The sequence below is a fragment of the Haloactinopolyspora alba genome, from assembly GCF_003014555.1.
Classification (GTDB): domain Bacteria; phylum Actinomycetota; class Actinomycetes; order Jiangellales; family Jiangellaceae; genus Haloactinopolyspora; species Haloactinopolyspora alba.
This window is the reverse complement of record NZ_PYGE01000002.1, coordinates 461,124-518,794: the sequence shown is the minus strand read 5'-3', so window position 1 is coordinate 518,794 and position 57,671 is coordinate 461,124. Positions and strand designations below refer to the sequence as shown.

Here is a 57,671-nt window from a genome sequence, read left to right as displayed (position 1 = left end):
TTGTTCTACTGGGGCTGGTGGATCTCGTGGTCCCCCTTCGTCGGCATGTTCATCGCCCGCATCTCGCGTGGCCGGACGATCCGGGAGTTCATCTTCGGTGTGCTGCTCGTGCCCTCCCTGGTGACGTTCATCGTCCTCTCGGTGTTCGGCCAGACGGCGTTCTTCTCCGAGCTCAGGGGCCCGGGCGGCATCGTCTCCGCGACGCGGGAACTGCCCGAGCAGGCGCTGTTCGTGCTGCTCGACCAGTACCCGATCGCGCCGCTCACGTCCGCCATCGCCATCCTGGTGATCGCGACGTTCTTCATCACCTCGTCGGACTCGGGGTCGCTGGTCGACGACATGCACGCCTCCGGAGGCAGCATCCACCCGACCCGGTCGACCCGCGTGTTCTGGGCGCTCACCGAGGGCGTCGTCGCGGCGACCCTGCTCGGCATCGGAGGTGAGAGCGGGCTGAACGCGCTGCAGCAGGCCTCGATCGCATCCGGCGTGCCGCTGGCGATCCTTCTGCTGGGCGCCTGCTGGGCACTGGTCCGGGCGCTGCAGACCGAGGACGAGACGGTCGGGCGGCCGAAGGAGGAACCGGTCGGCTCAGTCCAGGGTTGACGCGCTCGCGCGCACGTGCGAGATCGCGAACCCGCTGCGCGGCTTCGGCGGGATCCGGCGCAGGTCCGGAGCGAGGTCCTGCGCCGGAACCTCGTACGTCATCGCGCCCGTCAGCAGCCGGCAGACCGTCTTCATCAGCGCGATGGTGATCCACTCCCCCGCGCAGCGGTGACCGTCGCGGAAGCCGCCACCGCCCTGCGGGATCAGCTCGAACCCGCTGTCACCCGCCGCGGGGCCGCGATCGGGGTCGAAAACGCCGGGCGAACCGAAGACCCGGCCGTCGTGGTGAGCGCCGTACACGTCCAGCAGCACGAGCGTTCCCTCGTCGAACCGATGGCCCTGCCAGTCGAAGCCGGAGCGGACCCGGGCGCCCAGGAACGGTGTGAACGGGAAGTACCGGCGCACCTCCTGCACGAAGCGTTCCACGTCCTCGTCGTCGCCCGCTCGTAACCGCCGGGCCCGGTCCGGCTGCTCGTGCAACGCGATCGCCATGAACACGACGAAGTACGCCACCGCCATGGTGGGCCGGAGCACGTTGAGGACCTCGACGGCCGCCACCCGCCGATCGAGCGGCTGCCCGCCGACGTCGCGGAACCGGGCGATCCGGTCGAGCGCCTGCTCCTCGGACACATCGAGCCGGCCGGAACGGACGTCGTCCACCACGGCCTCGATCCACGCCTCGCAGCGCCGCCGCGCCGCCTTGCCGCGCCAGTGCCGCGGCCCCGCGGCACCGAAGGCGTCCACCATCGCCGTCAGGTCGTCCGCCCGCCGGCGCACGTCCCGCTCGGGCAGCGGAACACCCGCCCAGGCACAGATCGCCCGGCACAGCACGACCCTGGCTTCGTCGAACAGCACGACCCGGTCGCGCCGGGACCACGACGGCAGCGCGTCGAGCCATTCCCGGCGGGTCAGCGCGACCAGCTCGTCGATGCGCCGTTGCGTCATCAGATCCATGAACATCCGCTTGCGGGCACGGTGCGCCGCGTCGTCCAGACCGTGGACCCCGCCCGCACCGAGCAGCGTCTTCTGCAGCCGCCGCGGAGCCGCGCCCGCGCGCTCGAAGCGCTGCGGGTCGTAGAACAGGCGCGCAGCGTCCGGGCCGTGCACACAGATGACACGCTCACCCAGCAGCCGGAGCTCGAAGACGTCCGATCCGCTGCGCCGCCAACGCCGCGGGACGAAGCGGTACCCCTGCATCAGCAGCATGGCGGTCGCGTCCCGCCAGGGAACGGTGGACCGTGCTGTCAGCGGGCATCGGCCGGCCATGCCCACGCCTGCTCAGGCCGGCACGGCGTCGGTGCGGCGCTCCCAGATCCGATGCCGCGCGAGCTGGGCGGCGAACTGCTCGACGAACTCCACCGCCGCCTGCTCACCGGTCCGGTCGGTTGCGAGCACGCCGTCGTCCACCGCCATCGTGGTGGGCGCCTCCGGCCGGCTCCCGTAACGGACACCGCAGCGCTGCAGCAGTTCCGCGGTTCCGGTGCCGAACCCCCCGACCGGCTTGTGGTGCTTGTACGCCTCGGTGACGAAGTGCACGCAGTAGCCGTCACCGCTGAGTGCGGCGGCGCACGCGTCGCCGCCCGGCACGATCACCGCGTCGTAGAGCACCGAGGCGACCGTGTTCACGGCACGGTCCACGGCGACCTGCTCCCCCTGGTCGGACCGGACCGCGCCGTCGACCGGCGCCAGGAACTCCACGATCACGTCGCGCTGCGTCAGCTCATCACGCAGCTGGTGGACGTCGGCCGCGCCGACACCGTCGGCCATGAGCACCGCCACCACCCGCGTGGCACAGGTGCCGAAGGTCGTGTTGAGCTGGCTCAGCGCGGGCGAGGCCTTGCCGTGCTCGGATGCGGGCGCCGCCGGCGTGGCGGACCTGCCGAGCCCGTGCGCGACGCGTTCGGCCAGCTCGCCGTCGACGCGGGTCAGCTCGGCCAGGACCCGGGTGCGGATGCCCGCGTCCTCGACCTTGCCGACCTCGAAACGGAACGCGGCAACGATGTGGGTGCGCTCGACGTCGGACATGCTGTTCCAGAACAGGGCGGCCTGGCTGTAGTGGTCCCGGAAACTCTCGGCCCTGCGGCGGACGACACTGCCCTCGACCTTCTCCTGGTAGTGCGCGAACACGTCGCCGAATTCGCCGCCCACCACCGGGCAGCCGCTGCCGACGGAGTTCTTCTCGTAGCTGGACCGCCCGACGTGCACCCGGCTCTGCCCGAAGCCGTCACGCTGATTGTTCGTGACCTCGACGACCGGCCGGTTCACCGGCAGATGGGTGAAGTTCGGTCCGCCGAGCCTGATCAGCTGGGTGTCGAGGTAGGAGAAGTTGCGTGCCTGCAGCAGCGGGTCGTTCGTGAAGTCGATCCCGGGCACCATGTTGGCGGTGTGAAAGGCCACCTGCTCGGTCTCGGCGAAGAAGTTGTCCGGGTTCCGGTTCAGGGTCAGCCTGCCCACCGGGCGGACGGGGACGTCCTCCTCCGGAATGATCTTGGTCGGGTCCAGCAGGTCGAAGTCGAAGGCGAACTCGTCGGACTCCGGCACCAGCTGCACACCGAGCTCGTACTCCGGGAACGCACCGGCCGCGATCGCGTCCCACAGGTCCCGGCGGTTGAAGTCCGGATCCTTGCCCTGGATCTTCTGCGCCTCGTCCCACACCATCGAGTGCGTGCCGAGCATCGGGGTCCAGTGGAACTTGACGAACGTGCCCTGCCCACTCGCGTTCACCAGCCGGAAGGTGTGCACGCCGAACCCCTGCATCATCCGGTAGCTGCGCGGCAGCGCGCGATCCGACATCAGCCACATGACCATGTGCAGGGTCTCCGGCTGCAGGGACACGAAGTCCCAGAACGTGTCGTGCGCCGACTGCGCCTGCGGGATCTCGCGATCCGGTTCCGGCTTCACCGCGTGGACGAAGTCCGGGAACTTGATGCCGTCCTGGATGAAGAACACCGGCATGTTGTTGCCGACGAGATCGTAGTTGCCGTGGTCGGTGTAGAACTTCGTCGCGAAACCACGCACGTCGCGCACCGTGTCCGCGGAGCCACGCGAGCCCGCCACGGTCGAGAACCGGGTGAACGTCGGTGTGCGGACCGCCGGATCGGTCAGGAAGCTCGCGACCGTGTACTCGGCGAGCCAGTCGTCGTACGGCTGGAAGTATCCGTAGGCCCCCGCGCCCCTGGCGTGCACCACCCGCTCGGGAATGCGCTCGTGGTCGAAATGCGTGATCTTCTCTCGCGCGTGGAAATCCTCGAGCAGCGTGGGGCCACGTTCACCGGCCGACAGCGAGTCGTCGGTGTGATCGACTCGCACCCCCTGCTCCGTGGTCAGGTGCGCGCCGTCGGAGCGCACACGCCGGTGCTCGAGCTGTTCGTCCTTCGCACCGGCACCGGTGCCGGCCGTATTGGCCTCGGGACGCGACTCGGGGTTCAACACAGCCACCTCCTGTTCGTGACGCATTCGTGTTCCGCCCTTCGGTGCGCCACTACCCACGCACGTCCGCGGCAATCCCGGCCGGGCCACTCGCTGGAGCACCTCTCCGGCTGACGTTTCGTTGTCGAGTGGGGGTGTCTGGTTCGGCCGCAACCAGGGCGGTACCGGGCGCGCTGCCCGTGTGCCGGGGCGAGGCCGCGGGCGTCGTCCAGGTACCGGCTGCGCGGTGCAGGCAGGTGACACAGGGGTCGACAGGTGCCATTCACGTCACCCGGAACACGAAGCACCCGGCCGCATTGGCGTCGGCACGAGCCGCGGGGCGAGTGAGCGTGCAGGGGCATGCGCCACCACCTCCTGCAGCACTGGCGGTGCAGAAAAGGCGTGTGCGGCGGCGCGCCGACCTTACGGTGAATCAGGCGGCGACGAACGTCAACCAGGCGCCGGCACCGATGCCCAGCAGCAGCGTCGCCGCGGCCGTCGCGTGCAGGACCGTCTCCGCGATCCGGTCCACCGTGCCCGTCCGACCTGATGCGTCCTGCACCCCGGCCCCGACTTCGGCTCCGGCTCCGGCTCCCACCCCGGCTCCGGCTCCCACCCCGGCGCCGACCGCCGCGGCCGCCGGCGCCACCCAGCGCAGGTAGTAGAAGAGGCTGGCGACCGTGTTCACCGCGGCCAGCACGACCAACCAGGCCAGCGCGCCGTCGGCGGCCGCGGCGAACACTGCGAGCTTGCCGACGAACACCGCGGTCGGCGGCGTGCCGACGAGCCCGAGCAGACAGACGACGAGGCTGAGCACCAGCCAGGGCCGGTGCCGGGCGGCCTCGGCCCACTCGGAGATCGTCCGCCCTGGCAACGCCGCCGCGGCGGCGAAGGCGCCGAGGTTCGTCACCGCGTATCCGGCGAGGTAGACGGCCAGCGCCTCGGTCGCCAGGTCAGTGCGGGCGGCGACGGCCACGACCATCAGCAGGTAACCGACCTGGCTCACCGTGGAGTAGGCCAGCAGCCGCAGCACCTCCCGCTGCGCGAACGCCGCCAGGTTGCCCAGCGTCATGCTCACCGCGGCGACCACGGCGACCAGCAGCGGCACGTCCAGGGGGACCTGCGCGAACGGCTCGGCGAGCAGCCGGAACGCCGCGGCCACGCCGCCGACCTTCGGGATCGTGGTGATGTAGGCGGCTATCGGCGGCGTGGTCCCGGCGGTGACGTCGGGGACCCAGAAGTGCACCGGAACGGCGCCGGCCTTGAACGCCATCCCGGCGAGAACACCCAGGACCCCGACGGCGACCAGCGGCGCGGACGCGCCCGGTAGCCCGGCGGCCAGGTCCGGGTAGCCGCTGCTGCCGGTGGCCAGGATCAGCGCGGCGACCCCGACCAGCATCAGCACCCCGACGAACGCCCCCATCAGGTAGTACTTCAGTGACGCCTCGACCCCGCGCGCGTCCTTCACGAACCCGGCGAGCGCGTACAGCGGCACACTCGCCAGCAGGTAGGCGGCCACCAGCAACAACAGGTCGCCGCTGGCGGCCAGCGCAACGGCACCGACGGCCCCCAGCAGCATCAGGACGTACGCCTCGGTCTCGCGCGGATGCCCGGCCAGTGCGGACGTGCACAGCACCACCGCGACGGCGGTGCCCAGCGCGACGACGATGCGCACCACTCCGGTGCTCGTGTCGACGACCCACGTGCCCTCGAACACCAGCTGGTCGGGACCGGACAGCCGGATCGCGGCGGTGACCGCGCTGGCGAGGCAGCTCAGCACCGCGATGACCCCGACCCGGATCTGCCGCGACCGGGGCGTCCACAGTCCCGCCAGCAGCCCGCCGACGGCGCCGGCCAGCAGCAGCCCTTCCGGCAGCAGCGCGAGCGCGTCGTCGGCCATGCTGCCGCTCATCCGGTCCCCCGCGCGAGCAGGGTGGCGACGAGTTCGGCGGCGGGCTCGACGACATCCAGCAGCAGCCACGGCAACACGCCGATCACCAGCGACAACACCAGCAGCGGCACGACCGCGACGAGCTCGCGCCCCCGCATGTCGACCGGCACGTCTCCCCGCACGTCTGCTTGTACGCCCGGCGGCACGGCCGTGTCACCGGTTAACAGCCGCTGCAGGGCGAGCAGGAACAGCCCAGCGGTGAGCAGGATGCCGGTCACGGCGATCACGGTCGGCACAGGAACGGCCTGCAGCGCTCCGGTGAAGATCTGGAACTCGGCGATGAACGCCGACAGCCCCGGCAGCCCGAGCGAGCCGAACGCGGCCACGGCGAGACACCCGGCGAACAGCGGGGCCGGGCGGGCCAGCCCGCCCCACCGGCCGAACGCGTGGGTGCCGCCCCGCGCCCACAACACCCCGGCGAGCAGGAACAGCGCACCGGTGAGCAGCCCGTGACTGACCATCTGCACGACGGCGCCGACGGTGGCGACGGTGCGGGCGGCGTCGTCGGCGTGCCCGACGAGACCGGCGGCGCCCAGACCGAGCAGCACGTAACCCATGTGGTTGACCGACGTGTACGCGACCATCCGTTTGAAGTCCTGCTGCGCCAGGGCCACGAGGGCGCCCCAGACGACGCTGACGACGCCGGCGGCCACCGCGACCACGGCCCAGTCGCGCCACGCCCCCGGCAGCATCGGCATCGCGATCCGCACGAACCCGTACGTGCCGAGTTTCAGCAGCACCCCGGCCAGGATCGCCGAACCCGCCGCGGGCGCGTCCGTGTGCGCGTCGGGAAGCCAGGTGTGGAACGGGAACAGCGGCGTCTTGACCGCCAGGCCGATTCCGACAGCCAGCAGCACCAGCCCGCCGGCCACCGGGTCGTCGCGCAGCGGCGGGTCCGACGCCAGCGCCACCATGTCGAACGTGCGCTCGTCCGAGCCCAGGAACAGCCCGATGAACCCGACCAGCAGCGCTAGCGAGCCGACGAACGTGTACAGGAAGAACTTCAGCGCACTGCGGCGACGGTCACCGTGCCCCCAGCCGGCGATCACGAAGTACATCGCCACGATGGTCAGGTCGAAGAAGACGAAGAACAGGATCAGGTCGAGCGCGGCGAACGTACCCAGGCACGCCGTCTGCAGGAACAGGAACAGCGCAGCGTACGTCCGCGGCCGGTGCCGCTCGCGCAGTGACCAGACGGCGCACGCGAGGAAGAGCACGCCACTCATCGCGATCAGCGGCAGCGAGATCCCGTCGACGCCGACGTGGTAGCTCGCGTCCACCGACGGGATCCACCGGACCTTCGCGTCGAAGTCCACGCCGCCGGCGACGCCCGGCGCGGACGCGTCCACCGCCGGATCGAACCGCCACCACATCCATCCGACGAGCGCCAGGTCGACGGCGGAGGTCACCACCCACGCCCAGGACGCGACGCGTTCGGGCACGGTGCGGACCGCCACCAGCAGCACGGCCACGGCCAGCGGCAGCAGGACGACGACGGACACCAGCACGGATCACCTCACCACCAGCAGCAGGACGAGCAGGACGCCGAGGCCGACGACCGCCTGTGCGTAGTACTGGTGCACCAGGCCGGTCTGCGGGCGCCGGGCCGCGTCACCGGCGCGCCGGATCGCCGCCGCGGCGGTGCGGACGGCTCGATCGACCCCGCCGTCGTCGGCGCGCGCCACCCCGGCCGCCAGCCGGCGTAGCCCAGCCGGGACGCTCAGCACCGCGCGGTCGATGACCCGGTCGTCGATCCGGGCCGCGACCCGGGCCGCCGCCAGCACCGGGCGCGGTGACAGCAGCCACCGGAGGCCGGCCCACGGCGCCAGCACCGTACGCGTCGACCTGGCGACCGCTTCGGGCCACGCCAACGTGGCGGCCAGGACCGCGACGGCGAGACCACCCGACAGCACCAGATCCGCGGCGCCGGGTGACGGCTGGCCGCCCAGGCTGACGACGTCCTCGAGAGCGTGTGCCACACCCGGCACGGCGAGGACACCGAGGCCCGCCGCCGCGGCCGCCAGCGCGCCGGCGACGGCCACCGCCGGCCCCGGCACACGTCGCGGCCGCGCCACGCCCGCGTCCGGCGCCGGGCGGGCGAACACGACACCGAGCACGCGGCCCGCGTACACCGCCGACACGGCCGCCGCGGCCAGGCCAGCGACCCGCAACCCGCCGCCCGCCCCGGCGAGCACCTCGTCCTTCGACGCCCACAGCGCCAGCGGAGGCACGCCGGCGAGCGCCAGAGCGGCCACGGCGGCCGGCACCCCCATACCTGGATGTCGCCGTGCCACGCCGCGCAGCCCGGACAGCTGCTGCGTGCCCAGCGACGTCAGCCACGCTCCGGCGGCCACGAACAGCCCCGCCTTCACCGCCGCGTGCGCCACCAGATGCCCCGTGCCGCCGGTGCCGGCGCCCACGCCCGCGGCCAGCACCACGAAGCCGATCTGAGCCGACGTGCTCGCCGCGAGCAGCTGCTTGATGTCGGTCTGCGCACACGCCACCGCACCGAGCACCAGCGCCGTCGCCGCACCCACCCAGGCCGCGGTCGTGGCCGCCCACCCGGACGCCTCCAGCAGCGGCATGGTCCGCAACAGCAGGTAGCCGCCCGCGGCGACCATGGTCGCCGAATGCAGCAGCGCGCTGACCGGGCTGGGGCCCTCCATCGCCGCCGACAGCCAGCCGGAGAACGGCAGCTGCGCCGACTTGCCCAGCGCAGCGACCAGGATTCCCGCCGCCGCCACGTGCTGCCAGCCGGCACCCGCGGCGACGTGCTGCCAGCCGCCCGCCGCAGCCCAACCCGAGAGCTCCAGCGTGCCGGTGCCGGCGAACACGGCTCCGGCGGCGACGTACAGGCCGAGATCGCCCGCTCGGGTCGTCACGAACGCGGTCGTGCCCGCCGAGAGCTTGCCGGGCACCTCCCACCGGTAGCCGATCAGCGCGTATGACGTCGCGCCCATGACCTCCCAGGCCAGCAGCAGCGCCGGCAGCGTCGTCGCGGTGACCGTCGCCAGCATCGCCGCGACGAACAACAGCAGGTGTCCGAAGAACCGGGCACGCGCGGCGTCGGGCGGCAGGTCCACCACCGCGAACACGACCACGGCGAGGCTGACGACGGAGACGGTCACGACGAGCACGGCGGACAGCCCGTCCACGGCCAGTGCCAGCGCGCCGCCGTCGACGGTGCCGAGGAACGGCGCCGACACCTCCGGCCGGCTCACCGCAACCGCGACGGCCAGCGCCACCGACACCGCCGCGACCACCGTGGCCATGGCTCCGGCCGCCCGATCGGCCCGGCGCCCGGCGATCAGCAGGAGCGGACCCGCGACAGCGGGCAGCAGGACCAGGCAGGCCAGCGCCACGGCGGGGACGTCGGCGGTCATCCGTTCAGGTCCTCGGCCATGTCCACCATGTCCACCTGCCGGGCACGGTAGATCGCGATGGTCGCGGCGAAGCCCATGACCATCTCGACCGCCATCACCACGAGCGCGACCACGATCAGCATCTGCGCGTCCGGCAGGGCCGGGGTCAGGAAGTACCACGCGGCGCCGCCGGCCAGCAGCACGCCGTTGACGACGAGCTCCAGACCCATCATCACCATTACGATCGACTGCTGGGACAGCGCGCCGAACAGGCCCACGCCGATCAGCGCCGCGGCCACGGTCAGCACGATCTCGAGCGTCATCGCGGCAGCCCTCCCGGCACCGGGTCGTCCGGCCGCTCGCCGTCCAGCTCGGGACCGAACCGGTCGTAGCGGCCGCGGTGGGTCGCCAGCACCGTTCCGGAGATGATGGTGGCGAACAGTGCGATCCCGACGACCAGCATCACCAGCATGTGCCCGCCCATGATCGTCTCGCCGAGCTGGCGGGTGGCGTCGGCCGGGCGCCGACCGTCGCGCTCCGGCCAGTCGATCGTCCAGATACCGGTGGTGAGGACGGCGAAGACACCGGCGCCGACGACCACGGAGCCGCGAACGTTGTGCACCATGGTCATCGGCATCAGGCCCGCAGGGTTCATCATGAACATGATCATGAACACGGCCATCACGACCATCTCGATCGTCATCATCAGCGCCGTCACCACGGCCACGTAGACCAGATCGAGCGCGAGCAGCATGCCCGCGGCCGCGAGGAACGACGCCAGCAGCGCGAACGTCGCCCGGGCCATCGAGTCGACGACGAACACCGCGGCGCCGGCCGCCACCGCCAGCACCCCCAGCGTCACCACCGCGACGTCGGTCAGCATCGCAACACCTCCCGTGCGCTCACGCGTACCACCCGGACAGCACCAAAAGCGCGACGACCAGCGCCTGAACCAGCGTGACGGGGACGAGGACCATCCACCCCACCTCGACGTAGCGGTCCGGGCGCAACGTCGGAACCCGGCGTCCGGCCGCGACCAAGACGAGCATGACCAGGACGGTCTTCAGCAGCTGCCACGACCAGTCCGGCAGCCACGGACCGGCGCCGCCGCCGAGGAACAACGCCACGGCCATCGCCGCCGAAACCCCGAGAAAGACCGCCCGGCCCGCCTCGACCAGCAGCCGCTCCACGCCCGACAGCTCGGAGACGACGCCGCCGGCGATGTCGTCCCCGGCCGGCGCGGAGAACGGCCCCCAGAACGCGAACGCGGCGGCGCTCGCGAGGAACACGACAAACGCGGCCGGCATCGTCACCACGAACCACAGCTCGCGTTGCGCCGCGACCACACCGGTGGTGCGCAACGTCCCCGCGCCGAGCCCGGCGGTGATCAAGGCGAACATCAGCGGCAGCTCGTAGGCCAGCCCCTGAGCCAGGAACCGGTAGCCGCCCACCAGCGAGTGCACGGCGTTGGGCCCCCAGCCGAGCAGCCACACCGCCGCCCACATCAACGCCTCCATGGCGTTGAACCAGACGAGATCCGCGGTCGTCGACCACAGCGTGCGCCCGGCGACCGGGACCACGGCCATCGACAGCATCGCCAGCACCAGCACGGCGGCACTCGCCAGCCGCCACAGCAACCGGTCCGGCGCCGGTGTCACCCGGCGCTGCTGCACGAGCAGGCGGCCGGCCTCGACCACCGGGGCACCGAGCGCGCCGCGGACGCCGGTGACCGCCACGCGGTCGACCACCACGAACAACGCGCCCAGCGCGACGGCGACGAGTGCCACCACCACGACCGCGGGCAGCACTCCCCAGGCCGCCGCCGACGACGTCACGCTGTCAGTCATGGGCCCGCCCGTACTCGGCGCCCACGGCCGCGCCGTCCAGATCGACACTCGCCACGATCAGCCGCGCGGCCGCCAGCTCCTGTCCCTCGACCATGCCGGCGAGCGCGCCGAGGTCGGCCGGGGCCGACGCCACAGGCAGGCCGCCGCCCGCGACGGCACACCAGCGGTACGCCCGGTCGAGCACGTCACCGGCCGGGATCCCGTCGCCGGCCGTACCGTGCGTGTCGCCGATCCCGCGAACGGACCAGCGCAGGAAGCGCGATCGCCGCACGGTGCGCGTGACCCGCGCGGCTGCGGCCCGTCCCCTCCGCACCGACTCCTCGTCGGCGGACAACAGGGCATGCCTGGCGGCGCGTGCGCGCCGCGCCGCGACCGGCCAGCCGGCCACCCGCAGGAATCGGGCCAGCGCGTCCAGCGCGACGACGTCCGGACGACCGTCGTCCGGCCGACCGTCGTCCGGACTCGGAGGCGGCGCCCGGTCACCGTCGATCCACCGGAGCCGCGCACCGGTCAGCACGTCGCCCTGCATCGTGCCGCTCAGCACGAGCCCCGTGGGCCATGCGGGCAGCACCGGGCCGAGCGACACCCGCAACGAGTCCAGCTCCAGCCCGTCCCGGTCCGGGGCGGTGCCCGCCATCGGCAGGCCCGCCACCTCACCCCCGTGATGCGCGTGCTCCCCGTGCCCGCCGTGATCCCCGTGCCCGCCGTGATCCCCGTGCCCGCCGTCGTCCCCGTGCTCACTGACGTCCCCGTGCCCGCCGTGATCGCCCTGACCTCCGGCCTCGGACGGTTCACCCAGCCGCAGCAGTGCCTGCGGATCGCCGGACGGCTCGGCGAGCTGTCCGGACACGTCGGCGAGCGCCGCGACGACGCCGTCCAGACGCCGGCCGACGTCGTCGGCACGGTCGACGTCGATCCGGACCCGCGGCCGCGGTAGTTGTGACATCAGCACGTCGACGGCCGCGGACGTCGACGGTCCGGGTTCGCCGGCGACCAGGACGACGTCGGCGTCCGCCGGCGACCCCGCCTCCGGCCAGGACCGCCGGTCGAGCTCGGCCTCGGCCGCCCAGCGCAGCGCACGAGGGCCCGGCGACACGAGCAGCACGTGCGGCCGGGCCAGCGCCCACCGTGTCAGGCGACGTCTCACGTCCATCGCAACGCGCCCTCCCGCCACACGTAGGTCACGCCGACGAACAGCACGGCAAGAAAGCCGAACATCTCCACGACCGCCGAGGCGCCCAGGTCCGCGACGACGACCGCCCACGGGTACATGAACACCATCTCCATGTCGAAGGCCACGAAGAGCAGCGTCACCGCGTACCAGCGGGCGTGATAGCGCGAGACCGCGTGCTGCTGCGGGAGCCGTCCCGACTCGAACGGCAGCACCGCCTCCGGGCGACGGGCGATGCGCAGCGCGGCGGACGCACCGTACAACCCGATGACGAACGCCAGCGCCGCGGCGGAAAGCAGCACGACGGCGGTCAGTGGTGGGCTCCTTTCTCGATCGACGTCGCCCGACCCGGCAGACGGGCTCAGCACGTCGGTTACCCGAATTCCACCGCCGGACTCTGCCCGCCCGCAGCCGAACGATCACACGAACCGTGGCGCATCTGCGGCGACTCCGGCGAGCCACCGGGCCGGACGAGTGATTCGGCAGGCCACGACGGGGGTACCGGCGAGAACAGACAGCACGAGTGACGTGAACGTGAAAGTGAGGGACGCACCATGACTCCGCGCATCGACGACCGGCGGGTCGCGGTTCTGGTCGCCAACGAGGGCATCGAGCAGGTCGAGCTCACCGAACCGTGGAAGGCGATCCGCGAGGCCGGCGGTCAGCTCCGGCTCGTCGCACCGGACAGCGGCCCGGTGCAGGCGATGAACCATCTCGACAAGGCCGACACGTTCACCGTGGACCAGCAGGTGAGCGATGCCGATCCGGACGACTACGACGCCCTGCTGCTGCCGGGCGGGGTGGCCAACCCGGACAACCTGCGGATGAACGCCGCCGCCGTGAACTTCGCGCGGTCGTTCGTCGACGCGGGCAAGCCGGTCGCCGCGATCTGCCACGCGCCGTGGACCCTCGTCGAGGCCGACGTGCTCCGCGGCCGGACGCTGACCTCGTATCCCAGCCTGCAGACGGATATCCGCAACGCCGGGGGCACCTGGGTCGACGAGGAGGTGCACACCGACCGCGGCCTCGTCACCAGCCGCACACCGGACGACCTGCCCGCCTTCTGCGCCAAGATGGTGGAGGAGATCGCCGAGGGTGTGCACCCGGTCCGCCCGGAAGGCGCGAGCGCCCCGGGAAGCGGGTGACGGCGCACGGATCACCGATGTCCGCGGCGTCCCTGCCGATCGGCCTCGTGTTCCGGCGGCGGCGCCTCGGCCGGGCGCCACGGCGGTTGGGCACGGGCGCGCCACGACCGGAGGTTTCCCGTGCCCGCGTCATGGTCGTTCACCGTCCAGATCGACTCGTCCTCGGCACGAACGTGCGGCCCGTCGGTGGACGGGCCGGACGACGGGTCCTCCGCTTCCCCGGCAGCGTCGGCTTCCCCGGCAGCGTCGGCTTCCTCGGGATCCGCGATCACCGAAGCCGGACCGGTCAGCATGACGACCCCGACGACGGCCACGACGAGCCACGCGCTCAGCACCGTCGCGATGTCGAGGCGGATCACCGTCGACTGGGAGATACCGAGCACCGCCATTTCGACGAGCGCGACCGCGAACAGTCCGGCAGCAGCGCCGACGGCCGCGGGCCGGCCCGCGGTGGCGTCTCTCACCAGGGCGTTCCGGCCGAGCGTCGCCGTCACGAGAGCGAGCAGCGACAGCACGACCCCGGCCAGGTACACACCGCGGGCGTCCGGGTCGTCCACGATCCGGAACCCGTGGATCAGGATGGCGGCGAGCGCGACCAGGGTCACCACCTGGAACAGGCGGCTGACGAGGTTGATCCAGCGCACCCCGGCGGCACGGGTCGTGGCTACGATCCCGGGGGCCGCTGCCGCCGCCCCGATCGCCGGCCAGAGCAGCACCTGAGGGCCGGACAGGCGCAACGACCACGCATCTTGCATCGTCTCGCCGGCGCCCTGTGCCCAGAGCGCCGCCAGCAACCCGGCCGCGCCGAGAACCATGGCGACGTCGCGCCACACGGCGTCGCCGCGGACCAGCCCGCGCACCGCGAGCACCGGCATGCCGGCGAACAGGATCATGTCCACGGCGAATACTGTGCCCTCGCCCCAGCCCGCCTCACCGGCGAACTCGACGACGTACAGCACGGCACTGACGACCGCGAGCACGACGCCGAGCCCGGCCAGCATGGCGGTGACGACCGTCCACAGCACACCTCGGGCACCCGCGCGGAGCTCGACCTCACGACCCTGCGCCGCCAAGGTGACGCCGACGAGGCCGAACACGACGCCGATGCCGACACCGCGCCCGGCGCCGACCTCGGCCGCGCCGCTCGCGCCCCCGTAGGCGTGCACGAGACTGACCACCACGACGACCATGTACGGCGCGTTCGCGAGCAGCCGGACGTGCTGGATCCGGCCGGGTGTGAGGCCCCGCGGCAGCACCGACGCCATGCTCAGGTACGGCAGCGCCAGCGAGATGATCGACAGCAACGTGACCGGGACGAGCGCGTCGGGCCCGGCAGCCTGCCCGGTGTCCCATCCGGTGCCCAGCGCCGTCAGCAAGAACACCACCGCGAGCACGTCGCGGACGTAGTGACCAGCAGGAATCATCCGTTCCGGCCTCCCTCGCACGCCACCCCTCGGTGCCTCATCGAGTCACACGAGCCACGAGGGATCTCCTGCGGCACTACTTCCCGTCCGCTGCGAAGACCATGCGTGCAGGTCCGCGAGCGCTGGTCGGCGCGGGTGCCGGGACGACGGATGCTGCAGGCTCGGTGATGACGACGGAGGTTCGGTGATGACGACAACGCACCTGTCCGACGGCGTGATGGAGATCGAGGGCCGAGAGCTGGAGCTGTCGAACCTCGACAAGGTCCTCTACCCACGCACCGGCGCCACCAAGCGTGACGTTCTCGAGTACTACCGCACCGTCGCACCGGTACTGCTGCCACATCTCGAGGGCCGCCCGCTGACCATGAAGCGGTTCCCGGACGGCGTCCGGGGACAGAGCTTCTACGAGAAGCGCTGCCCGCCGTGGCGGCCCGATTGGATCTCCACCACGCCCGTCTGGACGCAGCGACGACAGCGCGACGTGGACTACTGCGTCATCGACGACCTGCCGACGCTGCTCTGGGCGGTCAACCTGGCCGATCTCGAGATGCACGCCATGCTCGCCCGGGCGGACGATCTCGAACGGCCGACCATGGTGCTGTTCGACCTCGACCCCGGCGAGGGCGTCGGGCTCGTGGAATGCGCCGAGACGGCGCTCCGGCTCCGGGACGCGATACGCCACATGGACACCGAGGTCCTGGTCCGCTCGTCCGGCTCGAAGGGCCTGCACCTGACCGTCCCGCTGAACACGGACATCGGCTACGAGCGGACCAAGCCGTTCGCCCGTGCCCTCGCGCGGCGCACCGAGAGCGAGCACCCCGACGAGGTGGTCTCCCGGATGGGCAAGGACAAGCGCCGGGGGAAGGTGTTCATCGACTGGAGCCAGAACACCCCGCACAAGTCGACCGTCGTGCCGTTCTCACTGCGCGCCCGTGAGCGCCCCACCGTCGCCGTGCCCCTGCGCTGGTCGGAGGTCGAGGCGGTGGCCGACGGGTCGGCCGGCCCGGACGACCTGCTCCGCACGGCGGATCAGGTGACCGCGGAGCTCGACGAGCGTGCGGAGCTGGCCGGGCCACTGCTGCACACCCGCCAGCAACTCCCCGACCTGGGCGGATGACCGGGCACAGCCGCGTCCGGACACAGCCGCGTCCGGACACGGCCGGACCGGCCTCAGGCCTGCGGCCGGCGGCGGATCTCCGAGAGCACCAGCCCGTAGAGGACGTGGTCGGCGAGCAACGCGGCCCGCTCCGCCGCCCTGCCCTCCCGTGGCACCCACAGCATCGGCGCGAGAGCTCCCTCGAAGGCCAGCCACAGGATCACGCCGTAGACCGGCCCGGCCCAGGCGCGGCGCCGGACGCCTTCGGGCAGCGAGCCGAAGATGGCACCTCCGGCCGCGCCGTACGCCCAGTGCGCCGCCTGGACCAGGACCTCCCGATTGTGAGAGCCGAACCATGCCGCCAGGTCGCGGTCGTCGCCACGTTCGAGCACCACCTCGGGTGGCGACTTGGGAACCCATCCCATGCTCTGGGTCACGGTCCGCAGTCCGGTCATCGCCATCGCCGCGATCGTCCCCCGCGTGGCCGCGTGCGCGATCTTCTCCAGCCTGTCCCTCTCGACAGTCGGCATGTTGCCTCACATTTCTCGACGCCTTTGTGCCGTACCCGAGACGCTGCCGGGCATGCACGGGTGAAGAGGCTCGATCGCCGATCCGCCGACCGGCCGTGCGCGTGCACGGCCGCCGTGTCGGGTACGTACCTGACCTGTAGGTGCTGCCTCGACGGAAGGACTGGCCATGGCACGGACGTCTCTCGAGGTGGAAGAGCTCTGGGAGCGCTTTCACCAGGTCGTGAACATGACATCGGAGGAGCTGACGACGTGGCTGGGCACCGAGCCCGACCTGGACCGGCCGCTGCCGGGCGAGCCGGCACCGCCACCGCTCGGCAAGGCCGTGCTCGGAATCCTCGGCAAGCGGCGGGCCGATGTCACCAACGACGACCTCGCCACCATGGAGCAGGTCGTCGAGATCGTGGAGAGCGAGACCGGTGAGCCTACCGAGCCGGATGAGCCGCCCGAGGCCGCCGAGGAGGAAGCCGCTCAATCGGAGCGCAGGCGGCACCGGCTGATGAACGTCGGCCACGACCCCCTCCGCTCGTAGCGACGACGCCACGACGCCGCCGCCGGCGCCCGGCGCGACCGGTCGCCGACGGCGGCCCGGCCGTCACTGCGAAGCGCCGTGCTCGGTCTGCTCGCGCGCCCGCACGGTGAACTCGAACGTGCCGTCCTTCTCGGACACGGTGACGTGCTGGCCGGGCCGGACGTCGCCGTTGAGGACCTTCCGGGACAGCGGATTGTCGATCTCGCGCTGGATCGTGCGCCGCAGCGGGCGCGCACCGTACTCGCGCTCGTGCCCGAGCTGCACGAGCCGGTCCATGGCCTCGGTGGTGACGTCGACGGTGATCTCCTGCGCATGCAGGCGGCGGTGGGTCTCCTCCAGCAGCAGTTCGGTGATCCGGCGCAGCTGCTCGGCCTCCAGCTGGCGGAAGACGATGATCTCGTCGATCCGGTTCAGGAACTCGGGACGGAACGTGTCCCGCAGCCGCCGCATGACCTGGTCCCGCATCGCGGTGTCCTCGTCACCGGACACGCCGTCGCCGCCGAACCCGATGCGGCCCGGCCGGCCGACGATCAGCTCGGAGCCGACGTTGCTGGTCATGATCAGGACCGTGTTCCGGAAGTCCACGGTGCGGCCGCGGGCGTCGGTCAACCGGCCCTCGTCGAGAACCTGCAGCAGCGTGTTGAACACGTCGGTGTGCGCCTTCTCGATCTCGTCCAGCAGCAGCACCGAGTACGGGCTGCGACGCACCGCCTCGGTGAGCTGGCCCGCCTCCTCGTAGCCGACGTATCCGGGCGGCGCGCCGACCAGCCTGCTGACGGTGTGCCGTTCCTGGTACTCGCTCATGTCCAGGCGCACCATGCGGTTCTCGTCACCGAACAACGTCTCGGCCAGGGCACGGGCCAGCTCGGTCTTGCCGACGCCGGTCGGGCCCAGGAACAGGAAGCTGCCCACCGGCCGGTCCGGGTCGCCCAGCCCCGCCCGGGACCGTCGCACCGCCTCCGCGACGGCTTCGACCGCCTCGTCCTGGCCGATGACCCGTTCGTGCAGCCGCTCCTCGAGGCGCAGCAGGCGGGCCTGCTCCTCCTCGGTCAACTGGCTGACCGGGATGCCGGTGCTCCGCGAGACGATGTCGGCGATGTCGCCGGGACCGACCTCGGGCACCGCCGCTCCGCGTTCCTGAGCGGCCGACATGCGCTCGCGTAGCTGCTCGATCTCGTCGCGCAGGGTCGAGGCGCGCTCGTAGTGCTCCGCGGTGACGGCCTCGTCCTTCTCCCGCGTCAGCTGGTCGATCTGCTGCTCGAGCTCGCGGGTGTCCGTCGTCGGCGTGTTCGAGCGCAGCCGGACCCGCGCGCCCGCCTGGTCCACCAGGTCGATCGCCTTGTCCGGCAGGAACCGGTCGGTCAGGTAACGCTCGCTGAGCTCGGCGGCGGCCACCAGCGCCTCGTCGGTGAAACGGATCTGATGGTGCGCCTCGTACCGGTCGCGCAGCCCGCGCAAAATCTCGACGGTGTCGTGGATGCTCGGCTCCGGAACCAGAATCGGCTGGAAGCGGCGCTCCAGGGCGGCGTCGGTCTCGATGTGACGCCGGTACTCGTCCACGGTGGTCGCGCCGATGACGTGCAACTCGCCGCGCGACAGCGCCGGTTTCAGCATGTTCCCCGCGCCCATCGAGCCCTCCGACGCACCGGCGCCGACCACGGTGTGCAGTTCGTCGACGAACGCGATGACCTCGTCACGGTGCTCGCTGATCTCGTCGATGACCTTCTTCATCCGCTCCTCGAAGTCGCCGCGGTACCGGGTGCCCGCAACCATTCCGGTGAAGTCGATCTCCACGACCCGGCGCTCCCGCAGGATCTCCGGGATGTCGCCGTCGACGATGCGCTGGGCGATGCCCTCGACGATGGCGGTCTTACCGACACCGGCCTCGCCGATCAGGACGGGGTTGTTCTTCGTCCTGCGGGACAGGACCTCCACCGTCTGGTCGATCTGCTCGTCGCGGCCGACCACCGGGTCGATCTGGCCGTCTCGCGCGAGGGCGGTGATGTCGCGGCCGAACTCGTCCACGGTCGGCGTGTTCGACGCGCGCTCGCCGCTGCCGCGCGCCGTTGCAGGCCCCGCGCCGGATCCGCGCGGGGCCTGCTGGAGCGACTCCGGTGTGATCCGCGCGGCCGCGAGCACCTGCCCCGCCACCGACTGGGGATTCACCGTCAGCGCGAACAGCAGGTGATCCGGGCCGATGTAGGTCGAGCCCGCCGCCCGCGACACCTGGTGCGCGTCCAGCAGCGCGCGCTTTGCCGCCGGCGTCAGGGCCGGCGGAGTGTCCAGCGCCGGTCCCGACCCGAACTGTCCCTCGAGCTGACGGGCAATGGCGTCCGGGTCCGCACCCGCCCGGCTGAGCAGGTCACGGCTGGTCTCGTCCTTGGTCGCGGCCCACAGCAGGTGCGCCGCGTCGAGATCGGGCTCGCCCGCCTCGGTCGCGCGCCGGGCCGCGGCCGTCACCAGCTCGCGCGCCTGCTCGGTCAGCAACCGGGTGATGTCGACCCGGTGCATCTGACCACGCTGCGCGGGCGAGCCGAAGAACCGGGCGAAGAACTCGTCGAACGAACCGGCACCGAACTGGCCCGGACCGAAGAAGCCGCTAGTCATCAGCCAATGACCCCAATTCCTGCGTGGAAGATCGAACACAGCCACTGACGTGCCTTCGAACCGATGTACCCGCTGAGCCTGCTCGCAAACGGCACGCCCATGGCCGCGACGGCACGTGCATCCACCGCCGCGCAACGGGTAACTGCACACCGACGAGCGACGAAAGGAGCAGCCAGGACGACACCGAATCCGCACGTCTCAGGAGGTGTCTCATGAGCAGGACGAGGACCCGAGGTCGGCACCGGCGCGGCAAGACGGCGACCGAGAACGCGAACCGCCCCACGGCGGACGAGACGGACCCGGACCGGCTGTCGGTCGCCGAGGCGGAGAAGTCGTCCGACGAGGACAACCGGGACCCGGGAGCAGGACCGGAGGACGAGGCCATCCCCGAGACGGCCGACGAGTCCACCCCCGGAACCGGCGAGGTTCCGGAGCCGGAGCGTCCCGTCACGCCGACCGACGAGCCGGTCGCCGCCACGGCCCACGGGACCACCGCCCGCGAGCAGGCCGAGGGCGAGAGCCTGGAGGACCGGGTGGCGGCGGAGGAGCCCGACTCCGCCGGCGAGCCCGACGCCGCCGAGGAGCGGACGACCGAGGAACGAGCCACCGAGGAGCAGCCCGGCGACAAGCGCAGCGAACGGCCCGACGTCGGCCCCGGCGTTCACGTCGAGGAGGAGCCGCCCTGATCAGACGCTGACTCCATCAGCGGCCTGCTCGGCACGCTGGTCAACCGCTGCGGGCGGCGAGCTGGTCCAGGGTCGCTCGGGCGCCGCGCTGGTGCAGCATGGTCAGCGTCTCGACATAGGGACGGACGAACCGATCGTCCTGGGCGAGATCCCCGAAGAGCCGCTCGTCCTCGATGAACGCGGTGGGGTTCTCCCGCTGAGTGCGCGCCAGCGGAACCAGCCGGTCGGCGAGCTGGTCGACCACCTCGTACTCCCGGCCCGCCTCGTCGACCCCCTCGGCGTACCGGGCCCAGCTGGCCACCACGGCGGCAGATCGCCACACCTCGCCACCCGCGGCGAGCCGCTCCCGGATGACCGGCACCAGCCAGGTGGGGATCCGGTCGGAGGACTCCGCGCACAGCCGCGCGAGGGTGTCCGCGATGTCGCGGTTGAGGTACCGCTCGATCAGCGTGCCCTTGTACGCGTCGAGGTCGACGCCCGGCAACTGCTGCAGCGTGGGCGTCGCCTCGGTGTCCATGTAGGTGCGCAGCAGCCGCTCTATCGCCGGGTCGGCGGTCGCCTCGTGCGCGTACCGGTACCCGGCCAGCGTGCCGAAGTAGCACATGCCCTGGTGTGTCGCGTTCAGCAGCCGGAGCTTCATCAGCTCGTACGGCTCGACGTCGTCGACGAGCTGGACCCCCGCCCGCTCGAACGGAGGACGGCCGAGCGGGAAGCGGTCCTCCAACGCCCACTGGGTGAACGGTTCGGCCACCACCGGCCAGCCGTCGTCGATGCCGAACCGGGTCCGGACCTCCTCGCGGTCGGCGTCGGTGGTGACGGGGGTGATCCGGTCGACCATCGAGTTCGGGAAGGCGACATGCGCACGGATCCAGCCGCCGAGCCCGGGATCGACCAGGTCAGCGAAGGAGCTGACCGCATTCGCCGCCACGTCGCCGTTGGACTGGACGTTGTCGCACGACATCACCGCGAACGGCGGCACTGCCCGCTCCCGCCGGCGGCGCAGCGCCTCGACCACGAGCCCGAAGGCGGTCCGTGGCGCACCCGGGTTCGCCACGTCGTCCCGGACGTCCGGGTTGTCCGCGTCGAACTCGCCGGTCGCCGGGTGGACGTTGTACCCGCCCTCGGTGAGCGTCATCGAGACGATGCGTACCCCTGGGTCGGTCATCCGCTCGACGACCGCGCCGGGGTCGTCCGGCGCGAACAGGTACTCGGCGACCGAGCCGATGACGCGGACGCAGCGCTCTCCGGCGCTCTTGAGCATCAACGTGTACAGGCCGCTCTGGTCGCGCAGCACGTCGCGCATCCGCGCGTCGCCGGGCATCAGGCCGACGCCGCACACCGCCCAGTCGTGCGCGAGCCCGTCGTTCATCAGCCGGTCGAGATACATCGCCTGGTGCGACCGGTGGAACCCGCCGACGCCGATGTGCACGATCCCGACGGTCGAGCGCGACCGATCGTAGGCCGGCACTGCGACCTCGTCGCCGAGCCGTCCGAGCGAGCTGACGTCAAGCCTCATTCCGTTCCTCTCCATGGTCGAACTCTCACGCCGACTGCCGAGTCCTGTGCGCGACCGCAATCACCACGGGGCGCCCCGTTCGGCGTGCCGGTCCTCGTGGTTCATCTGCAGATCGCACAGTTGCTCGTACAGCTCCAGCCGGACGTCGCGATACGCCGGGTCGTGCCACAGGTTACGCAGCTCGTGCGGATCGGCGACCATGTCGTAGAGTTCGCCGGTGGCAGGCCGGTCCTCGTCCGGGTCACCGTGCCAGACGACGATCTTGTAGTCGTGGCGCCGCACCATGGTCGTGTTGGCCGGCGGGTCGTACTCGTAACCGGAGTTGCGGTACTCACACCACGCGTACGGATGTGCGGGCGCCTCGCCGCGGCTGATCGCGAGCAAGTCGCGCCCCTGGTCACGAGCGGCCGGACCGAGGCCGGCGGCACGCCGCACAGTGGTGGCCACGTCGTGCGACCCGACGAAGCCATCCACCCGGGTACCGGCCGGCGCCTGCCCGGGCGCCGCCACGATCAGCGGGACCCGGACCGCCACGTCGTACAGCATCGGCCCCTTGAGCAGTTGCGCATGGTCACCGAGCATCTCGCCGTGGTCACTGGTGAAGACGATGATCGTGTCCCGGGAGTCGTCCCGCTCACGCAGCCTGGCCAAGATCCGGCCGACACAGTCGTCCACCAGGGTGATCGAGGCGTAGTAAGTCCGGCGAATCTCGTCGATCTCCTCCGGGGTGTGATCGACGAACGAAGGCCCGTGCCCGACGTAGCTGGAGTCGGAGGCGTCGGTCTGCCGAGCGGGCTTGGATGCGAGCTCGTCCCGACCACCGACCGGCGGCGGAACCGACCCGGGCGGGTACATGTCGAGGTGCTCCTTCGGCGCCGCGAACGGATGATGCGGGTCGAAGAAGTTGGCCACGAGGAAGAACGGGCGGTCGTCGTCGGCCGCGAGAAAGTCGGTCACCTCGTCGGTGACCCACGTCGAGTAGTGCGACTCGGTGGGCATCTCGTCGAAGCGGGTGTTGCGGTGCTTGAATCCGGCGACGTCGGGCGTGACGACATCCGTCCGAGCCGCCTCCCACTGCGCGGGATGCCGCTCCCGCAGCCACTGGTGGTACGCGTTCTCCGGCGAGCCGTGGAACGGGTCGTGCGCCCACCGGAAGACCTCGAAGCCGTCGTCGCCTCTCTTCTCGGTCGCGCCCTGGAACGCGGCCGAGAGGTGGAGCTTGCCGACGAGCCCGGTCCGATATCCTGCGTCGGCCAGCTCTCTCGACACGAGGCTGCGGCCCTCGGGCAGCGTGACGCCGTTCGCCCACAGCCCGTGCGAACTCGGCAGCTCACCGGTCAGCAACGACGCCCGGGTCGGCGCGCACATCGGGCTCGGAGTGTAGCAGTGGTCGAAGACGACGCCCTGCTCGGCGAGGGCGGCCAGGTTGGGCGTGATCGCCGGGCTGCCGGGACAGGTGGACACGGCGTCGAATCGGTGCTGGTCGGTGCAGATCAGCAGGACGTTGGGGCGAGAGTCCATGGGGCGGGTGTGCTCCTCGTGCGATGGTTCGCGGATCAGGTGCGCGGGACGGGCGGCGTCGCGTCGTGCCCGGGTGTCTCGGGAAGGCCGGCTACTTCACACTCCCCGCGGCGAGGCCGCCCACCATGTACCGGCCGAAGAACGCGCCGAGGACGATCAGCGGCAGGGAGAGCAGCACCACACCAGCCATCACCTGATTCCACTGCAACGTGTAGCTGCCGAGGAACTGCTGGAGAGCGAGCGGGATCGTGGTGCTCCGGCTCCCGGTGAGGACCAGCGGGAAGAGGAAGTTGTTCCAGGAGAACAGGAACGTCATGATCGTCACCGACGCCAGCCCGGGCCGGGCGATCGGCAGCACCACCCGCAGCATCGTGCGCAACGGTCCGGCGCCGTCGATCGCGGCCGCCTCGTCGAGCTCCCGCGGGATGCCGTCGATGAAGACCTTCAGCATGAGCGTCGCGAGCCCCACGTTGAACGGGAGATAGACCACCAGCAACGGGATCAGCGAGTCGCCCATGCCGATCTGGTTGACGATCGCGTAGGCGGGAATGGCGAGTCCGATCGCCGGCAGTGCCCGGGCTGCGAGCAGCCAGAATCCGACAATGCCCGCCGATGAGACCCGCGCCCGGCTCAGCGCGTACGCGGCCGGAGCGGAGATCACCACCGCGAGCACGGCCGAGCCGATGCTGGTCTGGGCGCTGTTGAGCAGCGGTCCCAGGAACGAGTAGGTCTCGAACAGCGTGACGAAGTTCTCGAGCGTCGGCCGGAAGATCCACTGCGGAACCGGGTTGAGCGTCACGTCCGACGGTTGCAGCGACGTCAGCAGCGCGTACAGCGTCGGCAGCGTGAAGACCACGAGCATGAGGCCGATGAAGACGTAGGCGGCGATCCGGGGCAGCATGCCGCCGTTACGATGCGTGGTCCGGAGGACAGCCACGGGTCACACCCTCTCTGCGCGGCGCTGGAATTGCATGAACAGCGCCACGCATCCGATCGTGAAGAGCACCACGAACACCGCGATCGCCGCTCCCTGGCCGAAGTTGAGCTGCCCGAAGAAGACCTCGAAGTTGTAGAAGGTGAGCAGCTGGGTACTCGACCCCGGTCCACCTCGGGTGAGGACGTAGATGGTCGGGAAGACCTGAACCGCGTCGATGAAACGGAGCAGCGCGATCGAGATCAGCGCCGGCTTGATGATCGGCAGGACGACGGTCCACGCCGTTCGGACGGCACCGGCGCCGTCCAGCTGCGACGCCTCGAGAACGTCGTCCGGGACCGTCTTCAGTGCGGCGAGCGTGAGCAGGATGACGAACGGGGTGAACTGCCACATGTCGATCGCGATGATCACCGCCATCGCCGAGACGGGCTGCGTCAGCCATTCCTGGTCGATGCCGACCTGTCCGAGGTAGTACGAGATCAGCCCGATCTCGCCCTGGAGGATGAACCGGAAGACCAGCGCCACCGCGATCGGTGGTAACACCGCCGGCCAGAGCAGGAGGACGCGCAAGCCGTGACGGTTCGGCAGGTAGCGGTCGAGGACCAGCGCGGTGAAGACCCCGAGGGCGAGCTCGCCGACCATCGCCCCGGCGAGGAAGACGACGACGAGAGCGAGCGAGTCCCACACCGCTCCCCCGGAGAAGACCGTCTCCACGTTGTCGAGGCTCAGTGGCGTGCGCGGTGCGAGGTCGTCGTCGGACCCGCCGAGAGCGAGCGCGAGCGAGTAGAGGACGGGCAGGATGGTCGTCGCCAGCAGGACGAAGAACAGCGGGGCGGTGAAGCCGAGCTGCCAGCCGCGCAGGCGCGGCCGGGTTCTGGTGATCATGGTGGTCATACGGTTTCGTCTCCGACTCGGTGGGCGGGCGGTCAGCCGATACGGGACGCGGCGGCGCGGATCGCGTCCGCCGCACTGACCTGGCCGGTGACCGCGCGGCTGAGCTCTTCGGCGATCTGCTGGCCGACCGTCGCCCAGTCGGTCGTGGCGGGAAGGTAGTTGGCGTCACCGGGGAGCGGGCTGACTCCGCCGTCATCGGCGATCGCGATCGTGCCGACGACACTGTCGACGAAGCTGCCGAACCCGTACTGTTCGGCGTACTCTTGCGACTCGTAGACCTCGGCCAGCGGTGGAGCACCGAAGTTCGCGTCGGTCTGGGTGGCCGCGGTCAGCGTCTCGGTCAGCGTCGCCCACTGCACGAAGAGCCAGGCGGCCTCGGAGGCCCGGCTGTCCTCGGCGATGGTCCAGCCGTGCGCGTTGTACGGGACGTAGGAGCCGGCGGGCCCGGCGGGCAGCGTGAACGTGTCGATGTCACCGGCAACCTGCGAGACCTCGGGGTCGTTGAAGGTGCCGCCGAAGACCGCGCCCTCCTGGACGATCCCCACACGCCCGGACAGGAACGCGCGGGTGACGTCGTCGACGCTCCAGTTGGTGGCGCCGGACGGAGCGTGGTTCTGCACCAGGTCGGTGAAGACCTCGAGAGCCTTGACCGCTTCGGACGAGTTCAGCGCCGATCCGGAGTAGTTGCCCTGCTCGACCTGCTCGTAGTAGCTGCCGCCGTAGGCGTAGAGCCATGCGGACCATACGAACAGGAGCTGGGAGACGCTCGGCGCGGTGCGCAGCGCTATGCCGTCGACTTTGCCGCCATCGATGGTCTTCACCACCTCGACGAGCTCGCGATAGGTCGTGGGCGGCTGCTCGATGCCGTGTTCGGCGAAGACATCGGTGCGGTAGTAGAACACCTGCGTGCCGATGAACATCGGCACGCCGTACACCTCGTCGTCACGGCTGAGCTGGGCCGTCGTTCCGGCGCCGAACGCGTCGAGGTCCCACCCGGGAATCAGGCTCTGCTCGTCGGCCATGAACTCGTCGATCGAGGCGATCCAGCCGCGGTCTACGTAGGTGGGAATGAATGCCGACGGGGTCTGGAGCACGTCGAAGCCGCCGTTGCCCGCGCCCAGCGCTACCGCTGCGCGGTTCTCGGTGGATTGCTCGTCCAGGATGGTCCATTCCACGTCGATGCCGGTAAGTTCGGTGAACTGGCCCGCCATCTGCTGAATGGCGTCGGCCTGCGGCGAGCTCTGCGCGAGGATGCTGATCCGGGGCACATCGAGATCAGCGCCACGGTCGCGGAGGAACTGCTCCACGTCGGCCTCGAGATCGACCGCCTGGTCGCCGGATGCGCCGCTGATGCCTCCAGCGGCGCATCCGGGCAGGAGCATCGCGCCGATCGCGGCGGCGCCGAGCATTCCGCGCACGGCACTGCGCTTGGCCATGTGACCTCCTTGTCGTCGCCGGCCGGTCGGGGCGACCGCCGGCGGCTGCTGTGCAATGGCAACGCGTGGACAGCACGTGGGCGGCACCCGAATTGCTCGTCTGAGCAAACCGTCGTGAGTGTTACGGCGTGCGAGTCAATAAAACCAGCGAAGATACGTCAAGGTCTTGCACGAGTTTGCTCATCCGAGCATTATGAGTTCATGTCAGCCAGCCAGTCCCGCACACGTGAGCGCGATCTCACCCTGATGGCACACGTGGCGCGCAAGCACTACGTGGGCGGCATGAGCAAGAGCGACATCGCCGAACAGCTCTTTCTGAGCCGGTTCAAGGTGGCCAGGCTCCTGCAGGCCGCGCACGACGAAGGCATCGTCCAGATCACCGTCAACCTGCCGGGCGACCTCAACCTGAACCTTTCGCGCGAGATGGAGGAGACGTTCCGCCTGCGACACGTCGTGGTCATCGACGACGGGCCGGACCCTTCCGAACTCGCCCACCGCCTCGGGGAGGCGGCCGTCTCTCTCCTGGCTCAGGTCATCCGGGAGGGAGATCTGGTCGGACTCGCGTCAACCCGCACCCTGATGGGCATCGCCGACACGTCCGCACCGATCCCGAGGTGCACGTTCGTTCAGCTGACGGGGCAGCTCCCGCGCGTGGACGCCGCGGACGTCATCGGCAGCATCCGGAGCCTGACCCGGATGTCCGGCGGCCGGGCCCACGTCTTCTACGCGCCGATGATCGCCTCGAGCGAGGGAGCCAGGCGTAGCTACATGGTGCAGCCGGAAGTCTGCCGGGCATTCGAGCTGTTTCCGCAGCTCGACGTGTTCGTCAGTGGCGTCGGGACGTGGCGGCCGGCGCTGTCGGTCATCTACGACCACCTGCCGCCGGAGGTCCGGCACGATGCCGACGAACGCGGCGCCGTCGCCGAGGTCGTCGGCATGCCCATCGACAGCCACGGTCGCACCGTGCCCAGCGCCGCCCACCAGCACGTCGTCGCGCCGGACATCGAGATGCTCAGTCAGGCTCGAGAGCGGATCGCCGTCGTCTTCGACGAGCGGAAGGCCGAATCCGTGCACCTCGCTCTGCGGCATCACCTGATGAACGGCATCGTGACACACCGGTCACTTGCCGAGGCCGTACTGGCGCTGTAGCCGACCGGCTGAATCCGAACGCCGTCTCGGCGATCGCGGTGGGCGTCGTCAGTCCACGCCGTGTTGCGACCCGCCCGGCCAGGACGTCGGCTCGGCGCCGAGCCCCAACCCGTCGATGACTTCGGTGGTGATCTCCTCCGGGGTGCCCTCCACCGACACCGTCACGCCACGCTCGTCGGTCCCGAGCGGTTCGAGGGTCTGATACTGCGACGGCAGCAGCGACGCAGGCATGAAGTGCCCGCTTCGGTCGCCGATCCGCTCGCCCACCAGGGCGGGGTCGCCGGACAGGTGCACGAACAGCACGGTCCCGCGCGCCTCGCGCAGCACGTCGCGGTAGACCCGGCGCAGCGCGGAGCAGGTGACGATGGCCGGCTGGTGCAGCGCGGACTGCGCGGTCAGCCAGTCGCGCATCGTACGCAGCCAGGGCCAGCGGTCGTCGTCGGTCAGCGGCTCCCCAGCGGCCATCTTGTCGATGTTCTCCGGGGGATGGAACTCGTCGGCCTCGGCGAACGGCCGTCGCAACCGTGCGGCCAGCAGTTCGGCGACCGTGGACTTGCCGGAGCCCGATACGCCCATCACGACGAGATGTGCAGGGTCGTTCACCACTGGACTCCTCCTCGAGCGTGTCGCCCGCCACGACGCGAGCACCGGATGCGGCACCACATCCGGCGAAGGTATCATCTTTTCCGAATATTGATGATACCTTTCGAGGGAGACGAGGGAGGCACACGTGGCTGCGCCGGTCCTGCACAGCTCCGTCCTGGACCGCCTGGGCATGGACATCACCAGCGGGGTCCACGCGGCCGGCGACGTGCTGACGCTCGACCAGCTGCAGCAACGGTTCGGCGTATCACGCACCGTGATGCGCGAGGCCATGCGCATCCTCGAGGCCATGAACCTCGTCCACTCACGCCGCCGCGTCGGCATCGTCGTGCGGCCGATGCCGGAGTGGAACGTGTACGACGCGCGGGTCATCCGCTGGCGCCTCGACGGGCCGTACCGAGCGGAGCAGCTGCGCACGCTCACCGAACTACGGATGGCCGTCGAGCCGATGGCCGCGGCAGCCGCGGCACGCAACGCCGGCCCGGCCGAGCGTGGCCACATCGCCGACCTCGCGCAGCGGATGCGCGAGACCGGCGAGGACGGGCGACTCGAGGCGTTCCTCGAGCACGACGTCGCGTTCCACACCCTGGTACTCCGGTCGAGCGGCAACGAGATGTTCGCCGCGCTCACCGACGTCGTCGGCGAAGTGCTCAAGGGTCGCACCCACCACGGCCTGATGCCGAGCCCGCCAGTGCCGGTCGCGCTCGCCACGCACGACGAGGTCGCCCGGGCGGTGCGCGACGGAGACACCGGTGCCGCCGAATTGGCCATGCACACGCTGCTCGCGGAAGTGCGCTCGGCCATCGACCACGTGCCCGGATGCTAGCTTCCGGCACCGACGGGACGACGGCGGCGCCGCGCCCGCCGTCGCGAGGTGCCGGTTGTCAGGACCGGCTCTCGCCCTCGGCAGGGCGGGCGAACAGCACGCTCGCGGCCAGTTCCAGGACCTCGTTCCGGGTCTGGTGCGGATGGTCGGCGAGGATCAGGTCGCCGGCGACGGCCGCCGAGAACGCCAACAGACAGCGCGCCTCGAGCTCGGCCGGGTCCGATCCGGTCCCGGCGAACAGTGAGCGCAGGTAGTCCATCCGCTGGTTGTCGACCCGCCGGAGCCGCTCGGCGACGGCCGCGTCCCGGCGGGCCCAGTCGCGGATCGCCCGATCGATCGGCAACAGCGCGTCGGAGAACGTGAGGTCCGCCGCGCGCTGCGCCCGGGTCAGCGCACTGCCGCCCTCGCGCTCGACACTGTCCAGCACGTCGTCGACGCTGCGCCGCTCCCAGGTCTGCAGCATCTCTTCCAGCAGTGCCGTCCGGTCGGCGAAGTACCCGTAGAAGCCGCCCTTGGTGACGCCCAGCGTCCGCGCCAACGTTTCGATCCGGACCGCGTCGGGGCCGCCCGCGGCGAGCGCGGCCAGCCCTGCGTCGATCCACGCCCCTCGCGGTGTGCGAGCCGTCGCCATGCCTCACCTCTGTGACCTCTGTCTCGACCGGCCACTGAATCTATACGACGGCGTACATATATTGCTACCGTACATTTATACGCACCCGTATGGATTGGAGTGCCGATGATCCGCACGAGTCCGCGCCGAGCTGCCGGCACCGCGGGCCGCCGGCTGACGCAGTCGGCCGGCTGGATCGCCGCCGCCTTCGGCACCGTCCACATCGCCGTCGCGCCGCTGGACACCCGCGACGTCTGGTCGCAGGTGGTGTCCGAGGGGTGGTTGAACACCTTCACCCTGGACAAGGCGACCTCACTCGCCGAGCTCGAACGTTCGGAGACCTTCTGGGTCACCTTGGGCAGCTTCGGCGCCCCGATGCTGGTGCTCGGCTCCTCCGTCGTCTGGTCGGCTCGGCACGGTCACCGCGTTCCGGGATGGCTCGGCTGGATGGTCCTGGGCTGGAGTGTGCCGATGGTGTCCGTGCTGCCCGCGTCTCCCGGGTGGGCGCTGCCCGTCGTCGGTGGGCTCATCGTTCTCGGCGACCGCGAGCGCAGCCGGCAGGCACGATCCGAACCGGACGCCGACGCCGTCCCTACGACCGCGTAGCGGCGGAGGGGACGCGGAGGTGAGCGACATCACGAAGCAGAATCCGAACACCAGCGGGCCACGCCGGAGCGCGCTCGAGCTGGTGGGGCCGGCGGGCTTGGCCGGTCTCGGCGCTGTGCACGCGGCCTGGGCACTCGGCTGGAGATGGCCGGGCGGCACCGACGAAGCCTGGGCCGAACGGCTGGCCGGGTCGCCCGAGATGCCCTCGACGGCGGCGACGTGGGCGATGGCGCTGGGCCTGACCGGCGCGGCCGGGGCCGTCAGCGCTGCCCACTCCCGCCGGCTCCGGCCCGGGCGGCTGCACACGGCGGCCCGGCTCGCGTCCTGGGGCATGGCAGCCGGGCTGCTCGGACGCTCCGTCTACTTCCTGCCCTCCGACCTGACCGGCGACACCACGATCTTCGACAGGCTGGACCTCACGGTGTACGCACCGCTGTCCGCGTTCCTCGGCGTCAGCATCGCGGCCGGTCTGCGACACACCGCCCGGGCGGACGCGGACCCGACGGCGGCGTGACCGTCGTCAAACCTCGGCGGTGTCCAGGGCGGCGCGCACCGTGGGGGTGATGGAGGTGGCCATGTGCGCGTAGCCGTCGGCGTCGGGGTGCAGGCCGTCGCCGAGCATGTGCGCCTGCTCGGGCCCGAACACGTCCAGCCCGTCCAGCAGCCGGACGTCCTCGTCGCCGTGCTCACGCAGCAGCCGCACCGCCTCGGCCACCTGCGCGCGGATGAACGCCAGGCTCATCCCGCCCGCGCCCGCGGTGTCCTCGCGGTCCGGGCACACGATCGGCGACATCACGATCAGCGGCGTCGTCGGGTGCCCGTCCCGGATGGTGGCCAGCAGCCCCAGCACCGCCGGCAGGAACGAGCGCTCGGTGAACGAGCCGCCGCCGTACACGTTGATGCCCAGACACGTCACGATCACGTCGGCCGGCAGGTCCCCGATCGTCCGAGCGACCATCGGGTCCAGATGACACTGCCCACCGAAGCCCAGACACGTCAGATCCGCCCCCAGCTCACGCGCCACCAGCGCCGGCCACGTCCGCGCCGGCGACGCCGCCGAGCGACAGTGCGTGATCGAACTGCCATACGTCACCAGCCGCGGCCGGCCCTCATCGGGCGCCGCCCACACCCGCGCGGCCTCGTCCACCTCGACCGCCGCCAGCCCGACGTCACCGAACTGCGGCAACCACACCTCGACGGTCTTCTCCCCCGCCACAACACCGGCGAACCGGAACGACCCGTCCGCGCCGACCGGCGCCGAGTCCACCAGCTCACCGTCCACCACCAGGTCGACCCGCAACGGATCCTCGACGTCCGGGCCCACGACCAGCCGGCCACCGACCATCCCCGCATCGGTGCCGAACACCACCCGCACCCCGGCCTGCATCGCCGCACGCCCGCGAAGCGCCTCACCCGGGAACAACCCGATCCGGCTCAACGGCAGCCGCCACCCCCGCGACCACCCCGCACCGTGCTCGACCTCCACCGCACCCACCCAGCGAAGCACCGGATCATCCGCACGCACCTCACGACGGCGCTCGGTGACCGACAACTCACTCATCCCCGCCCGTCCGTCCGATTCCCATCGGCTGGAACCCTATCGGACCCCCGCCGCGCCCACTCGGTCCGTGATCACCGCGGTGGTTAGTCGTCGAAACCGGCGACGCCGCGCTTCCAGTAGCCGGTGATCGACGCGTCCTGGCGGGAGGAGGCCCACGAGCGCAACGGCTTGATGTCGTCGGCCTCGCCCGCGGCGAACAGGAACGTTCCCGCCGGCACGTCCAGCGCCCACACCGCTCCGGCCAGCGCGGACTCGTGCGGCCTGCGGATCAGGCGGGTGACCCGAACGCCGTCCCGGTGCGCCAGCGGGTAGGCGTGCTCGTCCTCGTGTGCCGTCTCCACCACGATGTCGGCGGAGACGTCCAGTGGCGACTCGTCCAGCCACCGGGAGACCGCGGGCAGTCCGGTGGCGTCGACGGCGAACACGTAGTGCGGTCGTGAGCGCGGGAACGCCTTCGCCCCGGGAGGACCGGCGACGACGACGGGTGCGCCCAGCGGCACCGTCGTCGCCCAGGTGGCGGCCAGCCCGCCGTCGTGCAGCACGAGGTCCAGGTCGAGCCGGCGCTCGGCGGCGTCGTAGTGCCGGATGGTGTACTCGCGCGTGGTCGGCATCGGGCGCGGCCAGTCGAGCATCAGCCGGTCATCGGGCACCGGAGCGCGCAGCGTGCCGTCGTCGTCCGGAAACACGATCTTGACGTGGTCGTCGGCCTCGTAGGTGTGCACGCCGTCGAGCCCGGCGCCGCCCAGCGTCAGGCGAAGCATCCGCGGCGTCACGTACTCGCGGGCGGCGACGGTGACGGTCCGCACGTCGATCGGATACGGGATCCGTTCCAGCCCGGCGCCGTGCCGGTGGTGCGCGGCGACCTTGGGCGCGGGATCGCGGCGGTCCGGGTGCGCGCTCATCGGGTCAGCAACGGCGCGAGCGCCTGGTCGATGGCGTCCAGGGTCATCAGCGCCGACTCGTAGGTCGCCGCCTCGGTGTAGCGGATCGCGAACGTGTTGTCCGCCCGCACCGCCGGCAGGTTCTGCCACAGTTGCGAGTCCAGGACCGACCGCACCGACTCGTTGGGCGTGCCGTCCGGCTGCACCGAGTACGTGACGGCGTCGGCGTCGCCGAGGCTGTCCGGGATCTTCTCGAGCGACGGGTACTCGCTGACGTTGCGCCCTCCCCCCTTCTTCTCCTTCACCTCGCCGTAGTAGGTCACGCCGACGTCCTCGGCGACGTTCGTCCCCCACGACCCGCTGAACTCGCGCTGGAACGTGCCCGCGGCGGTCTCGCCGTAGGCGCCGACGTGGCCGAACTTCAGGCCGGCCAGAGCGTCCTCGTACTTGGCGGCCAGTTCCTCCGCCCGTTCCTCGTACGCCGCACGGTCGGCCTCGAACTCGGCGACGCGCCCGACGGCGTCGGCCTGGCGATGGGACAGCTCCCGCCAGCCGTCCGGCGACGTGGGTCCGAGAACCACGACCGGCGCGATGGACTCCAGGTACTCCATGTCGACGTCGGTCAGCACCGGCTGCGGCACGCCGATCATGATCAGATCCGGGTTCAACTCGGCGATCGCCTCGTAGTCGGTCGACGCGGCGGTCTCGCCGGCGATCTTCTCCAGGTCTTCGTACGTGGCGCGGTCCTCGTCGCTCATCATCGGGACGCCGCGCTGCCAGCCGGAGATGCCCACCAGGGGCGCGTCCACCTCGATGAGCACCGGCACGGCGTACCCGGTCGCGACGACGCGCTGCGGGTCGGCCGGGATCTCGACCTCTCCGTTGTCGGCTTCGAACACACGCGTCTGCTGGGCACCTGCCGACGCGACGTCGTCCTCTCCCGAGCCGCAGCCGGCGACCACGGCGACGACGACCAGGGCGCCCGCGATGCGACGGCACAGGCGAGCAGGCATGGACGTAGACCTCCCGATGGGGCGTGCGGACCAGCGAACAGCTACTTAGGTTAGCCTTGCTATTGCTGCCGGAATGTCGATCGGAGGTCACGTTGTGTCGGTCACAGCCCACTACGGGACCGACCCGCTCTGGTGCGAGGAGTACGGCTACGGACTGGGCCGGCCGGACGGCATCTTCGTGCTCAAGTACCGGTCGGCCGGGACGCTGGAGTTCGGAGAGAGCCGGCAGGACTTCCTGCACCAGCTGTACTGGTCACCGGACGCCCTGCTGTCCACCAGCCACGGCTTGAACACCCAGTTCGTCGGACCGAGCGAGGCGTTCTGGGTGCAGCGAGCCGTCAGCCACGAGGTGCGCGCCGCCGACGAGGGCACCGTCTACCGGGTCTGCCTGCGGGAGGTGCCGGGCTCGCTGGACGGGGTGCGCGCCGGTGCGGCGTCGATCGACGACGAGGCCGGGCGGCTGCTGCGGACGATCGCCCGGCCCGGACACGACGAGGACCGGGCGCTGGCGGCACGTGCCCGCATCCTCGCCGGCCTCGGTGGCTCGACCCGTGAGTTCGTCGGTCACCACGCGACCGGCTCCGGTCACGCGATGACCGTGGCCCGGGCCATGGCGCACGATCCCGGTGATCCCACCGCGCTGTCCGAATGGGCGGCGCGGCTGCACATCAGCGTCAAGACCCTGCAACGCGACTTCGACCGCGAGTTCGGCATGCCGTACTCACGCTGGCGGACCGAGCTCCGGCTGCGGGCCGCACGAGCGCTGGTGCAGACCCAGCCGGTCACGGCGGTGGCCCGGCGGGTCGGCTACGCCAGCACGTCCGCGTTCGTCGCCGCCTTCGCGGCCCGGTTCGGCCACACGCCCCGCCGCCGCGGCCGCGGCCGACTCTCGTGATCATCAACGATTCGCCACACCCTGATGTGGTGAATCGTTGATGATCACAAGAACGGGGCGCCGGCGGCCGCGGCGTAACGCTCGGCGAGCTCACGGAACAGGGCCCGGAGCTCCGGCGGGTCCAGCACCTCGAACCCGACGTCCACGCTCGTCAGGAACCCGACGAGGTCACGCAGCGAGTCACCGCCGGTCTCCAGCACGCAGCTGTCGTCGTCGACCGCCTGCAGCAGCCCGGCGGCCGGCGTCAGCCGCTCGGCCACCGTCTCGGCGGGCGCGTGCAGCCGGACGCGCGCCTGATACGTCCAGGCCAGCGAGCCGGTCCCGCGGACGACGTGCCGTGCCGCGTCCTCCGGCGGCTCCCGCGGCACGAACCGTGGCCCGATGGGCGTGCGCGGGTCGGCCCGGAACGTGCGCCAGTCCTCCCGGTCGAGGTCCCACGCGAGCAGGTACCAGCGACGGCCCGTGTAGACGAGGCGGTGCGGCTCGACCCGCCGGAGGCCGGTCCCGCCGCCGTGGGCTTCGTAGTCGAAGCGCAACTGCTGCTCGTCACGGCACGCCGTGGTGATGGTCGTGAGCGTCGCCATCTCCACTGTCGGCCCGCCACCGGCCGCGGAGACCGTCGCCTCGCGCAGCGCGTCCAACTGATGCCGCAGGCGGGACGGCATCGTCTGCTCGAGCTTCGCCATCGCCCGGACCGACGTCTCCTCGATGCCGGTGACCGTGCCCGAAGCCGCGGCACGTAACCCGACACCCACGGCGACGGCTTCGTCGTCGTCCAGCACCAGCGGCGGCATCTCGGCGCCGGGACCGAGCCGGTAGCCGCCTGCGACCCCGGTGCTGGAGTGCACCTGGTAGCCGAGGATGCGTAACCGTTCGACGTCGTTGCGCACGGTCCTGGTGGTGACGCCCAGGCGATCGCCGAGCTCCGCACCGGACCAGTCGCGCCGTCCCTGCAGAAGGGACAGCAGACGGAGCAACCTGACCGACGTTTCCAGCACGAATCTCAGTCTGGCACGCATTGAGGAACCACACGTTCCACAACAGCCGATACCGTCACCGCACGGACATCGACGACGGAAGGACACACGATGAGCCTGCGAGGATTCGCCATCATGAATTTCTGGTCCGACGACGTGAGCGCGGCAGCCGCCTGGTCCGCGGACTTCCTGGGCATACCGCCCTACTTCGAACGGCACGCGCCCGCCGGACGGCTCGCCTACGCCGAGTTCCGCGTCGGTGATCACCAGGACGAGCTCGGCATCATCGACAACGGGTACCGGCCGCCGAGCGCGACGGGCGCTCCCGGTGGTGCCGACATGCACAACTCGCACCACGTGGACGTCGTCGCGTCACCGAAGCAGGTGTGAGATGGACGTGCTCGAGTTTCCCGACGCCGACGGGTGGGAAGCCTGGCTGGCCGCCAACCATGACACCCGGACCGAGGCGTGGCTGCGCATCGGCAAGCGCCATGCTGGCGTCACCCTGATCACGATCACCGACGCGCTCGACGTCGCCCTGTGCTACGGCTGGATCGACGGGCAGCGCCGCAAGCACGACGAGGTCTCGTATCTGCAGCGGTACTCGCACCGGCGTCCGGGCAGTTCATGGTCCCGGGTGAACACCGAGAAGGTCGACGCGCTCATCGCGGCCGGTCGCATGCGCGACCCAGGGATGGCCGAGGTGGCCGCCGCTCGCGCCGACGGCCGGTGGGAGGCCGCATACGAGCCGCAGCGCAGCGCCGAGGTGCCGCCCGATCTCGCGGCGGCGCTCGCCGGTAACGCCCGCGCGGGCGCCGCCTTCGAACGTCTGACCCGGTCGGAGCGCTACGCGGTGATACTGCCGTTGCTCAAAGCCCGCTCGCCCGAAAACCGGAGCAAGGCCCTCGACCGGGCTGTCGCCCTTCTGAGCAGCGGCACGTAGCCCACCCCCCACGGAACGGGCACGGCCGGACGCGGCGCGTGGCATCCGGGTCAGCCGCAGTGGATCCGGGTGAGCGTCCGTCCGGTCCAGTCGATGACGCCCTTGACGTCGATGCACCGGTTCGTCATGTTGACCCCGGCCGGCGTGTAGACGGGCCCGGCGTAGTAGCTGTAGTGGCCGCCGTCGCACCCGGTGCTGTTCGGGCAGCTCGGCCAGTTCCACCCGCTCGGGCGGATGGTCGCCTGGGTGTACAGCGAGACGCCGTACGTCCTGCCGGAGTGGTTCGTCACCAGGCAGTTCCGGTTCGCCCGGCCGGACCAGTACACGTCCAGATAGGCGAGTGTCCCCGCGGACGAATTGATCCGGTAATGGCCGATGTGGCTGTACGAACCTCCGCACGGACCGGAGGCGGCCGACAGTGCACTCGCCGGAAGAGTCGAGTTGCCACCGGCGCCGGCCGGAGTGGCGAAGCCAAGGAGGAGGAGCACACCGACCAGGGCGCTCGCGAACAAGCCACGTTTCATCCGGCACATCCTCCTTGCCCTAAAGGACCGGACTGTGACAATTGACTCTGTCGGAGAATGCGTCGATGCGCAAGATCATCAAGTCCGTCGACCCAGGATGTCACGTGTCGTTCGACACCATGTCAGCGGCCCACCGTCGCCACCGGTCGCCGACCTCAGCCGAGCACGGAAAAGTCCTCGCCCACGGTCGGCTGCTCCGGTTAGCCTCCGGCCCATGGTCTCCACAGCCGGTCCGATCGCCGGCGCCCTGTCCCGCCACCGCCCTCGTGGCGCCACCGAGATCGCCGACGTCGCCCGTGTCCACGCTCTCGTCCGCGACGCGCCGGACCCCTGGTCGCAGTCGATCCCGCTGCACGTCACCGCGTCGGCGTTGATCGTGCATCCGCCCAGCCGGCGGGCGCTGCTGCGGTGGCACCCGCGGCAGGAGGCGTGGCTTCAGGTGGGCGGGCACGGCGATCCCGGCGAGACCGAACCGCTTCAGGTCGCGCTCCGCGAGGGCCGTGAGGAGACCGGGTTGCCGGACCTCGAGCCGTGGCCCAACGATGCGCTGGCGCACGTGGTGATCGTGCCGGTGCCGGCCAAGGGCGACGATCCCGCCCACGAGCACGCCGACCTTCGCTACGTTCTCGCCACCGCGGAACCCGACTCCGCCCGGCCCGAGAAGCCCGACGCGCTCGTGCGCTGGTTCGACCTGCCGGACGCGTACGACGCCACCACCGAGGAGAACGTCCACGAGACGCTCTCACGCGTCGAGAACCTGCTCACCGGGTGACGGATGAGGCCGCGCATGTGATGGGGGTGCGGTTGGTGGTGTCATAGCCCCAGTAGCCACGCCCTCATCACGCCTGGGGCGGTGCGAGCAACGGCCGCGCATCGGACCGGGAGCCACCACGACGTGTGCAACGACGTCGGATAGACAACGTATTTAGACATCACATCAACAAATCCACACACTTGACAACACTGAAACGGCTCCACGAGAGTAATCGGTAAGCGCTTTCCTGCCTGGTCTCAGCGGATGGAGCCTTTCGATGAACCGACGCATCCCTCTCGCGGCCCTCGGGTCAGGAGCCGTCCTGGCGTCCCTGCTCGGAGCCCAGCCGGTCCACGCCGACGACACGAGCGAGCGCGCGGAGCCCCGGTTCCGCGCGCTCGTCTACTCCGAGACCACCGACGTGGCCCACGAGTCGATCCCCGCCGGCAAGGCGCTCGTGGAACGTCTCGGCGCGGCCCACGACTTCGAGGTCCAGGTCACCGACGACAGTTCGGTGTTCACCGACGACGTTCTCGCCGACACCGACGTCGTCGTCTTCAACAACACGAGCTCCACCGACGCCGCGCCGCTGCTGACCGGCGCCGAGCGGGAGGCGTTCACCCGCTACGTCGAGGCCGGCGGCGGGTACGTCGGCCTGCACAACGCCGCGGCGACCGAGCCGGGCTGGCAGTGGTATCAGGGCTTGGTCGGCGCGTCGTTCACCGACCACCCGGACTTCGGCGACACCGGCGGTACCTACCCGGGCCGCATCAAGGTCCTCGACCAGGTGCATCCGTCCACCCGTGCGCTCCCCCAGCTGTGGGAGCGCGAGGAGGAGTGGTACAACCTCGGCCCGAACCCGACCGGCGACGTGCACGTCCTGGCGCAGGTCAAGCTCCGCGACGGGATCCCCGGGCTGAACACCGGTGTCGACCACCCGTACTCCTGGTGCCAGGTCTACGAGGGCGGACGCTCGTGGTACACCGCTGGCGGGCACGCACCGTCGGCGTTCGACGAGCCCGCCTTCGGCGACCACCTGCTCGGCGGCATCGAGTGGGCCGCCGGGGCTGTGCCCGGTGACTGCGGCGCCACCGACGACGACAGCTTCGCGAAGACGCAGCTCACCGACGATCTCGCCGATCCGTTCGAGCTGGAAGTCACGCCGGACGGCCGGGTCATCTACATCCAGCGCACCGGCCAGTTCAAGATGATCGACCAGGACACCCTGGAGGTGTCCACCATCGGTGACCTCGAGCTGGGGCTGAGCACCGCCCGGCACTCCGACGGGCTGACGGGGTTCACCCTGGATCCGAACTTCGCCGACAACGGCTGGCTCTACGCGATGTACTCCGACCCGGACGTGGCGCGGATCAACATCTCTCGGTTCACTTTCGACTTCGCCAACGATGTGCTGGACATGGACTCCGAGCAGCGCCTGCTCGACTTCCCGACCTACCGGGACCGCGGCCTGGCCAACGTGCACATGGGCGGCGCGGTCCAGTTCGGCCCGGAGGGCAACCTCTACGCGTCGATGGGCGACAACACCGACTTCTCCCAGTCGGACAACTACGCGCCCATCGACGAGCGCGAGGGTCGCGCGCCCTGGGACGCGCAGGCCACCGCCGCCAACACGAACGACCTGCGCGGCAAGGTGCTGCGGATCACGCCCACCGACGACGGCAGCTACACGATCCCCGACGGCAACCTGTTCCCGGAGTCCGAGGACACCCAGGACAAGACCCGCCCGGAGATCTACGCGATGGGCTTCCGCAACCCGTTCCGCATCTCGGTCGACCCGCACAGCGGGGCGCTGCTCGTCGGCGACTACGGCCCGGACGCCACCCAGGCCGACCCCGCGCGCGGCCCGGAAGGGCTCGTCGAGTGGAACAGGATCACCGAACCCGGCAACTACGGCTGGCCGCACTGCGTCGCCGACAACAAGCCCTACATCGACTACGACTTCGCCACCGGCGAGTCCGGCGGGCCGTTCGACTGCGCGGGCGGCCCGGTCAACGACTCACCGCACAACACCGGCCTGCAGCAGCTCCCGCCGGTGCAGGAGGCGTTCATCTGGTACGGGTACGGCCCGTCCGAGCAGTTCCCCGAGCTCGGCTACGGCGGCGCCGCGCCGATGAGCGGGCCTGTCTACGACTACGACCCGGAGCTGGACTCCGACACCAAGTTCCCCGAGTACTACGACGGCAAGTGGTTCGTCTTCGAGTACACCCGCGGCTTCTACAAGACGATCACCCTCGCCGAGCAGGACATGGAGTTCTCCCACGACCGGTTCGCCCCGGTCTCCGAGGGAGATCTGCTGTCGATCAACCCGTTCCTCGGGTCGGCCGACTTCCGCGGCCCGTTCGACGCCGAGTTCGGCCCGGACGGTTCGCTCTACACCATCGACTTCGGCAGCGGTTCCGGCGAGGGCCGAGGTGACGTCAACCGGGGGGCGGGCATCTACCGGATCGACTACGTCGGCGGCGACCGGCCACCCGCCGTGGAGGCGACCGGCTCGCCGACGTCCGGGCAGCTCCCACTCGAGGTCGACTTCTCCAGCGAGGGCACGCACCATCCGTCCGGCCTGCCGATGACCTACCACTGGGACTTCGGCGACGGCACCACCTCCAGCGAGGCGCACCCGTCGCACACCTACACCGAGCCGGGCAGCTACACCGCGTTGCTGACGGTCACCGACTCGCACGGCCGTGAGTCCGTCGCGGCGGTGCGGATCTCCGCCGGCAACACCCGCCCGGACACGCGCATCGCCTGGCCGCCCCACGGCGGGTTCTTCGACTGGGGCGACGCCGTCGACTACGACGTCCAGGTCACCGACGCCGAGGACGGTTCCGTCGAGGACGGCGGCGTCGCCTGCACCGACGTCGTCGTCGGCGCCTCGCTCGGCCACAACGAGCACTCGCACCCGCTGGACAACTACCCGTCCTGCGAAGGGTCAGTGCCGACCATCCTCGACGGCAGCCACGGGCAGGAGACCAACCTCTACTACGTGCTCGACGCGACCTACACCGACGCCGGGGCGCCGAGCGTCGACCCGCTGACCGGGCGCGACGCCGTCCGGCTCAATCCGCAGGACACCGAGGGCGAGCACTTCGCCGATGCCAGTGGCATCACCGTGTACGACCGCGAACAGGCCCGTGCCGGCGCCCGCATCGGCGACGTCACCGACGGCGACTGGATCACGTACTCCCCCGTCGACCTCACCGGCATCGACGCCGTGAGGTTCGGCGTGTCGTCCGGAGGAATGGGCGGCACGATCGAGCTGCGCAAGGACGCGCCGGACGGCGAGCTACTGGGGACGGTGGACGTGCCGGTGACCGGCAGCTACGACGACGTGGTCGAGCGCACGGCCGACGTCACCGATCCGGGCGGCACGTTCACGCTGTACATGGTCTTCCGCAACGACGAGTGGACGTCCGGCGGCCCGGACCTGTTCGCGCTCGACTATCTGCGCTTCCAGGGTGACGGCGTCTCGGTGCCCATCGGACCCCAGGTCACCGCGGAGTCCACACCCACCGAGGGGGCGGCGCCGCTGGAGGTCTCGTTCGACGCGTCGGCGACCAGCCCGGAGGGGTCCGACATCACCGGGTACAGCTGGGACTTCGGTGACGGTGAGCAGGCCGACGGTGCGGCGGTGACGCACACCTACACCGAGCCCGGCGAGTACCAGGCCGTCGTGACGGCCACCGACGCCGAGGGCCGGCAGGGCACGGCGCAGGTCCCGGTCACGGTCGCGCGGGCGCCGCGGGACTGCCCCGAGGAATGCAGCGACGAGTTCGACGGCGACCAGCTCGACCTGAACATGTGGTCGTCGACGATCGGCCACGACCCGAGCGGCTACCAGTTGGGCGACGGCAGTCTGACGCTGCCGACGGCGCACGGCGAGCTCACCGCCACCATGTTCGAGCTGCCCAACCTGATCATGCAGCCCGCGCCGGACGACGCGTGGCAGGCCACGACCCGGGTCACCATCGACCCCACTGACGCGTACCAGCAGGCCGGGCTCGTCCTGCATGCTGGCCAGGACGACTTCGCCAAGGCGGTCGTGATGGCCCGTCCCGACGGCAGCCGCCGGATGTCGTTCTTCACCGTCGCCGACGGTCAGACCCGCAACGCCGACCCCGACTACGTCGCGCTGCCCGACGACTTCCCCACCACGTTCGAGCTGCGCATCACCAGCGACGGCGCCCAGGCCACCGCCGCGTACTCCACCGACGGCGAGAACTGGACGCCGCTGGGACGCCCCTACGACCTCGACCGAGCCGGGCCGTGGGACGTCGGGGTGGCCGCACTGTCCGGTGGCAACGGCGACCCGTCGATCCCCGTCATCGACGCCTCGTTCGACTGGTTCCGGATGACCACGGACGTCGAGCCGGAGCCCGAGCCGGAGCCGTGCCCGGAGCCGGCGGAACCGCCGGAGGGTTTCACCTCACTGTGGGACGGCAAGACGCTCGACGGTTGGCAGCACCTCGGGAACGGGTCGTTCACCGTGACCGACGAGTGCACGCTGATGAGTCGCGGATCGGGCGGACTGCTGTGGTACGAGGAGGAGTCGTTCGGCGACTTCCACCTCAAGCTCAAGTACCGGATGAACAACCCGACCGACAACTCCGGCGTCTTCATGCGCTTCCCGGCGCCGCGCGACTGGGAAGGGCCGTGGGTCAGCCAGCCGGACGACAGCGTCCGCGGCTACGAAGCACAGCTGGAGGACAACCCCGACGGAGGCGACCCGCAGAAGACGGGCTCGATCTACAACTTCGCGACCATCACCGACCTGCTGGCGCGGCCGATCGGCGAGTGGAACACCTACGAGATCAAGGCCGTGGGGCAGGAGTACACCGTCATCCTCAACGGCGAGGTGGTGAACACCTACACCGGTGACGGCAGCCGGGCGCTCGAGGGCCACATCGGTCTGCAGAACCACCACCCGGGCTCGGACGTGGAGTTCCGCGACATCTGGATCGGGCCCGTCGGCGACGAGCCCGAGTCGCCGTGTCCGCAGCCCGACGCACGCGCGACCGTCGTCGCCGGTTCGGTCGACAGCGGCGTGCCGAACCGCACCACCGAGAACGGCTGCACGATCAACGACCTGATCGAGGACGGACGTGAGTGGCGGACGCACGGAGCGTTCGTGCGCCACGTCGGCGACGTCCTCGATCCGCTGGTCGCCGCCGGTGTCATCGACGCCCGGGAGCGTGGTGCGATACGCGCCGCGGCGGCCAAGTCGGACGTCGGCCGCCCCAGCCGCGGACGGTGACCCGTCCCCTCCCATGATCATCGGCACTTTGCCGCCTATATGGCCGGTTAGTGCCGATGATCATGGGAGGCGGCCGAGCAGGTGCCGCAGTGTCCCGTCCAGATCGGGAGAGCGGAACCGGTGCCCCAGGCCGGCCAGCCGGTACGGCTCGACGCGCTGGCTGGCCTGGGCGAACTCCTCGGCGGCCTGGGTGCCGAGCACTGCCCGGGGTGCCGCCGACGGGACGGTGAGCAGCGTCGGCCGCCGCAGCACCCGGCCCAGGACACGGGTGTACTCGTCGTTGGTCACCGGGGCCGGCGCGACCGCGTTGACCGGGCCCGTCAGCCGCTCGTCGAGCACCGCCCGTAGGTACACGTCGAGCAGGTCGTCGATACCGATCCACGACATCCACTGCCTGCCGTCGCCGATCCGGCCGCCCAGCCCGGCGAAGAAGACCGGATACAGCAACCGCAGCACGCCGCCGGCAGGAGACTGCACGATGCCGGTGCGCACGTTCACCACCCGCACGCCAGCGTCCCGCGCCGGCGTCGACGCCCGTTCCCACTCGTCGACGAGATCGGCCAGGAACCCGTCGCCGCGCGGGCTGTCCTCGGTGAGCACCTCACTTCCACGGTCGGGGCCGTAGTACCCGACGGCCGACGCGGTCACCAGGCACCGCACGCCGTCGGTCGAGGCGGCGAGCTCGGCCAGCCGTCGCGTGGGTCCGATGCGGCTGTCACGCAGCGCACGCCGGTGCCGGTCGGTGAACCGGCCGGCGATGGGCTCACCGGCCAGGTGGACGACGGCGTCGACCCCGACCAGCAGGTCGCCGTCCGGGTCGTGGGGTCGCCAGTGCCGCTCGTCGCCGGCGCGGGCGGGCCGGCGCACCAGGCGCACCACGTGGTGTCCGCCGGTGGACAGGAACGCCGTCAACGCCGACCCGACCAGGCCGCTGCTGCCGGACACCGCGACGGTCATCGGCTCTGCGCCGGATTCGCGAGTTTCCCGATGTGCGGCGTGTACGGCGAGGTCAGCTGCGAGCTGGCGGTGCCGGTAGGCGAACATCGGCCGCAGCAGCGCATCGGGCACGAGCGTGTCGACGCGGTCGGTCACCCGGGTGGACTCCGGGCCGGCCGCGTCGAACTCGTGGACGTGCCGCCACCGCGTCAACGTCCGCAACGGGAACGAGGTGAGCTCGTCGGTGAACCGGCGCCGTTCCTGGTAGCCGTCCGCGCGGTGCTGGGCCACCCAGCGCAGGCCGGGCGGCACGGACAGCACGGCCCGCCCGTCCCGTAGCGACTCCGCTTCGGAGCGCACGCGCACCGGCTGCCACGGCGGCGTCAGCCGGTGCACCGCGCCGGGCCGCTGGTGCCACGCGAACACCTCGTCCAGGGGAGCATCGACGACCTGGGACGTCACGAAACCCATCGCGGCGCCACCGCCCTTCCACCACGCCCGGCAACCAGTGCCCGTTCACCCTAGACGTACCCGATCACGACGGTGCTCACCCGCCGGTCATCGGGACGGGCGGCGGGCGAGGCGCCACGAGCGGTGCACCGCGACACCCACGACCAGCACGAGCGCGGCCAGACCGGCCCAGATCATCGCCTGGGTGACGGTCAGCTCGGCGGACTCGCCTCCGGGCGTGCGCCCGCCGTCGCGCCCGCTGGCCGCGACGACCAGCAGCACGACGACGGTCGCGGCCACGGTGACCCGCCCGGCCGCCCGGGCGGCGAAACCGATACTCGCCGACCGGTCACGGCGCAACCGCTCGCTCGGTCGCGCCGGCGCGAGCAGCCGGATCAGCAGCAGCGCCGCGACGGGGATCTGCAGCAGCCACACGGTGGTGCGGAACCAGCCGTCGAACCACACGCTCGTGCCGTACAGCAGCGTGTGCCAGACGCTGAGGACGTACACGACGATGACGAACCGGTGCAGCGTCCGCCAGACCCGCGAGCCCGTGGCCTGCCGGTAGTAGTAGGCGAGCCCCAGCGGGATCGCCATGTAGAACGCCAGCAGCCCGAGGAGGATCGCCGTGCGGCCGGTGCCGCTGTCGTAGCCTCCCGGCACGAACACCTCGACGAAGGCGTGGAACACCCGGCCAACGGCGCCGTGGCCGTCGCCGTTGCCGCGCACCCGTTCGGCGAAGAACGCCAACGCGTGAGCGAACATCAGCCCGATCGTGGTGAGGCTGGTGGTGCGGTGCCACTTCTCCAGCCGCGCCGCCGATATTCGCAGCCCGCCGGGCCGGCTGCTCGAGCGCACCAGCCCCAGCATCACCGTGATCCAGGCCCACAGCAGGCCGGCCCAGCCGAACGCCTGGCACAGCCAGTACAACCAGTACCGGTCGGCGTCGGCCAGCATCGGCATGATCTGCACAGTCGCCGAGGCGCCGGTCTCGACGCGCCGGTAGAACCAGACGAACAGGCCGATCGTGACGGCCAGCGCGGCGCCCGCGTCCCAGGACGCCGCGCGCAGATCGCGTCCCAGTTCTGCCGTGTCGAATCGTCGCGGGCGGGCACCTCGAGTTCGGGAGAAATCGGGCATCGACATCACAACCTCTGCACTCATGCCGGGCGCACTGAGCTCGTGCGGGACCTGCCGGGTCGCGGTCGCAGCCCGGCAGCGGGGACGCGTGTGGTCCGCTCGCGGCCGGCGCGGAGCGCCGAGTGCCGCGATCAGGCGGACGTCAACTACGCGGCGGCCCGCGCCAGGTGGCGCCCTGCCGGGGAAAGGCGTGCGTCGGGATCGGGACGGCGGCGACGGCCGCGGGCGCCGACGCCGTTGGCGGGGCCGGGGCGGTCACGTCCAGAAGGGCGCGCAGCCGCCGCGTCGTCACCAGGGCGCACAGGGTCCAGACGAGCCGCTCGCCGTCCGCCACGATCGCGCTGACCACCAACGACGCCAGCACGTGCGCCGTGATCATGCCTGGGCCGGACGGGGCCGCGCCGGCGTGGCCGTGGTGCGCCTCGGCGCCGGCCAGCAGGTGCAGCAACAGTTGCGCGGCCGTGGTCGCCACGAGAATGCCCACGAAGCCGCGCTGCGCACCCGCCACCGCGATACACGACCCGGCCACGACCAGCCCGCCCGCCAGCAGCCCGGCGGTGACGTGGACGGCGCCGCCGCCGGCCGCGTGGCCGAGCAGCGACACCACGAGACACAGGCAGGCCAGGAATCCGCCGCGCAGCACGCGCGGCCATCCTCGTCCCGGGCCGGACACACGATCACCATAAACGAACCGGAACGCCGAAATTCGGTTGCCCGGCCGGGCCGGACGTTGGTGCACTGTCGGCACCGGAGCACCGCCGAACGGAAGGACACCCCATGCGCCGTACGTGCATGTCCACTCAGCAGCGATTCCGCATCTACGCAGAGGACATGACACGTCGTGCGAACACTGAACTTGGGGATCCTGGCGCATGTCGACGCCGGTAAGACGAGCCTGACCGAGCGGCTGCTGCACGCCGCCGGTGTCATCGACGACGTCGGCCGGGTCGACGACGGCGACACCAGGACCGACTTCCTCGCCCTGGAGCGGACTCGGGGCATCACGATCAAGTCCGCCGTCGCCTCCTTCGTCGTCGACGACGTCGCGGTCAACCTGATCGACACACCCGGCCATCCGGACTTCATCGCCGAGGTGGAGCGGGTGCTGAACGTTCTCGACGGCGCGGTGCTGGTCGTCTCCGCCGTCGAGGGGGTGCAGCCGCAGACCCGAGTGCTGATGCGCACGCTGCAGCGCCTGCGCATTCCCACCCTGGTCTTCGTGAACAAGGTCGATCGTGCCGGCGCCCGTCCGGACGACGTCGTCCAGGACGTGCGCGAGAAGCTGACCGCGGACTGCCTGCCGATGGGTTCGGTCGCCGCCGCGCAAACCCGCGAGGCCCGACACGTGCCGTTCGACGCTGCCGACACGTCGTTCGCCACGGCGCTGCTCGACCTGCTCACCGAGCACGACGACGCGCTGCTGGCGGCCTACGTCGACGACGAGGCGGCGGCCTCGGGCCGGCGTCTGCGCGATGCGCTCGCCACCCAGACGGCGCGGGCTCGGGTGCACCCGCTGTATTTCGGCTCGGCGATCACCGGGGCGGGTGTCGACGACCTCGTCGCCGGCATCACCGCGCTGCTCCCCACGACCGACGGCGGCGCCGAGGGACCGCCGTCGGGTGTGGTGTTCAAGGTCGGGCGCGGCCGGGCCGGTGAGAAGATCGCCTACGTCCGGATGGTCTCGGGGACGCTGCGTGTCCGCGAGACGGTGCCGTTCCGGGACGGCCGCGAGTCGAAGGTCACCGCGATCCACGTCTTCGACCGCGGCGCCGCGGTGGCGCGCGACACCGTCGTCGCCGGGCAGATCGGCACCGTCCGCGGGCTGGACGACGTCCGCGTCGGAGACGCGATCGGCTCACCTCCGGCGCAGCGCACGCGCGAGCACCAGTTCGCCCCGCCGACGCTGGAGGCCGTCGTCGTTCCGGGTGAGCATGCCGACCCTGCGGCCCTGCACGTCGCGCTGACCCAGCTCGCCGAGCAGGATCCGCTGATCGGCCTGCGCCGGGACGACGTCCGGCGGGAGATCTCCGTCTCGCTCTACGGCGACGTGCAGAAGGAGGTGCTCCAGGCGACACTGGCGGACGAGTACGGCCTGGACGTCGCGTTCCGCGAGACGACGACGCTGTTCATCGAGCGTCCAGTCGGCACCGGGACCGCCGTGGAGATCATGGGCGCCGACGACAACCCGTTCCGCGCCGGTGTCGGGCTGCGCGTCGAGCCCGCGCCGGTGGATGCCGGGGTGCGGTTCCGGCTGGGGATCGAACGCGGCTCGCTGCCGCACGCGTTCGTGAAGGCGGTCGAAGAGACCGTCCACCGGACATTGGATCAAGGGCTACACGGATGGCGGGTCACCGACTGCACGGTCACGCTGACGGACTCCGCCTACACGCCTGCGCCACCCACCGGATGGAGCGCCATATCCACCTCGGCCGGAGACTTCCGACAGCTGACGCCGCTGGTGCTGATGAGCGCGTTGCGGCAGGCCGGCACCCGGGTGCACGAGCCGATGCACCGCTTCCGTCTCGAGGTGCCGGACGACGTGTACGGGTCGGTGCTGCCCGCCCTGGCGCGGTTACGTGCCGTGCCCGGCGCGGCGGAGGCGCAGGGCCGCACGTTCGTGGTGGACGGGACGGTTCCCGCGGCGACCACGGACGAGCTGCAGCGCCTGCTCCCGTCCCTGACCCACGGCGACGGCGTGCTGGAGTGCGGCTTCGACCATTACCAGCCGGTCAGCGGCCCGCCACCGAGCCGGCCCCGCACCGATCACAACCCGCTGGACCGCAAGGAGTACCTGCTGCGCCTGGCGCACCGGCTGGAGAACACCGGGTGACTTCACTCAGCTCGCACCGTGAGCTCGGCGGGCTCGGCGCGGCCGACGGCGATCTCCGCGGGACCGTCGCCGGCGTCGAGGGGAACGGTCACCGTCGTACTCGCCTCGTAGGTCTCGTCGTCGGCGTCCACGACGGCGAGCTCGATCTCGGCCGCGCCCTGAGTCCACACGACGTGTTGGTTCTTCAGGCCATCGACCTCGATATCGCGCCCGGTGTCGTTGCATTCGTTCGCCATGTACTTGGCCGTGACCCGGATCTCCTCGCCAGGCGCGGCCGTCCGTGGGTCGACGAGCGTCAACGGAGCCGCGCAGGCCGCGTTCATCTCCGATGTCGTCGAGTCGAACGATTCAGACACGCCCGACGAGTCCGATGACTCCGAGTCGGGCGATTCGGGCGATTCGGACGCGCCGCATCCGCCGAGAAGAACTGCGGCAACCCCAACCACGATGCCGAACTTGCGCGAGCTCATGAGCCGCCTCCCACCACGCCGGTGAACATCTCCCGCACAGCTAGGACGGGAACGGCCACCGGCCGGTTCCGGGCTCGCCTCGCTCAGTGATCATCAGGGATGTGCTATCGCCAGAGCGGTAGTGGATCCCTGACGATCACCGAGCGGCACTTGATTAATGGCCGACGAGGAGTAGCTTCTGGTACGTGCTGTTGTGAAGGGGGGCGGGTCATGCGGCGCACAACACCATCTCCCGGAGGCGCAGGCCACTCCGCCGCGAGCCGGGCACGTCCAGACCATCTCGGTCCACTCGTCGAGCACGACCACACCGGACACGTACGCGTCCGTCACTAGCCGGCGGACGGGCACGGTAGCCGATGCGCCCGTGCCCGTCCCCCGCCGGCTGTGGCTCCGCCGGGCCCACGCCGGCGCGAAGAGGAAAGACTCCCTTCGGGCGCGTCACGGACCGAGTGCCGGCGGTAGCCACGAGCAGCTACGTCACCTGATCCACCCAGGTCGCCCCGTCAGGGAGCCAGGGCGGAAGGACCCGGCCCGAGACACGGGTCCGGAATCAGTGAGGTGAGGTAGATGCACACGAGACGTCTGGTGGCGTCGCTGGGGGCGCTCGGCGCCCTGGCGTTGTTCACCCCGGGCCTGGTGGGTGTCGCCGGACCGCTCGGTTCGACCACGCCGGCTCAGGTCACCGGTGCCACGCCGTTCGACGCGACCTGTGGGCTCGACCCGGTCGACGAGAACTCGCAACTGTTCCTCGACAGCGAGGTCGAACCCTGGTTCGACGTGAGCCCGGCAGACCCCGATGTCATGGCCGGGTTCTGGCAGCAGGACCGCTGGAGCGACGGCGGATCTCGCGGCAACGTGCTCGCGCTCAGCGCCGACGGCGGAGCGAGCTGGACCAGCCTGATCCCCCCGAACACCACGGACTGCACCGAGAATCCGGCTGCGGCCGGTGGGGGCTTCGCCGTGTTCGACCGGGCGTCGGACCCGTGGCTGTCGTTCGCACCCAACGGTGACCTGCACCTGATGCACCTGGTCTTCGACGTCGAGCTTCCCGAGGGCAAGCCCGGGGCGTTCTCCGGACGAAACGGCATGGTGGCGCAGAAGGTCCCGGCCGCCGCGTTGGCGGACGGCGTCGTCACCGACGCCGAGTGGGGTCCGCCGATCCCGCTCGCCGTCGACGAAGGCGGGGGCCTGCACGACAAGAACACGATGACCGCCGACCCGACCGTCGCGGACGGCTCCCACGTCTACGCCGTGTGGGACTTCCTCGACCTCAACGAGGGAGCGAAACGCAACCCCGACCGCGGTGTCTTCGGCGGCGGGCTCGCCTTCAAGGGCGCTGCCGTCTTCACGCGAAGTACCGACGGCGGCCAGAGCTGGGAACCGGTGCGCAAGCTCTACGATCCCGGCGGCATCAACCAGACCATCGGCAACCAGATCGTGGTCCTGCCCGACGGCACGCTCGTCGACGTCTTCAACGAGATCCTCAACTTCAGGAACGACGACGGCGGCCCGCAGTTCGACTTCAACGTCGCCCTGAAGTCCTCCACGGACAAGGGCGAGCGTTGGGAGCCTCGCGGCCGGCCGATCCGGGCCGCCAAGATGCTGCCACGAACCCTGTTCACGCCCTCGCCGTTCGTCGGTGTCTATCTGCCGGACGCCACCGGCGACGCGACCCTCGCGGGCGAGAACGCGGTGCGGACCGCGGACGTGATCCCGGAGGTGACCGTCGACCCGAACAACGGAAACCTGTACGTCGTCTGGCAGGACGCCCGGTTCAGCGCCGCCGAGGCCGGCGGGTTCGGCGACCCGACCCGGCTCGTCGACGAGATCGCGTTCATGATGTCCACCGACGGCGGGTCCACCTGGTCCGATCCGATCAAGATCAACCAGACGCCGACGGAGCTCCCCCTCGGCAACCGGCAGGCGTTCGTCCCGATGGTCCGAGTCAACGACGACGGGGTCGTGGCCGTGAGTTACTACGACTTCCGCAACAACGACCCGGACGACGGGGTCGGCGACGACCTCGGTGAGGCGAGCACGGACCAGTTCGTCGTGCATTGCCACGCGGACTGCTCGAACCCGGCCAGTTGGACACCGGCGGGCGAGGTCCGCGTCACGGACTCCTCGTTCGACACGGCGGACCTGCCGTTCGCCGGCGGGTTCTTCCCCGGGGACTACGTCGGGCTCGGAACGGACGGCACGGACTTCCTGTCGTTCTTCACCCGGAGCGACGCCATGGACCCGGCGAACCAGTACGTCTCCCGAGTGCCGGTGCTTCCGTAACCACTCACGGTGATCGTCAGGGATCTTCTCGCGCCAGAGCAGTAGCGGATCCCTGACGATCACGCGGGAGGGTGGCGTGGACAATGGCGCGCGTGGAGATCCTCCTGCTGGGCACCGGCGCGGGCGACGGCTGGCCGAATCCGTGGTGCCGCTGCCGCTCGTGCGACTGGGCGCGGGCAACCCCGGGCGCGGCTCGCGGACAGACGTCCGTGCTGATCGACCGCACCCTGCTGATCGACACCGGCAGCGCGCGTCGGGCCGCAGTGCCGCTTGACGACGTGCGCACCGTCCTGTTCACGCACGCGCACCCGGACCACGCCGACCCGCAGCCGCTGTTCTGGCGGCAGAGCGCGCACGCCGGCACCGATCGGCGGGAGGCGCCGCTCGAGATCGCCGGCCCGCCGGCGGCGCTGGAGATCTGCCGGCCGTGGGTCGCCCCGGCCGGGCCGGTGACCTGGACGCCACTGTCGGGCGGGCAGCGCCTCCGGCTGGCCAGTGGGCACACCGTCGCCGCCATGCCCGCACGGCACTGGCCGGACGATCCGCACGTCGGCCCGGCGCTGCTCTACAACGTCGACGACCGGGTGCTCGCCGCTTGGGACACCGGCGCGCCGCTGCCCGAGCACGACCATCCGACGTACGACGTGGTGCTGCTGGACTGCACCAACGGGCTCGGGCCTCCCGTGGACGACCATCATGATCTCGACGCGTTCGCGCACAGCGTCACACGCCTGCGTACCCGCGGGGCCGTCGACGAGCACACGCAGGTGGTCGCGGTCGCGCTCGGACATCGCAACCCGCCGGGCCCGGAGCTCGACGAGGTCCTGGCCGGCATCGGCGCTTCCGCCCCGCTCGACGGCACGGTGCTCGTGGCTGGACGCGAGCCCGCCCGGAGCCGGTAACCCCGCGGCGGCCCCCGACCCACCGCTGACAGCTGCAAGATACTTGCAGATATCTGTCGTAGAGTTGCGGCCATGGCAGGACGATTGACTGAGGTCGCGATCAAGGTCGGCGTGAGCGAAGCGACGGTGAGCAGGGTGCTCAACGGTCGCCCAGGCGTCTCGGACGCGACCCGCGACTCGGTACTCACGGCACTGGACGTACTCGGCTACGAGCGGCCGACCAAGCTCCGCGGCGAACGCGCTCGACTGGTGGGACTGGTCCTGCCGGAGCTGCAGAACCCGATCTTTCCCGCGTTCGCCGACGTCGTCGGCGGCTCGCTCGCCCAGCAGGGCCTGACACCGGTGCTGTGCACGCAGACGGTCGGCGGCGTCTCGGAGGCCGACTACATCGAACTGCTCTTCCAGCAGCACGTCTCGGGCGTGCTGTTCGCCGGCGGGCTGTACAGCGGCGCCGACGGCGCCCATGACCACTACGCCCAGCTGGCGGAGCGGCAACTGCCCACGGTGATGGTCAACGCGGGCATCGACGGGCTGCCATTCCCCCGGGTGTCGTGCGACGACGCCGTCGCGGCCGAACAGGCGGTCGGACACTTGCTGTCACTCGGGCACACCAGCATCGGCCTCGTCCTGGGCCCGCCCGATCACGTCCCCTCGCTGCGCAAGCTGACCGCCGCCCGTCGCACCATGGCCGCCGCTGGCGTCGAGCTCGCCGACACACACGTCGAACACGCGATGCACTCGCTCGAGGGCGGGCAGGCCGCAGCGGCACGCCTGTTGCGCCGTGGCGTCACGGCCGTGATCTGCGGCAGCGACCCGATGGCTCTCGGTGCCATCCGCGCCGCCAAACGCGCCGGCATGGCCGTCCCGCACGACCTGTCCGTCGTCGGCTACGACGACTCCGCGTTCATGAACTGCACCGATCCCCCGCTGACCACGGTCCGGCAGCCGATCGAGGCCATGGGCAAGGCCTCGGTCGATCTGCTGGTGCGGCTGATCTCCGGCAGCGGCATCGCGGCTGACGAGCTCCTGCACGAGCCGGAGCTCGTCGTCCGTGGCTCCACCGCGCCGCCGACCGGCACGGCGCGGTGACCATCCGCGGGGCTGCCGTCGTCACACCGGCGTCTATCGCTTTCCTGCAAAAAACTGTCTAACTCTTGCGCGGTGTTGGTCACGTCGTTAACGTGACCGCCATGATGCGGGAACAGGCGCTCGACGCCGACCACGACTGGTGGCGCGGCGCGGTCATCTATCAGATCTACGTCCGCAGCTTCGCCGACCGGAACGGCGACGGGACCGGCGATCTCGCCGGTGTCCGGTCCCGGCTGGGCTACCTGCGTGACCTCGGCGTCGACGCGCTGTGGTTCACGCCGTGGTACCCGTCGCCGATGGCCGACGGCGGGTACGACGTCAGCGACTACCGCTCCGTCGACCCCACCTTCGGCACGCTGTCCGAGGCGGAGCAGCTCATCACCGAGGCCCGCGAGCTGGGCATCCGCACCATCGTCGACGTCGTCCCCAACCACGTCTCCGACCAGCACCCCTGGTTCGAGGCGGCGCTGAACACGCCTCCCGGGTCGGTGGCGCGGGAACGGTTCTGGTTCCGGCCCGGCCGCGGCGCCAACGGCGAGGAGCCGCCGAACAACTGGACGTCCAACTTCGGCGGCCCGGCGTGGACCCGGTCCAAGAACGCCGACGGGACGCCCGGCGAGTGGTACCTGCACCTGTTCGCTCCGGAACAACCGGACCTGAACTGGGACCACCCGTCCGTGCACCACGAGTTCGAGCAGATCCTGAAGTTCTGGTTCGACCGCGGCGCCGCCGGCGTCCGCATCGACTCCGCGGCACTCCTGGTCAAACACCCGGACCTGCCGGAGGTCGACCCGGACCACGCTCCCGGCGAGCACGCGCACGTCGACCGCGAGGAGCTGCACGACATCTACCGCAGCTGGCGGCGGATCGCCGACGGTTATCCGCAGCCGCGCGTCCTGATCGGCGAGATCTGGCTCCCCGATCCGCACCGGATGAGCCGTTACCTGCGCCCGGACGAGCTGCACACCGCGTTCAACTTCGACTTCCTCACCTGCCCGTGGGAGCCGGGCCGGCTGCGCCGGGTCATCGACGACACGCTCGCCGCGCATGCGCTGGTGGACGCCCCGGCCACCTGGGTGCTGTCCAACCACGACGTCACCCGCCCGGTCACCCGGTACGGACGCGACGACACGTCGTTCGCCTTCGAGTCGAAGCGAGCCGGCGTCCCCACCGACACCGCGCTCGGCCTGCGCCGCGCTCGGGCCGCCGCGCTGCTGGCCATGGCGCTGCCCGGCGCGGTCTACGTGTACCAGGGCGAGGAGCTCGGGCTTCCCGAGGTCGAGGACATCGAGGCGCACCGGATCCAGGACCCGATGTACTTCCGCTCCGGCGGCATCGATCCCGGACGCGACGGCGCCCGAGTACCGCTGCCGTGGGAGGGGCACGAACCGCCGTACGGCTTCAACCCTTCCGGCGCCGCGGCGGAGCCGTGGCTGCCCCAACCCGGCGACTGGTCCGACCGCACCGTCGCCGCCCAGGACGCCGACCCGGCGTCCACGCTGACGCTCTACCGCACCGCGCTGCGGCTACGACGCACCGAGCCGGAGCTCGGTGACGGTGACCTGCAGTGGCTGCCCTCCACCGATGACGACGTGCTGGCCTTCCGCCGTGGCGATCGGTTCGCCTGCATCGTCAACCTGTCCACCCGTTCCGTCGATCTGCCCGAGCACGACCGGGTCGTGCTGTCGAGCGCCGACCTCGAGCAGGGCCGGCTGCCCGCCGACACCACTGCGTGGCTGCGGCTGTCGTCAGCGTCCTGACGAGGCACCGGGGATCCGAACCGACCGGACGCCGCCGTCCGACGCGGCGCGAAGAGGAATTGGAGCACGAGATGAGCAGCACGCGTACCCGGCTGGGGACCGTCACCGCCGCAGTGCTGGCGTTGAGCACGGTCGCCGCCTGCGGGTCCGACAACGACGACGGAGCCGGCTCGGACGGCGACGGCGGCTCGGACGACGCCGGCGTGACCATCGGTGTCACCAACCTGCCGCCGTCGACCGAGAAGGCGGCCAGGAAGGCGTTCCTGGCCCGGGTGAAAGAGTTCGAGCAGGCCCATCCGAACATCGACGTCGAGCCGAGCGAGTACGAGTGGGACCCCGCGACGTTCGCCGCCCAGCTCGCCGGCGGCACGCTGCCGACGGCCTTCCAGTTCCCGTTCACCTACGGCAAGGAGCTGATCGAGCGCGGGCAGGTCGCCGACCTCACCGCCGAGGTGAAGTCGCTGCCGTACGCCGGTGATTTCAACCCCAGTGTTCTCGAGGTCGTCCAGGACGAGTCCGGCGCGATCCACGGCGTCCCCGTCGAGGCGTACGGGATGGGACTGCACTACAACCGGGCACTGTTCGAGCAGGCGGGCCTCGACCCCGACAAGCCGCCACAGACCTGGGACGAGATCCGCCGGTACGCCGACACCATCGCCGACGCCACCGGCCAGGCCGGCTACGCCCAGATGAGCCAGAACAACACCGGCGGCTGGATCCTCACCACCCAGACCTACGCGATGGGCGGCCGGGTCGAGGAAGGCTCCGGCGACGACGTCACCGCGACGCTCGACAACCCCGCGACCCGGCGCGCGCTCGAGACGCTGCATGCGATGCGCTGGGAGGACGACTCGATGGGAGACAACTTCCTGTACGAGTGGGGAACAATCAACCAGGCGTTCGCCGCAGGCCAGGTGGGCATGTACATCGGCGGCTCGGACGTCTACAACAGCCTGGTCACCGAGAACAACGTGGACCCGGAGACCTACGGGCTGACGACCATCCCGCTGGACGGCCCCGACTCCGGCGTGCTCGGCGGCGGCAGCATCGTCGCCGTACGGCCGGACGCCTCCGACGCGGAGAGGGCTGCCGCCGTGAAGTGGATCGACTTCTACTACATGGGCAAGCTCACCGAGCAGGAGGCCGCGGTCGCGGACGCGATGAGCAAGGCCGAGAGCGACGCTCCCGTCGGCACGCCCACCCTGCCGATCTTCGACGCCGACCAGCTCGAACAGGCCGAGACGTGGATCGCCGAGTACGTCAACGTCCCACTCGAGCAGATGATGCCGTTCAAGAACGGGATCCTCGATCAGCCGCTGATCCCGGAACCGCCGGTCAAGGCACAGGAGCTGTACGCCGAGCTCGACACCGTGGTGCAGGCCGTGCTGAACGACGAGAACGCCGACATCGACGCCCTGCTCGAAACCGCGAACGAAAACGTCAGCAGCCTGCTCGCCGACGGGTGAGCGCACACCGCACGGCCTGGGGCCCGCGGGTGACCGCCCACCCCGCGGGCCCCGGGAAGTCACCGACCGACGACCGGGGAGGAACTCAGTGAGCGCAATAGCCCGCTGGGCGCGCGGCGGCGGCCTGAGCACGCTGGTTCTGCTGCTGCCACTGCTGGTGGTCTTCGGACTGTTCGCCTGGTTCCCGATCGGGCGGGCGCTGGTCATGAGCCTGCAGGAGACCAACCTGGTCACCGACCCGTCCTGGGTGGGACTGGACAACTTCCGTCAGGTCCTGGGTGACCCGCTGTTCTGGACCTCGGTGCGGAACACGGTCTACTTCACCCTCTTGGCGATGCTGTTCGGCTACCCGGTGCCACTGCTGTTGGCCGTCCTGATGAGCGAGGTGCGACGGGCGAAGGGCCTGTTCAGCGTGCTGGCCTACCTGCCGGTCGTGGTCCCGCCGGTGGTCGCCGTGCTGCTGTGGCGGTTCTTCTACGACGCGAGCTCGACGGGCGTGTTCAACACGATCCTCGGCTGGGTCGGGCTCGGCCCGTTCCCGTGGATCCAGGACGCCTCGTCCGCGATGCCGTCCCTCGTCCTGCAGGCGACCTGGGCCAACGCCGGGGCCACCGTGCTCATCTACCTGGCCGCACTGACCGGCGTCCGCACCGAACTGTACGACGCTGCTGAGGTCGACGGCGCCGGGCTGTGGAAGAAGGTCTGGCACGTCACGCTGCCGCAGCTGCGCAACATCCTGCTGATCACGCTGATCCTCCAGGTGATCTCGACGTTCCAGATCTTCACCGAGCCGTTCCTGATGACCGGCGGCGGACCGCAGAACGCGACGACGACGGTGCTGCTGCAGATCTACGACTACGCGTTCCGGTTCGGCGACTACGGAGCGGCCACCGCACTGTCGGTGCTGCTCGCCCTGTTCCTGGCGATCATGTCCGCGCTGTACTTCCGTGTCACCCGGTCCTGGAGCACGTCATGAGCGAGTCCGTGCAAGCGCCCGAGAAGACCCGGCAGTCGAATCCGGAGGCGCCGGCGGGCCGGGTCGCGCCGGCGACGGCGCCGCGGCGACGGAGA

Annotated in this window: 51 protein-coding genes (2 of these 51 cut by a window edge); 22 read left to right on the top strand and 29 right to left on the bottom strand. The window is 70.8% G+C overall.

Annotated features, from left to right (window positions below; all coding sequences use genetic code 11):
- On the top strand, positions 1-603 hold the end of the coding sequence (locus tag CLV30_RS04870; RefSeq protein WP_106536023.1) for a BCCT family transporter. It extends 1,008 nt beyond the left edge of the window; 603 of the gene's 1,611 nt are visible here — the last part of the coding sequence; the start codon falls outside the window, past its left edge; its stop codon occupies positions 601-603.
- Here CLV30_RS04870 and CLV30_RS04865 read toward each other — a convergent pair.
- The 10 genes from CLV30_RS04865 to CLV30_RS04820 all read right to left on the bottom strand — a co-directional run bounded on the left by CLV30_RS04865 (position 589) and on the right by CLV30_RS04820 (position 12,656).
- A complete protein-coding gene (locus tag CLV30_RS04865) occupies positions 589-1,809 on the bottom strand; it encodes a cytochrome P450 (RefSeq protein WP_106536094.1) in 1,221 nt (406 codons plus the stop codon). The two genes, CLV30_RS04870 and CLV30_RS04865, sit on opposite strands and share 15 nt — an antisense overlap.
- Before the next feature lie 72 nt (positions 1,810-1,881).
- Positions 1,882-4,035, bottom strand: coding sequence for a catalase (locus CLV30_RS04860; protein ID WP_205740414.1), 2,154 nt, complete (start codon positions 4,033-4,035; stop codon positions 1,882-1,884).
- A gap of 409 nt (positions 4,036-4,444) precedes the next feature.
- Positions 4,445-5,911, bottom strand: a complete 1,467-nt coding sequence (locus CLV30_RS04855; protein WP_205740415.1) for an NADH-quinone oxidoreductase subunit N — start codon at positions 5,909-5,911, stop codon at positions 4,445-4,447.
- 8 nt (positions 5,912-5,919) lie between these two features.
- On the bottom strand, positions 5,920-7,470 hold the full coding sequence (locus CLV30_RS04850; RefSeq protein ID WP_106536020.1) for a complex I subunit 4 family protein: 1,551 nt from the start codon (positions 7,468-7,470) through the stop codon (positions 5,920-5,922).
- 3 nt (positions 7,471-7,473) lie between these two features.
- Positions 7,474-9,345 carry a proton-conducting transporter transmembrane domain-containing protein gene (locus CLV30_RS04845; RefSeq protein WP_106536019.1) on the bottom strand — a complete coding sequence of 624 codons (1,872 nt, stop codon included), beginning with the start codon at positions 9,343-9,345 and terminating at the stop codon, positions 7,474-7,476.
- The gene (locus tag CLV30_RS04840; protein ID WP_106536018.1) at positions 9,342-9,647 is read right to left on the bottom strand and encodes an NADH-quinone oxidoreductase subunit NuoK; all 306 of its coding nucleotides are present in this window, start codon (positions 9,645-9,647) and stop codon (positions 9,342-9,344) included. Before CLV30_RS04840 ends, CLV30_RS04845 begins: the two co-directional genes overlap by 4 nt.
- Positions 9,644-10,207 carry an NADH-quinone oxidoreductase subunit J gene (locus CLV30_RS04835; protein ID WP_106536017.1) on the bottom strand — a complete coding sequence of 188 codons (564 nt, stop codon included), beginning with the start codon at positions 10,205-10,207 and terminating at the stop codon, positions 9,644-9,646. Before CLV30_RS04835 ends, CLV30_RS04840 begins: the two co-directional genes overlap by 4 nt.
- A gap of 19 nt (positions 10,208-10,226) precedes the next feature.
- A complete protein-coding gene (locus tag CLV30_RS04830; RefSeq protein WP_106536016.1) occupies positions 10,227-11,171 on the bottom strand; it encodes a complex I subunit 1 family protein in 945 nt (314 codons plus the stop codon).
- The gene (locus CLV30_RS04825; protein ID WP_129710830.1) at positions 11,164-12,324 is read right to left on the bottom strand and encodes a hypothetical protein; all 1,161 of its coding nucleotides are present in this window, start codon (positions 12,322-12,324) and stop codon (positions 11,164-11,166) included. The genes CLV30_RS04830 and CLV30_RS04825 overlap by 8 nt, the downstream gene beginning before the upstream one ends.
- Positions 12,315-12,656, bottom strand: coding sequence for an NADH-quinone oxidoreductase subunit A (locus tag CLV30_RS04820; RefSeq protein WP_106536093.1), 342 nt, complete (start codon positions 12,654-12,656; stop codon positions 12,315-12,317). Before CLV30_RS04820 ends, CLV30_RS04825 begins: the two co-directional genes overlap by 10 nt.
- A gap of 240 nt (positions 12,657-12,896) precedes the next feature.
- Between CLV30_RS04820 and CLV30_RS04815 the strand changes: the two genes are divergently transcribed.
- On the top strand, positions 12,897-13,487 hold the full coding sequence (locus CLV30_RS04815; RefSeq protein WP_106536014.1) for a type 1 glutamine amidotransferase domain-containing protein: 591 nt from the start codon (positions 12,897-12,899) through the stop codon (positions 13,485-13,487).
- An 11-nt stretch (positions 13,488-13,498) separates the two neighbouring features.
- Here the strand turns inward: CLV30_RS04815 and CLV30_RS04810 are convergent, their stop codons facing one another.
- The gene (locus CLV30_RS04810; RefSeq protein WP_129710831.1) at positions 13,499-14,911 is read right to left on the bottom strand and encodes a DUF7937 domain-containing protein; all 1,413 of its coding nucleotides are present in this window, start codon (positions 14,909-14,911) and stop codon (positions 13,499-13,501) included.
- A gap of 187 nt (positions 14,912-15,098) precedes the next feature.
- Here CLV30_RS04810 and ligD point away from each other — a divergent pair, with 187 nt between their 5' ends.
- Positions 15,099-16,028 (top strand): non-homologous end-joining DNA ligase, encoded by a 930-nt coding sequence (gene ligD / locus CLV30_RS04805; protein ID WP_205740417.1) that lies wholly within the window; start codon positions 15,099-15,101, stop codon positions 16,026-16,028.
- 53 nt (positions 16,029-16,081) lie between these two features.
- On the opposite strand, the gene CLV30_RS04800 is transcribed toward ligD, so the two are convergent.
- Complete coding sequence (locus tag CLV30_RS04800; protein ID WP_106536012.1) at positions 16,082-16,537, bottom strand: hypothetical protein; 456 nt, start codon at positions 16,535-16,537, stop codon at positions 16,082-16,084.
- 166 nt (positions 16,538-16,703) lie between these two features.
- Here CLV30_RS04800 and CLV30_RS04795 point away from each other — a divergent pair, with 166 nt between their 5' ends.
- Positions 16,704-17,066 (top strand): DUF3140 domain-containing protein, encoded by a 363-nt coding sequence (locus CLV30_RS04795; RefSeq protein ID WP_106536011.1) that lies wholly within the window; start codon positions 16,704-16,706, stop codon positions 17,064-17,066.
- 63 nt (positions 17,067-17,129) lie between these two features.
- Here CLV30_RS04795 and CLV30_RS04790 read toward each other — a convergent pair whose 3' ends face one another.
- The gene (locus CLV30_RS04790; protein WP_106536010.1) at positions 17,130-19,673 is read right to left on the bottom strand and encodes an ATP-dependent Clp protease ATP-binding subunit; all 2,544 of its coding nucleotides are present in this window, start codon (positions 19,671-19,673) and stop codon (positions 17,130-17,132) included.
- Positions 19,674-19,885: 212 nt separating this feature from the next.
- Here CLV30_RS04790 and CLV30_RS04785 point away from each other — a divergent pair, with 212 nt between their 5' ends.
- Positions 19,886-20,359, top strand: a complete 474-nt coding sequence (locus CLV30_RS04785; protein ID WP_106536009.1) for a hypothetical protein — start codon at positions 19,886-19,888, stop codon at positions 20,357-20,359.
- Positions 20,360-20,399: 40 nt separating this feature from the next.
- Here CLV30_RS04785 and CLV30_RS04780 read toward each other — a convergent pair whose 3' ends face one another.
- The 5 genes from CLV30_RS04780 to CLV30_RS04760 all read right to left on the bottom strand — a co-directional run bounded on the left by CLV30_RS04780 (position 20,400) and on the right by CLV30_RS04760 (position 26,660).
- Positions 20,400-21,875, bottom strand: coding sequence for a mannitol dehydrogenase family protein (locus CLV30_RS04780; protein ID WP_106536008.1), 1,476 nt, complete (start codon positions 21,873-21,875; stop codon positions 20,400-20,402).
- Between the two features lie 60 nt (positions 21,876-21,935).
- Positions 21,936-23,396, bottom strand: coding sequence for a sulfatase-like hydrolase/transferase (locus CLV30_RS04775; RefSeq protein ID WP_106536007.1), 1,461 nt, complete (start codon positions 23,394-23,396; stop codon positions 21,936-21,938).
- Positions 23,397-23,487: 91 nt separating this feature from the next.
- Positions 23,488-24,333 (bottom strand): carbohydrate ABC transporter permease, encoded by an 846-nt coding sequence (locus CLV30_RS04770; RefSeq protein ID WP_129710832.1) that lies wholly within the window; start codon positions 24,331-24,333, stop codon positions 23,488-23,490.
- Between the two features lie 3 nt (positions 24,334-24,336).
- Positions 24,337-25,215 (bottom strand): carbohydrate ABC transporter permease, encoded by an 879-nt coding sequence (locus tag CLV30_RS04765; protein ID WP_165358425.1) that lies wholly within the window; start codon positions 25,213-25,215, stop codon positions 24,337-24,339.
- A gap of 41 nt (positions 25,216-25,256) precedes the next feature.
- Complete coding sequence (locus tag CLV30_RS04760) at positions 25,257-26,660, bottom strand: ABC transporter substrate-binding protein (RefSeq protein WP_106536004.1); 1,404 nt, start codon at positions 26,658-26,660, stop codon at positions 25,257-25,259.
- A 201-nt stretch (positions 26,661-26,861) separates the two neighbouring features.
- On the opposite strand from CLV30_RS04760, the gene CLV30_RS04755 reads away from it, so the two are divergent.
- Entirely contained in the window at positions 26,862-27,809 is a 948-nt protein-coding gene (locus CLV30_RS04755; RefSeq protein ID WP_106536003.1) for a sugar-binding transcriptional regulator, read from the top strand.
- A gap of 48 nt (positions 27,810-27,857) precedes the next feature.
- On the opposite strand, the gene CLV30_RS04750 is transcribed toward CLV30_RS04755, so the two are convergent.
- Positions 27,858-28,415: a gluconokinase gene (locus CLV30_RS04750; RefSeq protein ID WP_420841950.1), complete on the bottom strand. Its 558-nt coding sequence runs from the start codon at positions 28,413-28,415 to the stop codon at positions 27,858-27,860.
- 124 nt (positions 28,416-28,539) lie between these two features.
- Between CLV30_RS04750 and CLV30_RS04745 the strand changes: the two genes are divergently transcribed.
- Positions 28,540-29,238, top strand: coding sequence for a FadR/GntR family transcriptional regulator (locus tag CLV30_RS04745; protein ID WP_106536002.1), 699 nt, complete (start codon positions 28,540-28,542; stop codon positions 29,236-29,238).
- Positions 29,239-29,296: 58 nt separating this feature from the next.
- Here the strand turns inward: CLV30_RS04745 and CLV30_RS04740 are convergent, their stop codons facing one another.
- Positions 29,297-29,869 (bottom strand): TetR/AcrR family transcriptional regulator, encoded by a 573-nt coding sequence (locus tag CLV30_RS04740; protein ID WP_106536001.1) that lies wholly within the window; start codon positions 29,867-29,869, stop codon positions 29,297-29,299.
- 105 nt (positions 29,870-29,974) lie between these two features.
- On the opposite strand from CLV30_RS04740, the gene CLV30_RS26255 reads away from it, so the two are divergent.
- A complete protein-coding gene (locus CLV30_RS26255) occupies positions 29,975-30,454 on the top strand; it encodes a DUF6463 family protein (protein WP_165358426.1) in 480 nt (159 codons plus the stop codon).
- Positions 30,455-30,473: 19 nt separating this feature from the next.
- A complete protein-coding gene (locus CLV30_RS04735) occupies positions 30,474-30,968 on the top strand; it encodes a DUF3995 domain-containing protein (RefSeq protein WP_165358427.1) in 495 nt (164 codons plus the stop codon).
- Between the two features lie 6 nt (positions 30,969-30,974).
- Here the strand turns inward: CLV30_RS04735 and CLV30_RS04730 are convergent, their stop codons facing one another.
- The 3 genes from CLV30_RS04730 to CLV30_RS04720 form a co-directional block, all read right to left on the bottom strand.
- On the bottom strand, positions 30,975-32,015 hold the full coding sequence (locus CLV30_RS04730; RefSeq protein ID WP_106535999.1) for a GDSL-type esterase/lipase family protein: 1,041 nt from the start codon (positions 32,013-32,015) through the stop codon (positions 30,975-30,977).
- An 83-nt stretch (positions 32,016-32,098) separates the two neighbouring features.
- On the bottom strand, positions 32,099-32,917 hold the full coding sequence (locus CLV30_RS04725) for a siderophore-interacting protein (RefSeq protein ID WP_106535998.1): 819 nt from the start codon (positions 32,915-32,917) through the stop codon (positions 32,099-32,101).
- Positions 32,914-33,909, bottom strand: coding sequence for an ABC transporter substrate-binding protein (locus tag CLV30_RS04720; RefSeq protein ID WP_106535997.1), 996 nt, complete (start codon positions 33,907-33,909; stop codon positions 32,914-32,916). Before CLV30_RS04720 ends, CLV30_RS04725 begins: the two co-directional genes overlap by 4 nt.
- A gap of 73 nt (positions 33,910-33,982) precedes the next feature.
- Here CLV30_RS04720 and CLV30_RS04715 point away from each other — a divergent pair, with 73 nt between their 5' ends.
- The gene (locus CLV30_RS04715) at positions 33,983-34,804 is read left to right on the top strand and encodes a helix-turn-helix transcriptional regulator (protein ID WP_106535996.1); all 822 of its coding nucleotides are present in this window, start codon (positions 33,983-33,985) and stop codon (positions 34,802-34,804) included.
- Between the two features lie 44 nt (positions 34,805-34,848).
- On the opposite strand, the gene CLV30_RS04710 is transcribed toward CLV30_RS04715, so the two are convergent.
- Positions 34,849-35,802, bottom strand: a complete 954-nt coding sequence (locus tag CLV30_RS04710; RefSeq protein WP_106535995.1) for a helix-turn-helix transcriptional regulator — start codon at positions 35,800-35,802, stop codon at positions 34,849-34,851.
- 90 nt (positions 35,803-35,892) lie between these two features.
- Here CLV30_RS04710 and CLV30_RS04705 point away from each other — a divergent pair, with 90 nt between their 5' ends.
- Both CLV30_RS04705 and CLV30_RS04700 read left to right on the top strand, forming a co-directional pair.
- Positions 35,893-36,171, top strand: coding sequence for a hypothetical protein (locus CLV30_RS04705; RefSeq protein ID WP_106535994.1), 279 nt, complete (start codon positions 35,893-35,895; stop codon positions 36,169-36,171).
- A gap of 1 nt (position 36,172) precedes the next feature.
- Entirely contained in the window at positions 36,173-36,724 is a 552-nt protein-coding gene (locus tag CLV30_RS04700) for a YdeI/OmpD-associated family protein (protein WP_106535993.1), read from the top strand.
- A 50-nt stretch (positions 36,725-36,774) separates the two neighbouring features.
- Here the strand turns inward: CLV30_RS04700 and CLV30_RS04695 are convergent, their stop codons facing one another.
- Positions 36,775-37,248: a hypothetical protein gene (locus CLV30_RS04695; RefSeq protein WP_205740420.1), complete on the bottom strand. Its 474-nt coding sequence runs from the start codon at positions 37,246-37,248 to the stop codon at positions 36,775-36,777.
- 214 nt (positions 37,249-37,462) lie between these two features.
- Here CLV30_RS04695 and CLV30_RS04690 point away from each other — a divergent pair, with 214 nt between their 5' ends.
- Both CLV30_RS04690 and CLV30_RS27490 read left to right on the top strand, forming a co-directional pair.
- Positions 37,463-38,020, top strand: coding sequence for an NUDIX hydrolase (locus CLV30_RS04690; protein ID WP_106535992.1), 558 nt, complete (start codon positions 37,463-37,465; stop codon positions 38,018-38,020).
- A 259-nt stretch (positions 38,021-38,279) separates the two neighbouring features.
- Complete coding sequence (locus tag CLV30_RS27490) at positions 38,280-43,274, top strand: ThuA domain-containing protein (protein ID WP_106535991.1); 4,995 nt, start codon at positions 38,280-38,282, stop codon at positions 43,272-43,274.
- Positions 43,275-43,334: 60 nt separating this feature from the next.
- On the opposite strand, the gene CLV30_RS04680 is transcribed toward CLV30_RS27490, so the two are convergent.
- From CLV30_RS04680 to CLV30_RS04670, 3 genes are all read right to left on the bottom strand, one after another.
- Positions 43,335-44,681 (bottom strand): TIGR01777 family oxidoreductase, encoded by a 1,347-nt coding sequence (locus CLV30_RS04680; RefSeq protein ID WP_106535990.1) that lies wholly within the window; start codon positions 44,679-44,681, stop codon positions 43,335-43,337.
- Positions 44,682-44,768: 87 nt separating this feature from the next.
- Complete coding sequence (locus tag CLV30_RS04675; protein ID WP_106535989.1) at positions 44,769-45,806, bottom strand: ferric reductase-like transmembrane domain-containing protein; 1,038 nt, start codon at positions 45,804-45,806, stop codon at positions 44,769-44,771.
- A gap of 136 nt (positions 45,807-45,942) precedes the next feature.
- A complete protein-coding gene (locus CLV30_RS04670) occupies positions 45,943-46,443 on the bottom strand; it encodes a hypothetical protein (protein ID WP_106535988.1) in 501 nt (166 codons plus the stop codon).
- Positions 46,444-46,641: 198 nt separating this feature from the next.
- On the opposite strand from CLV30_RS04670, the gene CLV30_RS04665 reads away from it, so the two are divergent.
- Positions 46,642-48,630, top strand: coding sequence for an elongation factor G (locus tag CLV30_RS04665; protein ID WP_106535987.1), 1,989 nt, complete (start codon positions 46,642-46,644; stop codon positions 48,628-48,630).
- A gap of 2 nt (positions 48,631-48,632) precedes the next feature.
- On the opposite strand, the gene CLV30_RS04660 is transcribed toward CLV30_RS04665, so the two are convergent.
- Positions 48,633-48,986, bottom strand: coding sequence for a hypothetical protein (locus tag CLV30_RS04660; protein WP_129710834.1), 354 nt, complete (start codon positions 48,984-48,986; stop codon positions 48,633-48,635).
- Positions 48,987-49,667: 681 nt separating this feature from the next.
- Here CLV30_RS04660 and CLV30_RS04655 point away from each other — a divergent pair.
- The 7 genes from CLV30_RS04655 to CLV30_RS04625 all read left to right on the top strand — a co-directional run.
- Positions 49,668-51,383 (top strand): sialidase family protein, encoded by a 1,716-nt coding sequence (locus tag CLV30_RS04655; protein ID WP_129710835.1) that lies wholly within the window; start codon positions 49,668-49,670, stop codon positions 51,381-51,383.
- A 92-nt stretch (positions 51,384-51,475) separates the two neighbouring features.
- A complete protein-coding gene (locus CLV30_RS04650; RefSeq protein WP_165358428.1) occupies positions 51,476-52,285 on the top strand; it encodes an MBL fold metallo-hydrolase in 810 nt (269 codons plus the stop codon).
- A gap of 72 nt (positions 52,286-52,357) precedes the next feature.
- Complete coding sequence (locus tag CLV30_RS04645; RefSeq protein WP_106535983.1) at positions 52,358-53,374, top strand: LacI family DNA-binding transcriptional regulator; 1,017 nt, start codon at positions 52,358-52,360, stop codon at positions 53,372-53,374.
- A gap of 101 nt (positions 53,375-53,475) precedes the next feature.
- The gene (locus CLV30_RS04640; RefSeq protein WP_106536089.1) at positions 53,476-55,134 is read left to right on the top strand and encodes a glycoside hydrolase family 13 protein; all 1,659 of its coding nucleotides are present in this window, start codon (positions 53,476-53,478) and stop codon (positions 55,132-55,134) included.
- Positions 55,135-55,205: 71 nt separating this feature from the next.
- A complete protein-coding gene (locus CLV30_RS04635; protein ID WP_106536088.1) occupies positions 55,206-56,600 on the top strand; it encodes an ABC transporter substrate-binding protein in 1,395 nt (464 codons plus the stop codon).
- A gap of 88 nt (positions 56,601-56,688) precedes the next feature.
- Entirely contained in the window at positions 56,689-57,576 is an 888-nt protein-coding gene (locus CLV30_RS04630; protein WP_205740421.1) for a carbohydrate ABC transporter permease, read from the top strand.
- Positions 57,573-57,671, top strand: the 5' end (the start) of a protein-coding gene (locus CLV30_RS04625; protein WP_106535982.1) for a carbohydrate ABC transporter permease. 885 nt of this gene lie beyond the right edge of the window; 99 of the gene's 984 nt are visible here — the first part of the coding sequence; the start codon lies at positions 57,573-57,575; the stop codon falls past the right edge of the window. The genes CLV30_RS04630 and CLV30_RS04625 overlap by 4 nt, the downstream gene beginning before the upstream one ends.

Excerpts from the sequence above, each read along its gene's own strand:
- CLV30_RS04810 (WP_129710831.1), bottom strand. The coding sequence starts at position 14,911 with ATGATTCCTGCTGGTCACTACGTCCGCGACGTGCTCGCGGTGGTGTTC.
- CLV30_RS04855 (WP_205740415.1), bottom strand. The coding sequence starts at position 5,911 with ATGGCCGACGACGCGCTCGCGCTGCTGCCGGAAGGGCTGCTGCTGGCC.
- CLV30_RS04845 (WP_106536019.1), bottom strand. The coding sequence starts at position 9,345 with ATGACCGCCGACGTCCCCGCCGTGGCGCTGGCCTGCCTGGTCCTGCTG.
- CLV30_RS04730 (WP_106535999.1), bottom strand. The coding sequence starts at position 32,015 with ATGAGTGAGTTGTCGGTCACCGAGCGCCGTCGTGAGGTGCGTGCGGAT.
- CLV30_RS04780 (WP_106536008.1), bottom strand. The coding sequence starts at position 21,875 with ATGAGGCTTGACGTCAGCTCGCTCGGACGGCTCGGCGACGAGGTCGCA.
- CLV30_RS27490 (WP_106535991.1), top strand. The coding sequence starts at position 38,280 with ATGAACCGACGCATCCCTCTCGCGGCCCTCGGGTCAGGAGCCGTCCTG.
- CLV30_RS04835 (WP_106536017.1), bottom strand. The coding sequence starts at position 10,207 with ATGCTGACCGACGTCGCGGTGGTGACGCTGGGGGTGCTGGCGGTGGCG.
- CLV30_RS04840 (WP_106536018.1), bottom strand. The coding sequence starts at position 9,647 with ATGACGCTCGAGATCGTGCTGACCGTGGCCGCGGCGCTGATCGGCGTG.
- CLV30_RS04720 (WP_106535997.1), bottom strand. The coding sequence starts at position 33,909 with ATGCCTGCTCGCCTGTGCCGTCGCATCGCGGGCGCCCTGGTCGTCGTC.
- CLV30_RS04830 (WP_106536016.1), bottom strand. The coding sequence starts at position 11,171 with ATGACTGACAGCGTGACGTCGTCGGCGGCGGCCTGGGGAGTGCTGCCC.
- CLV30_RS04795 (WP_106536011.1), top strand. The coding sequence starts at position 16,704 with ATGGCACGGACGTCTCTCGAGGTGGAAGAGCTCTGGGAGCGCTTTCAC.
- CLV30_RS04815 (WP_106536014.1), top strand. The coding sequence starts at position 12,897 with ATGACTCCGCGCATCGACGACCGGCGGGTCGCGGTTCTGGTCGCCAAC.
- CLV30_RS04690 (WP_106535992.1), top strand. The coding sequence starts at position 37,463 with ATGGTCTCCACAGCCGGTCCGATCGCCGGCGCCCTGTCCCGCCACCGC.
- CLV30_RS04800 (WP_106536012.1), bottom strand. The coding sequence starts at position 16,537 with ATGCCGACTGTCGAGAGGGACAGGCTGGAGAAGATCGCGCACGCGGCC.
- CLV30_RS04675 (WP_106535989.1), bottom strand. The coding sequence starts at position 45,806 with ATGTCGATGCCCGATTTCTCCCGAACTCGAGGTGCCCGCCCGCGACGA.
- CLV30_RS04715 (WP_106535996.1), top strand. The coding sequence starts at position 33,983 with ATGTCGATCGGAGGTCACGTTGTGTCGGTCACAGCCCACTACGGGACC.
- ligD (WP_205740417.1), top strand. The coding sequence starts at position 15,099 with ATGACGACAACGCACCTGTCCGACGGCGTGATGGAGATCGAGGGCCGA.
- CLV30_RS04680 (WP_106535990.1), bottom strand. The coding sequence starts at position 44,681 with ATGGGTTTCGTGACGTCCCAGGTCGTCGATGCTCCCCTGGACGAGGTG.
- CLV30_RS04785 (WP_106536009.1), top strand. The coding sequence starts at position 19,886 with ATGAGCAGGACGAGGACCCGAGGTCGGCACCGGCGCGGCAAGACGGCG.
- CLV30_RS04725 (WP_106535998.1), bottom strand. The coding sequence starts at position 32,917 with ATGAGCGCGCACCCGGACCGCCGCGATCCCGCGCCCAAGGTCGCCGCG.
- CLV30_RS04700 (WP_106535993.1), top strand. The coding sequence starts at position 36,173 with ATGGACGTGCTCGAGTTTCCCGACGCCGACGGGTGGGAAGCCTGGCTG.
- CLV30_RS04655 (WP_129710835.1), top strand. The coding sequence starts at position 49,668 with ATGCACACGAGACGTCTGGTGGCGTCGCTGGGGGCGCTCGGCGCCCTG.
- CLV30_RS04765 (WP_165358425.1), bottom strand. The coding sequence starts at position 25,215 with ATGATCACCAGAACCCGGCCGCGCCTGCGCGGCTGGCAGCTCGGCTTC.
- CLV30_RS04705 (WP_106535994.1), top strand. The coding sequence starts at position 35,893 with ATGAGCCTGCGAGGATTCGCCATCATGAATTTCTGGTCCGACGACGTG.
- CLV30_RS04755 (WP_106536003.1), top strand. The coding sequence starts at position 26,862 with ATGTCAGCCAGCCAGTCCCGCACACGTGAGCGCGATCTCACCCTGATG.
- CLV30_RS04695 (WP_205740420.1), bottom strand. The coding sequence starts at position 37,248 with ATGAAACGTGGCTTGTTCGCGAGCGCCCTGGTCGGTGTGCTCCTCCTC.
- CLV30_RS04760 (WP_106536004.1), bottom strand. The coding sequence starts at position 26,660 with ATGGCCAAGCGCAGTGCCGTGCGCGGAATGCTCGGCGCCGCCGCGATC.
- CLV30_RS04740 (WP_106536001.1), bottom strand. The coding sequence starts at position 29,869 with ATGGCGACGGCTCGCACACCGCGAGGGGCGTGGATCGACGCAGGGCTG.
- CLV30_RS04825 (WP_129710830.1), bottom strand. The coding sequence starts at position 12,324 with ATGGACGTGAGACGTCGCCTGACACGGTGGGCGCTGGCCCGGCCGCAC.
- CLV30_RS26255 (WP_165358426.1), top strand. The coding sequence starts at position 29,975 with ATGATCCGCACGAGTCCGCGCCGAGCTGCCGGCACCGCGGGCCGCCGG.
- CLV30_RS04635 (WP_106536088.1), top strand. The coding sequence starts at position 55,206 with ATGAGCAGCACGCGTACCCGGCTGGGGACCGTCACCGCCGCAGTGCTG.
- CLV30_RS04640 (WP_106536089.1), top strand. The coding sequence starts at position 53,476 with ATGATGCGGGAACAGGCGCTCGACGCCGACCACGACTGGTGGCGCGGC.
- CLV30_RS04775 (WP_106536007.1), bottom strand. The coding sequence starts at position 23,396 with ATGGACTCTCGCCCCAACGTCCTGCTGATCTGCACCGACCAGCACCGA.
- CLV30_RS04865 (WP_106536094.1), bottom strand. The coding sequence starts at position 1,809 with ATGCTGCTGATGCAGGGGTACCGCTTCGTCCCGCGGCGTTGGCGGCGC.
- CLV30_RS04790 (WP_106536010.1), bottom strand. The coding sequence starts at position 19,673 with ATGACTAGCGGCTTCTTCGGTCCGGGCCAGTTCGGTGCCGGTTCGTTC.
- CLV30_RS04645 (WP_106535983.1), top strand. The coding sequence starts at position 52,358 with ATGGCAGGACGATTGACTGAGGTCGCGATCAAGGTCGGCGTGAGCGAA.